This is a genomic window from Collinsella aerofaciens (assembly GCF_039836695.1).
Classification (GTDB): domain Bacteria; phylum Actinomycetota; class Coriobacteriia; order Coriobacteriales; family Coriobacteriaceae; genus Collinsella; species Collinsella aerofaciens_BD.
Window position 1 is genome coordinate 1 of record NZ_JBDPAC010000008.1, and the last position, 44,085, is coordinate 44,085.

The 44,085-nt window shown below is 60.5% G+C and carries 33 protein-coding genes, 1 tRNA gene and 1 other RNA gene; 12 read left to right on the plus strand and 23 right to left on the minus strand.

What is annotated here, in order from left to right:
• Positions 1–137 precede the first annotated feature (137 nt).
• From ABG996_RS05210 to ABG996_RS05220, 3 genes are all read right to left on the minus strand, one after another.
• The gene (locus tag ABG996_RS05210; protein WP_347478142.1) at positions 138–644 is read right to left on the minus strand and encodes an iron-containing alcohol dehydrogenase; all 507 of its coding nucleotides are present in this window, start codon (positions 642–644) and stop codon (positions 138–140) included.
• Between the two features lie 113 nt (positions 645–757).
• The gene (locus ABG996_RS05215; protein WP_347478141.1) at positions 758–1,858 is read right to left on the minus strand and encodes a glycerol dehydrogenase; all 1,101 of its coding nucleotides are present in this window, start codon (positions 1,856–1,858) and stop codon (positions 758–760) included.
• 78 nt (positions 1,859–1,936) lie between these two features.
• Complete coding sequence (locus ABG996_RS05220) at positions 1,937–3,160, minus strand: iron-containing alcohol dehydrogenase (protein ID WP_347478140.1); 1,224 nt, start codon at positions 3,158–3,160, stop codon at positions 1,937–1,939.
• A 500-nt stretch (positions 3,161–3,660) separates the two neighbouring features.
• Here ABG996_RS05220 and ABG996_RS05225 point away from each other — a divergent pair, with 500 nt between their 5' ends.
• The 4 genes from ABG996_RS05225 (at position 3,661) to ABG996_RS05240 (ending at position 8,379) form a co-directional block, all read left to right on the plus strand.
• Positions 3,661–4,737, plus strand: coding sequence for a hypothetical protein (locus tag ABG996_RS05225; protein ID WP_347478139.1), 1,077 nt, complete (start codon positions 3,661–3,663; stop codon positions 4,735–4,737).
• Entirely contained in the window at positions 4,737–5,780 is a 1,044-nt protein-coding gene (locus ABG996_RS05230; RefSeq protein WP_347478138.1) for a hypothetical protein, read from the plus strand. Before ABG996_RS05225 ends, ABG996_RS05230 begins: the two co-directional genes overlap by 1 nt.
• Before the next feature lie 45 nt (positions 5,781–5,825).
• A complete protein-coding gene (locus ABG996_RS05235; RefSeq protein WP_347478137.1) occupies positions 5,826–8,003 on the plus strand; it encodes a MurT ligase domain-containing protein in 2,178 nt (725 codons plus the stop codon).
• Positions 8,004–8,302: 299 nt separating this feature from the next.
• Positions 8,303–8,379: transfer RNA gene (locus ABG996_RS05240), tRNA-Glu, on the plus strand.
• A 446-nt stretch (positions 8,380–8,825) separates the two neighbouring features.
• Here ABG996_RS05240 and ABG996_RS05245 read toward each other — a convergent pair.
• The gene (locus tag ABG996_RS05245) at positions 8,826–10,913 is read right to left on the minus strand and encodes a glutamine synthetase III family protein (RefSeq protein ID WP_118205277.1); all 2,088 of its coding nucleotides are present in this window, start codon (positions 10,911–10,913) and stop codon (positions 8,826–8,828) included.
• 426 nt (positions 10,914–11,339) lie between these two features.
• Here ABG996_RS05245 and ABG996_RS05250 point away from each other — a divergent pair, with 426 nt between their 5' ends.
• The 6 genes from ABG996_RS05250 (at position 11,340) to ABG996_RS05275 (ending at position 18,705) form a co-directional block, all read left to right on the plus strand.
• Positions 11,340–12,212 carry a methylenetetrahydrofolate reductase gene (locus ABG996_RS05250; protein ID WP_006234684.1) on the plus strand — a complete coding sequence of 291 codons (873 nt, stop codon included), beginning with the start codon at positions 11,340–11,342 and terminating at the stop codon, positions 12,210–12,212.
• A complete protein-coding gene (locus ABG996_RS05255; protein WP_347478136.1) occupies positions 12,212–13,000 on the plus strand; it encodes a hypothetical protein in 789 nt (262 codons plus the stop codon). Before ABG996_RS05250 ends, ABG996_RS05255 begins: the two co-directional genes overlap by 1 nt.
• A 9-nt stretch (positions 13,001–13,009) precedes the next feature.
• Entirely contained in the window at positions 13,010–15,568 is a 2,559-nt protein-coding gene (locus ABG996_RS05260; protein ID WP_347478135.1) for a homocysteine S-methyltransferase family protein, read from the plus strand.
• A 108-nt stretch (positions 15,569–15,676) separates the two neighbouring features.
• Positions 15,677–17,041: a PFL family protein gene (locus tag ABG996_RS05265; protein WP_347478134.1), complete on the plus strand. Its 1,365-nt coding sequence runs from the start codon at positions 15,677–15,679 to the stop codon at positions 17,039–17,041.
• Between the two features lie 375 nt (positions 17,042–17,416).
• Positions 17,417–18,220, plus strand: coding sequence for a methyltransferase domain-containing protein (locus ABG996_RS05270; protein ID WP_347478146.1), 804 nt, complete (start codon positions 17,417–17,419; stop codon positions 18,218–18,220).
• 185 nt (positions 18,221–18,405) lie between these two features.
• Positions 18,406–18,705, plus strand: a complete 300-nt coding sequence (locus tag ABG996_RS05275) for a YhbY family RNA-binding protein (RefSeq protein WP_006234690.1) — start codon at positions 18,406–18,408, stop codon at positions 18,703–18,705.
• Between the two features lie 69 nt (positions 18,706–18,774).
• Here the strand turns inward: ABG996_RS05275 and ABG996_RS05280 are convergent, their stop codons facing one another.
• The 8 genes from ABG996_RS05280 to ssrA form a co-directional block, all read right to left on the minus strand.
• Entirely contained in the window at positions 18,775–21,774 is a 3,000-nt protein-coding gene (locus ABG996_RS05280) for an AfsR/SARP family transcriptional regulator (RefSeq protein ID WP_347478133.1), read from the minus strand.
• Positions 21,775–22,222: 448 nt separating this feature from the next.
• Positions 22,223–22,951 (minus strand): glucosamine-6-phosphate deaminase, encoded by a 729-nt coding sequence (nagB, locus tag ABG996_RS05285; RefSeq protein WP_195443890.1) that lies wholly within the window; start codon positions 22,949–22,951, stop codon positions 22,223–22,225.
• Positions 22,952–23,222: 271 nt separating this feature from the next.
• Positions 23,223–23,690: a PTS sugar transporter subunit IIA gene (locus ABG996_RS05290; RefSeq protein WP_306421699.1), complete on the minus strand. Its 468-nt coding sequence runs from the start codon at positions 23,688–23,690 to the stop codon at positions 23,223–23,225.
• Positions 23,691–23,791: 101 nt separating this feature from the next.
• The gene (gene glmM, locus ABG996_RS05295; RefSeq protein WP_006234694.1) at positions 23,792–25,129 is read right to left on the minus strand and encodes a phosphoglucosamine mutase; all 1,338 of its coding nucleotides are present in this window, start codon (positions 25,127–25,129) and stop codon (positions 23,792–23,794) included.
• Between the two features lie 123 nt (positions 25,130–25,252).
• Positions 25,253–25,648, minus strand: coding sequence for a 30S ribosomal protein S9 (gene rpsI, locus ABG996_RS05300; protein WP_022094634.1), 396 nt, complete (start codon positions 25,646–25,648; stop codon positions 25,253–25,255).
• A gap of 2 nt (positions 25,649–25,650) precedes the next feature.
• Positions 25,651–26,094: a 50S ribosomal protein L13 gene (gene rplM, locus ABG996_RS05305; protein ID WP_022094635.1), complete on the minus strand. Its 444-nt coding sequence runs from the start codon at positions 26,092–26,094 to the stop codon at positions 25,651–25,653.
• 193 nt (positions 26,095–26,287) lie between these two features.
• Positions 26,288–27,166, minus strand: coding sequence for a patatin-like phospholipase family protein (locus ABG996_RS05310; protein WP_347478132.1), 879 nt, complete (start codon positions 27,164–27,166; stop codon positions 26,288–26,290).
• A 713-nt stretch (positions 27,167–27,879) separates the two neighbouring features.
• Positions 27,880–28,243: a transfer-messenger RNA gene (gene ssrA, locus ABG996_RS05315) on the minus strand.
• Between the two features lie 237 nt (positions 28,244–28,480).
• Here ssrA and ABG996_RS05320 point away from each other — a divergent pair.
• On the plus strand, positions 28,481–28,915 hold the full coding sequence (locus ABG996_RS05320; RefSeq protein ID WP_347478131.1) for a hypothetical protein: 435 nt from the start codon (positions 28,481–28,483) through the stop codon (positions 28,913–28,915).
• 60 nt (positions 28,916–28,975) lie between these two features.
• Here ABG996_RS05320 and ABG996_RS05325 read toward each other — a convergent pair whose 3' ends face one another.
• The 6 genes from ABG996_RS05325 to ABG996_RS05350 all read right to left on the minus strand — a co-directional run bounded on the left by ABG996_RS05325 (position 28,976) and on the right by ABG996_RS05350 (position 36,092).
• Entirely contained in the window at positions 28,976–29,491 is a 516-nt protein-coding gene (locus tag ABG996_RS05325; RefSeq protein WP_347478130.1) for a type II toxin-antitoxin system VapC family toxin, read from the minus strand.
• On the minus strand, positions 29,488–29,841 hold the full coding sequence (locus tag ABG996_RS05330) for a hypothetical protein (RefSeq protein ID WP_347478129.1): 354 nt from the start codon (positions 29,839–29,841) through the stop codon (positions 29,488–29,490). Before ABG996_RS05330 ends, ABG996_RS05325 begins: the two co-directional genes overlap by 4 nt.
• Before the next feature lie 139 nt (positions 29,842–29,980).
• A complete protein-coding gene (locus ABG996_RS05335; protein WP_347478128.1) occupies positions 29,981–31,996 on the minus strand; it encodes a heavy metal translocating P-type ATPase in 2,016 nt (671 codons plus the stop codon).
• Between the two features lie 78 nt (positions 31,997–32,074).
• Entirely contained in the window at positions 32,075–32,320 is a 246-nt protein-coding gene (locus tag ABG996_RS05340) for a DUF6110 family protein (RefSeq protein ID WP_055250999.1), read from the minus strand.
• A gap of 187 nt (positions 32,321–32,507) precedes the next feature.
• Positions 32,508–34,265, minus strand: coding sequence for an ABC transporter ATP-binding protein (locus ABG996_RS05345; RefSeq protein ID WP_347478127.1), 1,758 nt, complete (start codon positions 34,263–34,265; stop codon positions 32,508–32,510).
• Complete coding sequence (locus tag ABG996_RS05350; protein WP_347478126.1) at positions 34,266–36,092, minus strand: ABC transporter ATP-binding protein; 1,827 nt, start codon at positions 36,090–36,092, stop codon at positions 34,266–34,268.
• Between the two features lie 114 nt (positions 36,093–36,206).
• Between ABG996_RS05350 and ABG996_RS05355 the strand changes: the two genes are divergently transcribed.
• Entirely contained in the window at positions 36,207–37,211 is a 1,005-nt protein-coding gene (locus tag ABG996_RS05355; RefSeq protein WP_347478125.1) for a helix-turn-helix domain-containing protein, read from the plus strand.
• 64 nt (positions 37,212–37,275) lie between these two features.
• Here ABG996_RS05355 and ABG996_RS05360 read toward each other — a convergent pair whose 3' ends face one another.
• From ABG996_RS05360 to ABG996_RS05380, 5 genes are all read right to left on the minus strand, one after another.
• A complete protein-coding gene (locus tag ABG996_RS05360) occupies positions 37,276–38,640 on the minus strand; it encodes an ATP-binding protein (protein WP_271737686.1) in 1,365 nt (454 codons plus the stop codon).
• A gap of 388 nt (positions 38,641–39,028) precedes the next feature.
• A complete protein-coding gene (gatB, locus tag ABG996_RS05365; protein ID WP_347478124.1) occupies positions 39,029–40,705 on the minus strand; it encodes an Asp-tRNA(Asn)/Glu-tRNA(Gln) amidotransferase subunit GatB in 1,677 nt (558 codons plus the stop codon).
• A complete protein-coding gene (gene gatA, locus ABG996_RS05370; protein WP_347478123.1) occupies positions 40,705–42,219 on the minus strand; it encodes an Asp-tRNA(Asn)/Glu-tRNA(Gln) amidotransferase subunit GatA in 1,515 nt (504 codons plus the stop codon). Before gatA ends, gatB begins: the two co-directional genes overlap by 1 nt.
• Positions 42,219–42,530 carry an Asp-tRNA(Asn)/Glu-tRNA(Gln) amidotransferase subunit GatC gene (gene gatC, locus ABG996_RS05375; RefSeq protein WP_055287082.1) on the minus strand — a complete coding sequence of 104 codons (312 nt, stop codon included), beginning with the start codon at positions 42,528–42,530 and terminating at the stop codon, positions 42,219–42,221. Before gatC ends, gatA begins: the two co-directional genes overlap by 1 nt.
• Positions 42,531–42,857: 327 nt before the next feature.
• Positions 42,858–43,775: a class C sortase gene (locus ABG996_RS05380; RefSeq protein WP_195543875.1), complete on the minus strand. Its 918-nt coding sequence runs from the start codon at positions 43,773–43,775 to the stop codon at positions 42,858–42,860.
• Positions 43,776–44,085 lie beyond the last annotated feature (310 nt).

Genomic DNA, 44,085 nt, shown 5'->3' on the forward strand with positions numbered 1-44,085 from the left:
GGGGCCTCGGGGGCGTTCGGCTAGCTGTGGGAATGGCCTATTTGCTCAATGTGTTCGGCTGAGATCGGAAATCAACCGCGGCAAATAGCCCATGGCCTATCGCCGCCCCGATTGCACAAGGTCAATCAAGTGCCAAGCTATGCCTCGCACATGAACTGCACGAGCTTTAGTTTGGTCACCTTGGCCTGTTCGTTAGCCATATTGCGCTCGTTTCTAAAGACCGCATCTGCAACACCCTGCAAATCGGCATCGGAAATCTCGCTGCACGGACCGTCCATCGATGCCGCCGTGGGGCATACGCACAACGGCAACTCGGTATAAAACGCAACGGCCTTGGCGATATCGAGCATTTTGCCGCCGCCAATACCCACTACCATGTCGCAATACTCGGCCTGGGCTTCCTTAGCCATTTCGAAAACGGCCTCTTCCGTACACGGACCGTCATAAATCTTAAAGAACGGCTCGCTTAGATCGTCGTCCAGAAATCCATCGACGATCTGTCTGCACAGCCGATCCTCGGTGCCCTGGTCAAACAAGACATAGGCAGCGCAGCCCAACCATGACAAATACTTGCCTTGACGCGACAGTTCGCCCGGCCCCTGAACATACCGGCCGGGACCGCCGTAAACCACAGGAAGCGCCATACGAGAATCCGCCCTTCATCAAACAACGATTGGTGCAAAGTAACCTGACCCCTTTGCACCATAGCAAAAAGGGGCAAAGCCATCTGTTGGCTTTGCCCCTTCCTTAGCTTGATTTACTCATCCATGAGATAGTAGTGGCCCAGCGCGTCGGCACCCAGAATGGCGTTTGCGACCATCTCGGGCGTCACCTCAAACGGCATGTTGCACATGGTGTCCTCGGGCGCGCAGGCGGCCTCGGCAACAATCATGGCCTTCTCGCGCGTAAGCTCGGCAACGCCAAGTTCCTTCATCGTGACCGGCAGACCCAGCTCAATGCAGAAGCCCAAGACTTCCTCGAGTTTCTCAGTCGTGGCATCCTCGAGTACCAGCTGGACGATGGTGCCGAAGGCGACCTTCTCGCCGTGATACATGCTGTGGCACTCGGGCAGCATCGTCAAGCCATTATGGATGGCATGGGCCGCAGCGAGACCCGAGCTCTCAAAGCCAATGCCCGAAAGCAGCGTATTGGCCTCGATGATATGCTCGACGGCAGGCGTGAGCGCACCCTTCTCCAGCGCAACCTTGGCCTTGACGCCATCGGCCATAAGCGTCTCGTAGCAGAGCTTGGCGAGCGCCAGACCAGCCATGCCGCCCTTGCCGCCAGCGCAGGTGCCGCCGTCGGCATCGTGCGTCGCCTGGGCCTCGAAGTAGGTTGCGAGCGCATCGCCCATACCGGAAACCGTCAGGCGCACCGGGCTCGCCGCGATAACCGTCGTATCCATCAGGACGATATTGGGGTTTGCCTTAAGGAAGAGGTACTTATCGAACTGGCCGTCATCGGTGTAAAGCACCGAAAGTGCCGAGCACGGTGCATCGGTCGAGGCAATGGTGGGGCAAATGATAACCGGGGACTCCAGGTAATAGGCGACGGCCTTCGCGGTGTCGAGGATCTTGCCGCCACCGACGCCGACGACGATATCGCAACCGTTGTCGCGAGCGAGCGCAACCAGGCGATCGACCTCGCCCTTGGAGCACTCGCCGTTAAAGTCCTCAAACAGCAGCTCGGCCTTGGCCTCGGCAAAGCCGCCCTCGATCTTGGCACCGACGCGCTTCTTGCCCGAAGGCGTCACGATGACGAGGGCCTTAGCGCCGAGCGGCTCGACATAGGAGCCGAGCTTGGCGAGCTCGTCCGGACCCTGGATGTACTTGCTGGGGCTATTGAAAATTGCAGCCATAACTATCCCATTCTCTAAAAAAGAAAGGGGCTCCGTACGGATACGTGCGGAGCCCCTCATTACGATAACAAGAGTCGATTAGAAATCGATGTCGGTGTCGTAGTAGCAGGCCTTGAGGATCTTCTCGAAGTCGGCAGCCTTGGTCTCACGCGGGTTCTCCGGCGTGCAGGCGTCCTGCTCGGCGTTCGCGGCGATCTCGGGCAGCTTGGCGAGGAACTCCTCCTCGGAAACCATCTGCGGGTTCTCGGCGTCGACCTTCACGCCGCCATTCGCGTAATCCTTGATGGACTGCGGAATGTTGAGCTGGTCGTTGAGGTCGCGAATCTTCTGGACGAGCGCGGCGATGAGCTCCTCGTTGGTCTCGCCGGGAAGGTGCAGGATCTCCTTGGCCACGTAAGCGTAACGCTCGGCAGCACGCGGGTCCTTGGAGTTCCACTGGATGACCTTGCCCAGGTACATGGCGTTAGCGGCACCGTGGATGATGTGACCGTTCTCAAAGGCTGCACCGGTCTTGTGAGCCATGGAGTGAACGATGCCGAGCAGGCCCGAGGAGAAGGCGATACCGGCGATGCACTGAGCCTCGTGCATGTGCTGACGGGCCTCATGGTCGCCAGCATAGGACTTGGGCAGCCACTCGACGATCTCGCGGATGCCGTGCAGAGCGTTGGCGTCGGTGAACATAGAGGCGCAGGTGGAAACGTAGGCCTCCATGCAGTGGGTCAGAGCGTCCATGCCGGTATGAGCGCACAGCTTGGCGGGCATGGTGTAGGTGAGCTCGGGGTCGACGATGGCGACATCAGGAGTGATGTTGAAGTCGGCCAGCGGGTACTTGATGCCCTTGGCGTAGTCGGTGATGACGGAGAAGGCAGTGACCTCGGTAGCGGTGCCGGAGGTAGAGGAAATGGCGCAGAAGTGAGCCTTCTGACGCAGCTCGGGGAAGCTGAACGGCTGGATAATGTTGTCGAAGGACTCCTCGGGATACTCGTAGAAGACCCACATGGCCTTAGCGGCATCGATGGGCGAACCGCCACCGATAGCAACGATCCAGTCGGGCTCGAAGTCGCGCATAGCGGCTGCGCCCTTCATGACGGTCTCGATGGAGGGATCGGACTCGACGCCCTCGAACAGCTTGACCTCGAAACCGCCTTCCTTAAGGTCGTTCTCGACGTCCTGCAGGAACCCGCCGCGGCGCATAGAGCTGCCGCCAGAAACGATGATGGCCTTCTTGCCCTTGAGGTTCTTCACCTCGTGGCGAGCGCCCTCACCAAAGTACAGATCGCGAGGATTGGTAAAACGTCCCATACTGTGCCTCCTAAACAAGCCCCTCTTAGACTTGCGTATATAACGGAGCACCCAATTGGCTCCGTTAGGACCGGTTTGCGCGTTGCCGGCGATGACAATGCGCGATGTCTAAACGTCTCAACGCTCAGACAAACACTATTTTACCGTTCTGGTTGGTCAGTTATTCACCTAAAGCCGCCAATGATGAAACGTTTTTTCTATCCCTGAAGACCCTCGTGCGGCATCCATACTCCCAAGCTGGGCAAACGTTTTATCAAGGTTGACTACATATCCCGGGCAGGACGGTGCCCCTCCAAAATATGCACCGTTCGCCGCCAAAAATCGACCGTTTGCGGCACCGTGATACCACTCGGTCGTCCAAGGTGCCGACATTTGTGCGACATCCGTCTTCGTGGTGCAAAGGTGCAAGTCCAAGTGCGGCACCCCCGGTGTGCCACATGCGGGTAAACTAGAACCTTATATAGAAACATTTGAACCCTAACCGCAGCAAAGGAGGCCCCATGGCATTCGATCCCATTCAAGAGGATTGCCATCGCCTCGTTCTTGAGGCCTTGCGCCGCGACAATATCCCGCTCACCGACGCTGCCGCCGTAGAGCGTCTGATGGAACAATTCACCCGCAACCCCGCGCCACTCATCGTGCACGACCGCGACCGCGCCGGGCATCTCATTGCCAAGGTGGTCGAGGCTGTCGACTACCGCATTCCCTTTATCCCTGACGATACCCAGGCAGAGCAAGAAGAGGCAGCTGCCGAGAACATGCTCCGCGAGGCAGCCGCGCTCGACCCGACCAACTGGGACGCTCAGCGCATGCTGACCGCCCTCACCGCCGGCTCCAACGAGGAATACGTGCAGTATCTGGTGTCCAAGTGCGACGAGGTGGAGCACGATCTGGCGCTCAAGACCGCCTCGGCGCAGGACCCCTACGAGCGCGAGGCCGCTGGCGATCTTATGCGCCGACCCTACCTGCGCTGGCTTGCCGCCCTTGCGTCACGCGCCCTCATTAGCGGCCGCTATCGCATGTCGCTCGAAGCCGCAAACCGCAGCTTGGACTTTGCGCCCAACGACCCCGCTGGTGTCCGCCACACCGCGATGCTCGCCATGGCAAAGCTCGAATACCCCGCCGAGGAGCTCAAGCGCTTTCGCTCTGCCCACTCCGTACCCTATCTCGCGAATACCCCGCTGCGCCGCCGTCCCAAAGATGCGGAGCGTGACTTGGACCCGTGGACGCTCATCGCGCTGATGAGCGCTGCCTGGCGCGAGCTGGACTACGAGGGTGCCGAACACTACTTGCGCATCCTTGCGCGCTCGTGTCCACACGCAGCCGAGGCGCTCTACTTCCAAACCGAGTTTCCCGATGGCGTCTATGCCCGCGTCAACGTGGGTGCGGGCTCCACCGACGAGCTTGTCCTTGCGCTGTCCGAGGCGACGCCGGTGCTGCAGGAGGGTCTGGGCGCCCCCGACAACGCCAGCTTTGCCGCCTGGGTCGCCACCAACGACATCGTGCGTTCCCAGATCGACGAGCGCATCCTGCGCGCAGCCGAGCAGGGACTTCCATTTAAGGGAGGGGACCTCTAATGGATCCGAGCGTCTACATCCCCGCCTACCTGGAGCGCACCTATCTGGCGTCGCACCCCGAGCTCACCGATGCAGCACGCGAGCTTGTCCATAACGACGTGAACGTCAACCCTCATAAGTATGCGCAGTCCGAGCATGCCCAGGCGCTGCTGTCCTACGCCGGTGTTCATCACCACCTGCTCGACGAGCTCCATCGCATCGAGGACATGGGCAGCGACGAGGAATTCGAGCAGACGCGCAACCGCCTGTTCGACGATATGCGCGATGAGCTGCTCAAGATTGTCCGCGTCGATGCGTATGTCCTCGATGCCCAGCTGCTCGCCATCATCCTGGCCGACACGCCCGTCGACGCCTGCCTGGGCGACCTGATGAAGCTCGAGGCGACCACGGCCGATTACCTGCAACAAAGCGTGCCCGGGTTCGACATGGAAGCCCCACACTACTGGGCCAATAATGTTTTGGCCGATGGTGTCACCGCAGCAGACCTTACCGTGAGCGAGCCGGCTCTTATCGGGTGGCTTCACACGCTCGAGGCCATCTCGCAGCTGTGCATGGCGAGCGCCCGCTACCGCGCTGCTGCCAACTACGCCCGCCGCGTCCTTAAGGCGGAAGGCTACCCCACCCGAGCCGCAGGCACCGTGTTGCTCGCCCTCGCTCGCCTGGAAGACCAGGACGGCTTTTTTGCCCTGGCTCACCAGCTCGAGGAAGAGATTGGGGCTGACGCGCTCGAGAACTCTCCTTGGTATCTGCTCGCCCGCACGATTCTGCTGTTCAAAACAAACAAGATGCGCCCGGCGACGCGCGCGCTGCGTGAGTTCGCTAACCGTTGCGAGGGTGGCGCGTTCTTCTTGCTGAACCCCATGTACCAGACGCCGTATCTTCCCTGCCGACCCGAGCCGCGCGACCCCTGGGACCTCTCGCACCAGGCGGTTTGGGAAGCCGACGGCATTATCTCGGACACCCCCGACTTTGCCCCCTGGGCCAACGCCTGCGAAGATGTATCGCAGCTTGCCCAGGAGTTTGCGCGCCGCTACGGCTTTTAACGGCGCAAACGCCACGACCATGTCATTCACGTTAGGAACGGCTTCATGAATCTCCGCTCATCTCTTGCCTGCACCTCGAGCGATATCGCCCGCTGGGGGCTGCGCTCCGTCCTTAAGCGCCAGGGCGGCGTACTCCCCGGCCGCATCGCCATGAAGATCGACCCCGAGCTGCTGAGCGACCTCGCCGGCCTTGTCGACCGCAGCGTGGTGATCACCGGTACTAATGGCAAGACCACCACCTCCAACCTCATCGCCGACGCCGTTGCCGCCAGCGGCGCCACCGTGGTATGCAACCGCGCCGGCAACAACATGGAGCCGGGCGTGGTGGGTGCACTGCTCGAGGCGCGCAGCGGCCTCAAGCGAGTCGGCGGCGGCAAGCGCGTGGGCGTTTTTGAGTGCGATGAGCTTTACACCGTACGCGTTCTGCCCAAGCTCAAGCCGACGTACTTCGTGCTGCTCAACCTGTTCCGTGACCAGCTGGATCGCTATGGCGAGATCGATCACACCCAGGAGGTCATCGCCCACGCGTTGGAACTTTCGCCGGCAACGACGCTCATCTACAACGCAGACGACCCGCTGTGTGCCTCGATTGCTGCGCGCGTTCCCAACGCGAGTATTGCCTTTGGCATCGATGGCGCCACCAACACCGAGTCCGACCGTATTAGCGACTCGCGCTTTTGCTCACAGTGCAACGCGCCGCTGGAGTATGACTACGTGCAATACGGCCAGCTCGGCGCCTACCATTGCCCCTCGTGCGGCTGGGCCCGCCCTGCGCTTGTCCGTCGCGTGACGGGCGTGGAGCTCGGCAGCGACGGCTACGGCTTTGACCTGGTCTTTGGATCTGCGCCCGACGCGGCGGCCGTACACATCGCCACACGCTACAACGGTCTGTACATGGTCTATAACGTTGCCGCCGCCTTCTTTGCCGCACATGAGTTGGGCGTGGACCCGGCGCATCTGCAGCCCACGCTCGATGCCTACGTCCCCGCCGGCGGACGTATGGGCCGCTGGGATATCGCCGGCCGCACCGTCGAGGCCAACCTGGCCAAGAATCCCGTAGGCTTCGATCGACAGATCCAGTCCATTAAGACGGCGGGCGGCAGACTCTGCGCTTTCTTCCTCAACGACAACGACGCCGACGGACACGATGTATCGTGGATCTACGACGTCGACTTTGAGCGCATCGCCGACACGCCGGGTCTTGTCGCCTTTGCCGGAGGCACGCGCGCGCACGACATGCAGGTGCGTCTCAAGTACGCCGGCATCGATGCCGCGATTATCTCGGACGTCGCGCAGGCAATTGGCGCCGTTGCGGATGAAGCCGCAGGCGACACTTTCTATGCCGTCGCCAACTACACGGCCTTCCCGCCGCTGGTCAAAGAACTCGATGGGCTGAAGGGTGCCGATGCAGCCACGGTTGCTGCCCGCGCTGCAACGTGTGCCGATGGCAGTGCCGTCCCCGTCGGCATCGCGCCAGTCGAGCTTTCGCGCCCGCTGCGCATCGTATACCTGTATCCCGATGCCCTTAACCTCTACGGCGACGGCGGCAACGTCATCGCCCTCGAGCGCCGCTGCGCCTGGCGTGGCATTCCCGTGCGCGTGGACGAGGTCCGTATGGGTGAGACGCTCGATCTCACCGACGCCGACATCGTCATGATGGGCGGTGGCTCCGACCGCGACCAGCTGGCGGTTGCACATGAACTGCTCGCTCAAAAAGACAAGGTCGCATCCTATGTTGAGGACGGCGGCTCGCTGCTTGCCATCTGTGGCAGCTATCAGCTGCTCGGCCGTTCGTACTATATGGGCGAAGATCGCATCGAGGGTCTGGGGGTCATTGCCGCCGAAACCGTACGCGGCTCCGATCGCCTGATCGGCAACGTAGCCGTCAAAACCGATCTGGCAGCTGAGCCCTTTGTGGGATTCGAGAACCACGGTGGCCGCACGCTTTTGGACGCCGAGGCCACGCCGCTCGGAACGTCTGTCGTCACAGGCACCGGCAACAACGGCGACGACGGCTTTGAGGGCCTCATCTACAAGGGCGTCATCGGCACGTACCTGCACGGACCGGCACTGCCCAAGAACCCCGAACTCGCCGACTGGCTCATTACCCACGCCCTCGAGCGCCGTGGCGACGCGCAGGCCACAGCCCTGCTGCCGCTCAAGCCCCTCGACGACACCTACGAGCGCGCCGCCCACGACGCCGCCATGAAGCTCCTCCCCTAACACCCCACCACCACAAAGGGGACAGGCACCTTTGTGGTGGTTTTGACCCATCCCAGCGGTTTGTCTCAATCTGTAACATCTAGACCGTTAAAAGTCGTCTTACTGTTACAGAATGAGATGTTCGTCCCGACGCCTGCCTTTTGTCTCGATCTGTAACAGCTAGAGCCGATTTGCCCGCCCAGATGTTACAGGTTGAGATATTTGAAGATCGGGATAGAGAGCCAGCTCCTATGTGGTGGTTTTTCAGTTTGCCAACGATATGTGAACGGCTAAAAAAGTCTGCTATACTCTTTCCCGCTGTCCCCATCGTCTAGCGGCCAAGGACGCCACCCTTTCAAGGTGGATATCGCGGGTTCGAATCCCGCTGGGGGCACCATTTAAATCGAGAAGCCCGTTGCCCTCGCGGCGACGGGCTTTTTTCTTCCCCAACGCCGGGATTCGAACCCCGAGGGCATTAAATCACACTGTCGTCCAAGGGCCTGTGGGCAAAAAATAGCAAATATGAGTACTGTTACCATTTTAGTAACAGCGATTTCATGCCTTTAGAAGTCGATTTAGACGTCAGGCGTCCTACGGCGGAAGAATTGCAGACGTTTATCGGCTAAGTACTTGTACATATGTTGCGTAACACTACATATTTTGCAAATAAATAATGCTACAGGACTTGTGACAGTACTCATATTTGACGTTTTTTGTCCACAACCCTTTATACCTAGGCAAGTCGGCGGCAAAACGGGCTTCAAAGCGTCCTTCGCAAACAAAAACCGGGGCCCGCACGATGCGGACCCCGGCTCAATGCCGTAACGATATGTCAGTTACGCTCTACACGTAGAACAGGATGTCGTCGTAGGTCGGGACCGGCCAGTAGTCGGCTGCCACGATCTCTTCCATGGCGTCCACGGCGGCGCGCAGCGTATCCATAGCGGGAACGACCTCGTGTGCATACACATTGGCCTGCTCCTGACCATCGAGGGCTTCGGCCTTCTGATGCACGGCGTCGAGCGCCTTGATGGAGTCGTTGATGGTGGTGATACCGTTGCAGAGCTTGTTGAGCGTGTTCTGCTCGCACTGCATGGCGGCCTCGGCACCGGCGGCGCGAATAGTCTCAAGGCCCTTAGCGACCTTGGTGGCATATGCGGTAATGACCGGGCGATAGGTACGACGTGCCTCGCGAACCATCGTGGTGGCCTCGATGTTCATGAGCTTGTTGTACTTCTCGAGCTTGCAGTCATAGCGGCACTGAGCCTCGGCCTTGGTCAGGACACCCGTCTCCTCAAAGAGCGCGATGGCCTTATCGGAAACAAAGGCGGGCAGGGCGTCGGCCGTGGTCTTGTTGTTGGCAAGGCCGCGCTTCTCGGCCTCAACGGGCCACTCGTCGGAGTAGCCATCGCCGGAAAAGAGGATGCGCTGGTGGTCGGTCAGGACCTTCTTGCAGTACTCGAGCGCAGCGTCCTGGAACTCATCCTCGGGCGTACCCTCGAGTGCGTCGGCGAAGGACTTGAGCGACTTGGCCACGGCGGCATCGAGCACCAGGTTGGAGTCGGAGACGTTCTGCTCGGAGCCGCAGGCACGGAACTCAAACTTGTTGCCGGTGAAGGCAAACGGGGAGGTGCGGTTGCGGTCGGTGTTGTCCTGCATCAGCTTGGGCAGGGTATCGGCGCCCAGGTCGAGCACGCCGCGCGTGGCATGGACGGAAGCCTTGCCATCGATGATCTTCTCGACGACCTCGGTAAGCTGGTCGCCCAGGAAGATGGACATAATCGCCGGAGGAGCCTCGTTGGCGCCCAGACGATGGTCGTTGCCGGCCGAGGCAACAGAGGCGCGCAGGAGCTCCTGATAGTTATCGACGGCCTCGATCACCGCGGTGAGGAAGACGATGAACTGCAGGTTGTCGAGCGGGGTGTCGCCCGGATCGAGCAGATTCTCGGACTCGGTGCCAAGCGACCAGTTGTTGTGCTTGCCCGAACCGTTGATGCCCTCGAAGGGCTTCTCGTGCAGCAGACAGACCAAGTCGTGGCGGGAGGCGATGAGCTTCATCTTCTCCATCATGACCAGATTCTGGTCGATGGCCTCGTTGACCTCGCCATAGACCGGTGCGAGCTCATGCTGGCAGGGAGCAACCTCGTTGTGCTTGGTCTTGGCGGGAATGCCAAGCGCCCACAGTTCATCGTCCAGGTCCTTCATATAGGCCGAGACGGTGGGGCGGATAGCGCCAAAGTAGTGCTCCTCGAGCTCTTGGCCCTTGCAGGGAGCAGCACCAAAGAGGGTGCGGCCGGTGATGACCAGGTCCTTGCGCTTGCGGTAAGCGTCCTTCTTGATCAGGAAGTACTCCTGCTCGTCACCCACGGAAGGAACGACCTTCTTGGGGGTCTTGCCAAACAGCGCCAAAACGCGCTTGGACTCACGCGAGAGCGCGGTCATGGAGCGCAGCAGCGGGGTCTTCTTGTCCAGGGCCTCGCCCGTGTAGGAGCAGAAAGCCGTGGGGATGCACAGGACATCGTCCTTGATAAAGGCGGGGCTAGTGGGGTCCCAAGCGGTGTAGCCACGGGCCTCGAAGGTAGCACGCAGGCCGCCGTTGGGGAAGCTCGAGGCATCGGGCTCGCCCTGGATGAGGTTCTTGCCCGTAAACTTGGTAATGGCGGTGCCGTCGTGGTTGGGCTCCAGGAAGCTGTCGTGCTTCTCGGAAGTAATGCCCGAAAGCGGCTGGAACCAGTGCGCGTAGTGCGTCGCGCCCTTGGAGATGGCCCAGACCTTCATGGCATGGGCGACGGCGTTGGCCACATCCAGGTCGAGCGGCTCACCGCCCTCGAGGGTTGCAGCAAGGCGCTTCCAAATGTCCTTGGGGAGGTAGTCCTTCATGACTTCCTCAGAGAACACCATGGTCCCGAAGCGGTCAGTAAGTTCGGCCATACGGAACTCCCTTCGTATCGGCACCGCGTGAGAAGCGGTGTTGATTACTAACGAACGAGTCATAGCTTAGACTCGCCGTGTTTCCGCGACATTACCGTTATGTTGCTGTCGCGAAACCAATCATTGAGGTTACCCTATCGAGGCGGCGTTGCCACCCTCAACAGCCAATCAACTGCATAAATTGCAGACCTCTCCCCATGGTTTAAGGGCGGTCAATTTGGGATGGGGCTCTATTAACTGGTATTTTGCATCAGATACCAGTCTTTATAGTCCGTGCCTAGATTAGCCGCTCTGTTATAGAGAAAGCCGATAGCAAGGCATCTTTGATTGGTATCCCCAAATAGCCAGTGAAACTCCACCGTGGCACAGTGGTGCAGTAGAATCCTTACAACACATCGCACTATTACGTATCTAGAGGAGCACGATATGCGCGTCGACGAGGTTTTTAAGCAGGCAGCATCCCAGGGCACCGCGCCCATTTCGTTTGAGATGTTCCCGCCCAAGGGCGAGCTGACCCTCGACACGGCTCGCGAAGTGGCAGGCAATCTGTGCAAGCTTTCGCCGAGCTTTGTCTCGGTCACCTGCTCGGCCGGCGGCTCGGGCAACGGTGCCGCCACCGCCCCCATCGCGCATATGATTACGAGCGAATTCGACACGCCCTCGGTGGCACACCTTACCTGCGTGGGCCGGTCGCACGCCGATATCGCCGCCAAGATCGACGAGTATCGCACCGCCGGCGTGGAAAACATCCTGGCCCTGCGTGGCGATCTCCCTGCCGGCGCGACCGAGGACGACAAGCCCGCCTCGGACTACGCCTACGCCCGCGACCTCATCCCCGAGCTCGTCGACGCCGGCTTTTGCGTGGGCGCCGCAGCCTACCCCGAGGGCCACATTGCCTGTGAGGATCTCAACCTCTCGGTCGAACACCTCAAGCAAAAACAGGACGCTGGCGCGAGCTTCTTTGTGACGCAGCTCTTCTTTGATAACGAGTGCTTCTACCGTTTTCGCGAGCTTGCCGACAAGGCCGGCATCACCGTGCCCATTACCGCGGGCATCATGCCGTTTATGGGCAAGTCACAGATCAGCCGCATGGTCTTTATGTGCGGCGCTTCGCTGCCCTCCCCCGTCATCAAGATCCTCGCCAAGTACGAGAATGACCCCGAGAGCCTGCAGGCAGCTGGTGTAGATTATGCAGCCCGCCAGCTTTGCGACCTCAAGGAGCACGGCGCTGACGGCCTGCACTTGTACACTATGAACCGTCCTGCGATCGCCGCGACCATTATGGAGCGCCTGGGGTAATGGAAAAACCGCACATCGATACAACCGCTATCGAAGTGCCGGCCGACCTTGCGTCGCCGGCGCTTTACCGTGTCGATGCTGCGCACCATCCCCGTGTCGACCGTGCCGAGATGCTGCGGTATCTGGGTTACGGCGGCCAGCAGATTGAGCCCGAGCTGTCGCAGCGTATTGAGCTTGTGGTCGAGCGTCTGGAATTGGACATTGAGCCCCGTGGCGTGCGCCGCGTGTTTGCCGTCGATGCCACGGGTGTGGACGAGCAGGGAGAACCTTGCATCCGTCTGGTCGGCACCAATGTTGAGCTGCGCGGTCGCGATATCTATCGACATCTCAAAGATGCCCGCTTTGCCGCGCTCATGGCATGTACCCTCGGCATGGACGCCGAGCGTCGCCTGCGCACCACGGGAGCCCAACATCCCCTGGAGGGCGCCGTGCTCGACGCCGCGTGCTCCGCTTACGTGGAAGCCGCCGTTGAGCAAATGGACCAGCAGGTCAAGACGGACGCCGCCGTTCATGGGCTCGCCGGCAACTGGCGCTTTAGTCCCGGCTACGGCGACTGCCCGCTCTCGGCCCAGCGCTCGATCGTCAATGCGCTCAACGCCACGCGGCTCATCGGCCTGACCGTCACGCCCACCAGCCTGCTCATGCCCACCAAGAGCGTGACCGCGGTAATTGGTCTGTTCGACGGCGAAGTCCACGACGCCCAGAGCCGCCCCACCTGCAATATCTGCCGCATGCGCGAGCACTGCCGCTTCCGCGCCGCCCACACCACCTGCTATTCCAGCCATTAGGAGCCCTCGATGTTTACTCCGCTTATCACTCATGATTCTGACGGCACTGCATTGGCGGCACCCGTTGATGCCGCACGTCGCAACGGTGCCACGTACAAGACGAGCACAATCGACGATCTGCGCATTAAGGACGATCGCCTGCGTGCGGCCATCGAGGGCACGGGGCACCTGCTGTTCGACGGCGGCATGGGTACCATGTTGCAGGCCGCTGGCATGAAGGCGGGCGCCCTGCCCGAGCTGCTCAACTTTGAGGAGCCCCCGGTCATTACCGACATTCAGCGCCAGTACGTCGAGGCCGGCTGCGACGTGATTACCGCCAACACCTTTGGCGCCAACGCCCACAAGCTCGACGGCGCTGCCACCGTGGCAGACGTCTTTGCCGCGGCCGTCACCTGCGCCCGCGAGGCCGGCGCCCGCTACGTCGCCGGCGATATCGGCCCCATCGGCGCGCTGCTTCGCCCCCTGGGTACTCTGAGCTTCGACGAGGCCTACGACCTCTTTGCCGAGGAAGTGCGCGCCGGCGTCGCCGCGGGTGTGGACCTCTTTATTATCGAGACTATGACCGACCTTGCCGAGATCAAGGCTGCCGTCCTCGCCTGCCGCGAGAACTCCGACCTGCCCGTCTTTGCCACCATGACCTTTGAGGAAGACGGTCGCACCTTCCTGGGCACGAGTCCAGAGGTGGCCGCCATCACGCTCGATGCCATCGGCGCCGACGTTTTGGGCATCAACTGCAGCCAGGGACCGGCCGAGCTCCGAGGGCTCGCCGCGCGCATGCTCACCGTTACCGACAAGCCCGTTATGGTGCAGGCCAATGCAGGACTCCCCCATGTGGACGACGACGGCAACACCGTCTTTGATATCCAAGCCCCCGAATACGCCGAGGCCGTCGCCGGCATGATCGCCGACGGTGTGAGCGTCGTGGGCGGTTGCTGCGGCACCACGCCGGCGCACATGGCGGCCTTGCGCACGCTTATCGATAACCACACGCCCAGCCCGCGCCACCGCAAGCCCAGTATGTCGGTCACGAGCGCCCAAACGGTCGTGGACCTTCCCTGCGACGGCCACAAGATCGCTGTCATCGGCGAGCGCATCAACCCCACCGGCAAAAAACGCCTGCAGCAGGCCCTGCGCGACGGCGACCTGGACTACGTCGTGAGCCAGGGTATCAGCCAGCAGGAACAGGGCGCCGACATCCTGGACGTCAACGTGGGCCTGCCCGAGATCGACGAGGTCAAGATCATCCAACAGGCGACCGAACAGCTCCAGGGCTCCACGCTGCTGCCGTTGCAGATCGACTCCACCGACCCCGCAGCCGTCGAGGCCGCCGTGCGCCGCTACGCCGGCAAGCCCATCATCAACTCGGTCAATGGCAAGCAGCAGATCATGGATGAGATCTTTCCGCTGGTCGCCCACTACGGCACCAACGTTGTCGGCCTTACGCTCGACGAAGGCGGCATCCCCGATACCGCCGAGGCTCGCTTCGCTATCGCCGAGCGCATCGTGGCCGAGGCTGCCCGCTACGGCATCGGACCGGACCGCATCCTCATCGACTGCCTGGTCATGACCGCCTCGACCAATCAACGCCAGGCCGAGCAGATCCTGCGCGCCATGTCCCTGTGCAAGGAGCGTCTGGGCGTCAAATGCGCGCTCGGCGTGTCGAACATCAGCTTTGGCCTGCCTGCCCGCCCGCTGCTGGGTTCGGTCTTTTTGGCCGCCGCCTTCGGCGCGGGCCTGGACGCCCCCATCATGAACCCGGGCTCCAAGCGCTTTATGGATACCGTCTACAGCTATCGCGTCCTGAGCGTTGAGGACGAGGGCTCGACCGGATACATCGAGCGCTACGCCGGCTGGACCGATCCGTATAAGATCGCCGCAAACCCGGCAGCAGCTCAGGCCGCATCGAGTGATGCCGTGCCCGCTGCTGGCACCGCCGGCACCGACGGCAACGACGACCCGATTCGTCGCATGGTCGTCTCGGGCCGCAAAGGCGAGATCGCTGCCGAGACCGAGCGTCTGCTGGCAGACCACGACGCCATGGACCTCATCAACAATCACTTTATCCCCGCCCTCGACGAGGTTGGCGTCCTCTTTGACCAGGGCAAGTTCTTCTTGCCGCAGCTCATGGCCTCGGCCGAGGCCGCACGCGTGGGCTTCGACACCATCAAACGCCTGATGCCCGCCGGCGAGATTGCCGACAAGGGCAAGATCTGCGTGGCCACCGTCAAGGGCGACATCCACGATATTGGCAAGAACATCGTCAAAATGCTGCTCGACAACTACGGCTACACCGTCTTTGACCTGGGCCGCGACGTCGATCCGCAAGAGGTGCTCAAGACCGTCAAGGAGCGCGATATCAAACTCGTCGGCCTCTCGGCGCTTATGACTACCACGGTCGTCGCCATGGAGGAGACCATCAAGCTGCTCCATGCCGAGGTGCCGGACGTCAAGATCATCGTAGGCGGTGCCGTACTCACCCCCGAATACGCCAAGCAAATCGGCGCGGACTACTACGCCAAGGACGCCGCCGAAAGCGCTCGTATTGCCGAAGAGGTCTTTGGGCAGTAACACAACGGAAACAACCGAGCACCAAAACGTGCCGCACGCGCCACTTGGCACGTGCGGCACGTTAGAATAGATAAGACTATGCTCGTTTTGGCAGATAGGAGCGCAAGGATGGCGATCACGCCCGCAGAAATCGCGGAAACCCGCGGCATGGTTGAGGAACAGAACCTCGACATCAGGACCATCACCATGGGTGTTTCGCTCATGGGTTGCGGCGACGAGAACCTCGACCGCATGTGCACGAAAATCTACGACCACGTGACGCACACGGCTGAGCATCTGGTCGAGACCGCCGAGAACCTCGAGCGCGAGTACGGTATCCCCATCGTCAACAAGCGCGTTTCCGTCACCCCGGTGGCGCAGATCGCCGCGTGCTGCAAGGATGAGGACCTCACCCCCATCGCGCATGCCCTCGACCGCGCGGCCGAGACGCTCGGCATCGATTACCTGGGCGGCTTCTCCGCACTCGTCCAGAAGGGCATCGGCGACGCCGACCGCCGCGTCATCCAGTCCATCCCGCAGGCGCTCGCCACCACGAGCCGCGTCTGCTCCAGCGTCAACGTCGCCAGTCTGCGTGCCGGCATCAACATGGACGCCGTACTCATGGCTGCGCAGACCATCATCGACGCCGCTAAGTTCACGGCCGACCAGGACTCCGTCGGCGCTTCCAAGTTTGTCTGCTTTGCCAATATGGTCGAGGACTCCCCGTTTATGGCGGGCGCCGTCCACGGCGGTGGCGAGGCCGACGCCGTCATCAACGTAGGCGTCTCGGGCCCCGGCGTTATGGCCGCAGCCCTGGAGACGCTGCCCGACTCCGCATCGATGATGGAAGTCGCCGAGAAGATTAAGCAGACCGCCTTTAAGATCACCCGCGCCGGCGAGCTCATGAGCCGCGAGGCCGCCCATCGTCTGGGTGTCGAGAAGGGCATTGTCGACCTGTCGCTGGCTCCCACGCCTGCCATCGGCGACTCCGTTGCCCGCATCCTCGAGATCATCGGCGTGGGCACCTGCGGTGGCCCGGGCACGACCTGCGCGCTCGCCATGCTCAACGATGCCGTCAAGAAGGGCGGCGTCATGGCCAGCTCCAGCGTGGGCGGTCTCTCCGGCGCTTTCATCCCCGTGTCCGAGGACGCCGGCATGATCGCCGCCGTCGAGGCCGGTGCGCTTTCGCTCGAGAAGCTCGAGGCCATGACCTGCGTGTGCTCCGTTGGCCTGGACATGATCGCCATCCCCGGCGACACCCCGGTCGAGACCATCGCCGGCATTATCGCCGACGAGATGGCCATCGGCGTCATCAACAACAAGACCACGGCCGTCCGCGTGATCCCCGCCATCGGCAAGGGCGTGGGCGACTGCGTTGAGTACGGCGGCCTGTTTGGCCGTGCACCCATCATGCCGGTGAACCCCAACGCCGGCACCGTGCTCGCCCACCGTGGTGGACGCTTCCCGGCACCGCTGAACTCGCTCAAGAACTAGCTGAGGGGTACTGGCGAGGAGCCCCGGGGAGGGCAAATATATAAGGTCGCCTGCTCGGACAGTCCTGACTCGCACGGAGAGCACATTAAGTGCTCTCCGGCTCGTGCGGAACTCGCGATCGACCTTATATATTTGCCCTCCCCGGGGCTCCCGCACAACGGGACCCCAGTTGGATTCTATCCCGGTTGCAGTTGCTTCGCTCCTGCACCACTTGGCTGGTGCGGCGGTTTGGCATTGGAACGGTTCTTTTTCTGATATATGCTGGTTGCGGCTCTTCTTTTTGGGAGAGTCGCTTTTTTGTTGCTAGGAGGTTGGCCCGTGGTTGATGGGGATGCTCGCTCTGAGCTTCTTTCTGCTGATTGGAATGGCGAATGGATGCGCTTGCAAGCTGGTCGGCATCGGGCTGATGATTCGTTTGAGTGGGATAAGCGTGCTCGGCATTTTCGGCCATTGGAGACTGCCCCGTATGCTCGGGATTTTATAAAGCTGTTGGCGCTTGAGCCTGGCGAGTCGGTGCTCGATATGGGGTGCGGGGCTGGGTCGATTGCTATTCCGCTTGCTCAGGCCGGGCATCCCGTGATTGCTGCCGACTTCTCTCCTGCCATGTTGGGCACCCTTGATGCCGGCATTGAGTATTACGGGCTCGAAGATCTTATTACGCCGCTTGAGCTTGCCTGGGATGATGATTGGGATCTGGTTGGGCCGGTCGCGAAAGCGGTAGATGTTGCCTTTGCGAGTCGCTCGGTTACCACGAACGACCTGAAGGGGGCGCTTGCCAAGCTCGACCGTACTGCTCGTCGGCGTTGTGCTGTCACGATGGTCGCCAACTCGAGTCCGCGTTATGACCTGCACCTGATGAACGCCATCGGCGCCTCGGTTACCTGTAGCAATGGTTTTGTGTACGCCTTTAACATCCTTATTCAGATGGGTGCACTGCCGCAGGTCACGTATTTTGAATCGCCCCGCCGCGACACCTTCGATAGTCTCGAGGCGGGCGTGGCAGACTTTTCTCGCATGCTCGAGCATGGCAACGAGGATAAGATTGACCGCCTGCACGACTATATCGCCCAGCACATGATCGAGAACCCCCATGCCGGCGAGCCGGGATCCAAGGGCGTGCCGCAGGGGCGCTATATGCTCGATCATGTCCGCAAGGTCCGTTGGGCGTTTATTGCATAGGAGCCGGTCTCTGCGCCCAGCTCATAGCCTGTTCGCAGCCCACGCCGCCCACTCACTCGGCATCCGCATTCTTTTTGAACTGGGCAAACGCGCCCCACACCGCACCGTTCCTGCGCTATCGTGGGACAGCTCACGTAGATTAAGGCCCCGTCGCGGGGCGCCCCATACATAGAAAGCGAGAACCCATGGCACTGACAGGAGCCCAGGTCAAGCAGCTTCGCAGCATGGCCCATCACCTCAACCCCGCTATCATCATCGGCAAGTCCGATGTCAACGAGGGCACCGTCGAGCAGACGGTCGCCTACCTGGAGAAGCACGAGCTCGTTAAGTGCTCCGTGCTCGATGGCTCCAGTCTTTCCGCCCGCGAGGCCGCCGAAGAGCTCGCTGAGCGTTGCCACGCCGAGGTCGTCCAGGTCATCGGCCGCAAGTTCTCGCTGTATCGCGAGTCCTCGCGCAAGGACATCGAGAAGATCAAGCTCGTCTAAGAGCCAATGATCCGGCGAGCCAACACATAGCAAGCTTACGGGTGCCCGAGCACTTCGGGCACCCGTTTTTTATCGCTCGACCAGCACGCGATTGAGCCGCCCCTCCACCAAGCGCTCGTATAGACGCCGCGTCTCGGGCTCGGGCACGCCATTGACCTGCTCCCTCAGATGGTGCATATGCCCGCTGTACAGCTCGACGATATCGCGCCGCCGCCCCGCCGCACTGTAGACGCGCATGGCGCAGCGCACCATATCCTCACGCGCCGTTTCCTGTCGAAGCCCCGACTCTGCCAGCCAAATCGCCGACTGCAGATCATTTTCTTCTAGAGCGGCATTTGCTCCCTTAATCATGCAATCGATGTACTTTGACTGCATAATGCGTCGCATGCGCAAAAAGTAGGTGGGATTACAGCCATTGGGAACATACAGCGGTCCGGCATAAAGCTGCTCAATCTTAAGGCACAGCTCAACTAAATGGGGCCCGCGCGCACCCGTGCGATTTCCCAAAACCTCGCGGCTTATCTGGTCAAACAGCCGTACATCGGTCTTGACGTAGTCGCTGTTGAGTCCGATGCATTCATTTTGGATGAGCACACACGACTTGCCATCCGGCGTCGGTCCCAAAGCCGACCGCAAGCGCGATATCGTCGAGTACAGGTTATTGCGGGCGCTATTGAACTCGGCATGGGGCCACAGCTCCATGGCCAGCGTCTCACGATCGACGAGCGCATCCATGCCCAGCGCAAGCCGCTCGGCAAGTGTCGCCGCCTTCTTGCGGCGCCACATTTTATCCGTGATGGGAAACCCGTCGCGCTCGGCGCGAAACGCACCAAACATGCGAATCTCGATATGGTCGATGGTATCAACGGCTTCAACCTCGCCAGCCTGGAACAGACGCTCGCCCTCCCCTTCCAAATCGTCGCGCAGCGAGTACCGCGACAGCTCGCGCACAGGAAGCTTCTTGCGTATCCTGCCCGCCGGCTCGCCCAGACAATGCATGGCAAGGCGCGCAAAGAGCCGATACGATGGCTCTAGAATCCCCGCACGATTCATGGACATCCAGGCCGCAAGATCGCTATCTCGTCCCGCGCAGGCCAAATGCAGCGCCACCATCCAGGCCTCCGCTCCACCAACCTGCGTCTGGCTTATATCGAGCAACTCCGCTTCCTCGCGTACCGAAACCATCGAGGTGTTACGCAGATATGCCGCGCGCTCCAGCAGCAATGCGTTATCGCGCATGTACGCAATCGACTCCTCGGCAAGTTTGAGCACTTGGACCGCACGGAACTTTGCATTAACCGGCCGTCCCTCTGCCAGCGACTGCCAGCCTTCTAGCAACAGACCAAACAGCTGAATCTGGTTGTCGCGCATGCGCACGGCAAAACGATCGAGCTCGTTGAACGCCGCGTCATCGGTTACCGGCAAGCCGGAAAGGAGCCGCCGTGCCGCCAGCACCATGCGCACCCAGATAGCCATCGCCTTAAGCCCACGTACGTCGAGCGCCTCCCGCACCACCGTCATCTCGTCGTCGCGCTCGTCGGTTCCCGCAAACGACCCGTCAAAGAGCTCCACCAGCATGCTATCGGCCCGTATAACAATCCCCGCGACATCGAGCTCGCAGTCGTAGGCCTTGCTCGTTTTGAGCTGCTGTAGAACGCCGCCGTCATCTCCCCGCTCGGTCAGACAGCGCTTGACCTCGATATGCGCAGACAACATATCGAGTGCGGTATGGGATGTCTCGATTTCTGGCACGGCCAGGTTCGTAGGAAGCCCAAGTCCGTTGTCCCCATAGCAAACAGCCGTCAGTGTCTGGGCCACCCTCCATGAGACAGGGTCTATTTCGCAGGCCGCCCGTTCGCCCCCGCGCTCGATGACCGATGCCATATAGCGGGCGAGCTTTGTGTTGGACACGCTGACCGCTGCCAGATATACGCCAAGCGCCTCGGCAGGCGTTGGCTCTGGAGCCGGATCGTCGGCATCGATCGTGCCCAGCGCTGCTCGGCAGATATCGGCCCCGTGCCCCGTCAGAGCCAGATCGACCCCATACTGCCCAGTAAGTTCAAGGACCGCTTCACGGTCCAAAAAGGCGTCCGCTAGGCCCATCGCCGCATCGCATCGGCCCGCCTTAAGCAAAATCCGGGCCGCCCTCGGAACAAGTTCGGGGCGAACCTCGGCCACCAACTTACGCAAACGCAAGCGTCCGTTATCCTCCGTGCCCAGACACGTAAAACTCCGCTCGGCGGGATCCAAGCCAAAGATCGGGTAGTCGCGTACAAAGTAGGACTGGTCGACCATCGACAGTCTCACCCCGCAAGCCTCGAGTTCCGAGATATTGCCCTCGCCCATCAAAACCATGAGACATGCCACGCAAAACAGCGCATTATTGTCGAGCGAAGCCAGATCGACAAGTGCCGCGCCATATACGTTGACAATCTCGTTTTCGAGCAGACCGGCTACGTCGCCTTGGCCATACAGACCCGTCTGCAATGCCGAAACGAGCTCGGGCACGCCCTGCGTGAGCTGATAAAAGTCGAGCGATGTGCTGATCGAAAACGCCGATGCCCACGCCGAATACTCATAGGCATGCACCTTGAGCATCTGCGCATTGATCTTAACCGAATCGCCCAGCCCGTGAATCAGCTGACGATTTGAAGGACGGCAGGAGATAAAGACCCCTACCCCCACAGCGCGCAGGCCGCGAATCCTGTCGATGAGGTCCTCGGTATCGTGCTGATCGAGGTTTGGCACATTATCAATCGCGATAAGGGAATGCGGTTTGTCTTTGAGTTCTTCGGTAACCACCTCGAGCTGCATAAACACCTCGCGCCCAGTGGCGCGATCGGCCTCGATAATCCGCACGGGGCCTCGCGTCGGATCGCATTTAACCTCATGGGTGTACTGCAGCAGCACCGAGGTCTTCCCAAACCCGTCGGGCGCATAAAGAACCACGATACCGGCCTTTCGGCCCTTGGCGATAAGCTCATTCATCAAGCGTTCGCGTCGCACCATATAGCCTCCGCCCAGCGGCATCAGCTCGAGGTCGTCTATACCGCTCAAATCGTTTACCATGCCCGCTCCTCAACTCGACCGTATGGACACTGTAGCCGCAAGACCATACAAGCCGCGCTATGAATAGAGCGACCTTGTGTTTTAGGTTGTCTTTTGGTACGAAAGCGGCAAGTTTTTGTACAGCGAGGGCCGATTGTTATTAATCCCCCGACTAATCGGTCTTTAAGCAGGTAAATGAGCTTGTCAGCTTGTCCCATCTAAGCGGCAGTGTAACGCAAATGAACAAGGTTCAGTTATGTCATTCAACTCGCCTAGCACCCGCTACCGTCTACGACCTTTTAGTGGCATTTTTGCATAGAATCTGATATGGAATGAATCAAACTGTTGGGCGTCCGGCATTCGTCAAGCTTGCGGCAAGTTTTTGGTCAAGTGGGCGGAAAGGGATAGCAAAAAGGCCCCCGCAAAGCGGAGGCCTTAGGCAAGGCTATGTCGAGCTGCAGGATTCGCGCTACTCGCAGAGCGAAAGGGCGGCCTCGTCGGCAACGACAACGCAGTTGGTGTGCAGCTGCAGGATCGAAGCCGGGCACTCGGGCGTAACCGGACCATAGCACATGTCATGCACGGCCTGAGCCTTGGCCTCGCCGTTGGCGACGACCAGGATCATGCGGGCATACATGATGGTCTGGGTGCCCATGGTGTAGGCCTGACGGGGAACATCGTCGATGCTGTCGAACAGGCGGCTGTTGGCCTGAATGGTGCTCTCGGTGAGGTCGACACAGTGCGTGCCCTTGGAGAAGTGGTCATCGGGCTCGTTGAAGCCGATGTGGCCGTTGTTGCCAATGCCGAGCAGCTGCAGATCCGGGTAACCGGCGTCGGCGACAATCTTGTCGTACTCAGAGCAGGCAGCGGCGGCGTCGGGGTTGGAACCGTCGGGCACATGCGTGTTGTTCAGGTCGATGTTGATGTGATCGAAGAAGTTCTCACGCATGAAGTAGTGATAGCTCTGGGGATCGTCGTGCGAAAGGCCGCGATACTCGTCCAGGTTGTAGGTGCTGACCTCGGCAAAGTCGACGTCGCCCTTCTTGTACCAAGCAGCGAGCTGCTTGTAGGCACCGATCGGGGTGGAGCCGGTGGCAAGGCCCAGCACACAGTCGGGCTTGAGGATAACCTGGGCCGAGATGATATTAGCGGCCTTGCGGCTCATATCCTCGTAGTCTTTAGCTTTAATGATCTTCATTACGCGTCCTTTCTCGTACAAGAGAGGCAAGGCTCCCTTACAAGCACTTGCCCGCGGCCCGCGTCGGCCGCAACCAACGTGTGCGGCCACCAGGGCGAGGTCGCGTAATGTATGTGTCTCGTGTCTAGCCGCGTCGAGGCCCCTGCCCGTCCACGGTGACCCAAAGCCTTTTAGCTTCGGACAAATCCCATCTTGCCACTGAGGGCGTCCTCTTTCAAGGGCGCCCTCCGTAAACGTGTTTGAATTGTAGACTAATGGCCACGTGCACTTGCTAGCGCTCGCGAGCAACGATGAGCTGGTCCATCTCTTCGACATGCACGCCAACGGAGCCCTTGATGCTCGAGAACTCAACGGAGTTGCACACCAAGATGGGAACCGTCACATCGTAGCCCTCGGCAGCAATTGCCTCGCGATCGAACTCAATGAGTACATCGCCCTTATGGACGATGTCACCCACTTGCGCATGTACGGTAAAGTGCTTGCCCTCGAGCTGAACGGTATCCAAACCAACGTGGATGAGCACGTCTAAGCCATCGACCGTGTTAAGCGCAACGGCGTGTCCCGTGGGAAAAATGGCCTCGACCTTGGCATCAGCCGGTGCAATCACACGCGTTCCGGTGGGCTGAATCGCCACGCCCTGGCCCAAAAGGCCGGTGGCAAACGTCTGATCGTTTACCTCGGAGAGCGGAATGACGTCACCCGAGATGGGAGCATCCAACGTAAGGACTCGACCACGCATACCAAAAGACCTTAGGACTTTAGTGAACATGCTCCCCCTCGGACATACCGATCAACCAAAATAACCTTAACAGTTTACCACTTGGCACCCGTTTTTGACCATTAGGGAAGTTCGCGCTTGACAACCTCGACGATGTCGTCGACAACGCGCTGGGTCAGCTCGTGCGTCTCGGCCTCGGCCATCACGCGGACCAGCGGCTCGGTGCCACTCGGACGCACCAGAATGCGGCCGCGGCCGTCAAGCTCCTTCTCGGCAGCAGCGACGGCATCCCAGATGGGCTGGCAATCGTCCAGACCAGCCTTGTTGTCGGAATGCACGTTGACGAGTACCTGCGGGTACTTCTTCATGATGCCGGCAAGATCGGTGAGGGTACGACCGGTGCGCTTGAGCACGGCCAGAAGCTGCAGAGCCGTCACCAAGCCGTCGCCGGTGGTGTTGTGCTCCAGGAAAATGATGTGACCGGACTGCTCGCCGCCGATGACGGCACCGTCCGCGAGCATGCGCTCCAGAACGTAGCGGTCGCCCACGGCGGTCTGGACCATCTCGAAGCCCTGCTCCTTCATAGCGATGGAGAAGCCCAGGTTGCACATGACGGTCGAGACGATCTCGGAGTTGGCGAGCTTGCCGCGAGCGGCGAGGTCAGAACCGCAGATAGCCAGGATGTAGTCACCGTCGATCTCATTGCCCTCGCTGTCCACAAAGAGCACACGGTCGGCGTCGCCGTCGTGGGCCAGACCGATGTCAGCGTGGGTGCGCAGCACGAGCTCGCGCAGGGGCTCAAGGTGCGTAGAGCCGCACTCAACGTTAATGTCGGTGCCGCAGTAATCGGTGTTGATGGCATGGACCGTGGCACCCAGGCGCTGCAGCGCGGCGGGCGTAGTCTGGCAAGAAGCACCGTGACCGCAGTCGACGGCAACGACCAGGCCATCGAGCCTCAGGCCATCAAGCGTATCGATGGCATGATCGACATATGCCTTGCGGGCATCCTTCATCTTGATGATGTGGCCCACGCCAGCACCGGTCGGCAGCGTGTCGGCAGCCATGGCTTCCTCGGACATGACCCAGGCGCTGATCTCTTCCTCGACAGCATCGGGAAGCTTCATGCCCTTGCGGCTAAAGAACTTGATGCCGTTGAACTCCGGCGGATTGTGCGAAGCGGAGATGACGATGCCGCCATCGAGCTCGTTTTGAACAGTGAGCAGCGCCACGGCGGGCGTGGGGATAACGCCGCAGCAATGAGGACGGCCGCCCTCGGCCATAATGCCGGCGGTCAGAGCGCTCTCGAGCATGGTGCCCGAAAGGCGCGTGTCACGGCCGATGCAGATATCCGGACCAAGGAACTTGGTCGCCGCTCGGCCCAGGCGAAACGCGAGGTCGCACGAAAGATCGGCATTGGCGACGCCACGGACGCCGTCGGTACCGAAGATGTTCTGGGGCATAGGATCGCTCCTTCCCTAGCAGGCGATATGCAACCGCCCACCCTAGTCGAAAAAGAAAAGCGGGACCCGCCGAGGAATCGGCAGGCCCCGCTTGTACATTGTATCTCGAAAGGAGATAAAACCTTAGCGCTTGGAGAACTGGGGAGCGCGGCGGGCCTTCTTGAGGCCGTACTTCTTGCGCTCGACCACGCGAGCATCGCGCGTAAGGAAACCGGCCTTCTTGAGGTCAGCACGGTAGTCGCCAGCGTTCAGAAGAGCGCGAGCGATGCCCAGGCGCAGAGCGCCGGACTGACCGGAGATGCCGCCGCCATCGCACAGAGCGATAACGTCGAACTGACCGGCGGTGTCGGTCACCTTGAAGGGAGCAAGGGCGTTCTCAACGAGCTGATGACGGCCGAAATACTGCTCGGCGTCACGCTTGTTGATGGTCACCTTGCCGGTGCCGGGGACGAGACGGACGCGGGCGACGGCGTTCTTACGACGGCCGGTACCCTGGTAGACAACGGTGTTCTCAGCCATCTTTAAGCCTCCAGCTCAATCTTCGTGGGGTTCTGGGCAGCGTGCGGATGCTCGGCACCAGCGTAGACCTTAAGCTTGGTCATCTGGGCACGGCCGAGGGTGGTCTTGGGCAGCATGCCGCGAACGGCGCGCTCGATGACCTTCTCCGGGTGCTTCTCCATAGCCTGGCGGAAGCTCTCAGCCTTGAGGCCGCCGTTGTAGCCGCTGTGGCGATAATAGGTCTTCGTGTCGGCCTTGTTACCGGTAAGCTGGACCTTATCGGCGTTGATGACGACAACGAAGTCGCCGCAGTCGCTGTTGGGCGTGAACTGGGGCTTGTTCTTACCGCGCAGGATCATTGCGATCTGGGTGGCAAGACGGCCCAGGACAGCACCATCGGCGTCGACGAGAACCCAGTTGCGCTGGACCTCGCCCTGCTTGGCGTAGTGAGTCGATTTCGAAATCACTTAGACTCCTCCATGTACAGTACGTGTTGTTACAGAGATTCACGGGGCTCTGCAAGTAACCCGTCCATATTACCCCGCTCGCCGTACGAGTCAACAGGTATTTTGGCTCCGACCAGAGTTTCTGCACATGTCATCCACGAGCCGTGATTTTTCCAGCTCTTTAGCTGTTTTCATTTTTGAGGGTTCACCGTCGCTAGCGCTCAACGAACTCTTGGATTTCCGCGAGCAGGCGCTTTGCCTCCTGGCGGCCCTGAATATACAGGTCCAAAAGCTTTGCCGAATCGTGCTCGACATGACCGACCTCGACCGGCTTTTGCGGAGCGACGACCAACGCGCGGCCCTCGCGCTCATACTTCCACAGATGCATGCGCTGGATGTTATAGCGGTCGTGGCGCGTCTCGATAGCCTCGAGCAGATAGGGGTAGTCGGCATAGCGGGCACGCGCGGCCGGCATAAACTCGTAGGGCTTTTTCTCGTACGAGCGGTCCTGCGTGACGATGACGACCGCGCGATCGAAGCCCGCCTCCTCGAGCACATGCTCGATGGGGACCGAATCGGCCACGCCGCCGTCGACGTATTTGTGCCCGTCAATCTCGACCGGCGGCGTCACCAGCGGCAGCGAGGTCGAGGCACGCACGGCGTCGAGGTCGAGCACGGCGCTTTTGACCGGGAGGTACGTGGCGGTTCCAAAGAGCATGTCCGTCGCGACGGCGTACATCTCGATGGGGCTCGCGTCGAACGTCTCGTTGTCAAAGGGATCCAGGCGGTCCTGGACATCGTTGAAGATAAAGTCGTAACCCACAATAGAGCCCGTGGACGCAAACGATGCGGCGCCCATGAAGCGGCTGTCGCTGCAGAAAGCCAGGTTGATGCGATTGGCACGGCCGATCTGGTGCGACTTGTAGTTCACGCCGTTGAGGGCGCCGGCCGATACGCCATATACCGCCGGAATCTCGACGCCAGCCTCCATGAGAACGTCGAGCACGCCCGCGGTAAACTGCCCGCGGAAGCTGCCGCCCTCCAAAACGAGCGCGACCTTGCCGGCGTTCTTTGCCTTATCTTCTGCAGTCATATTGACCTCCTGCGATTGCGTTTTGGCCTTCTTCTACCCAGTTTTGGGATGGAGGGCGCATAGGTTTTGGAGTTGAGAAGGGCGTGGCGGTTAACCAACCCCAGAGCATGAGTTGCCGCCGGGAAAGCGCGTCCCAGTCTGAGGGGCGATTCTGTGATGAATTTTCCGCTAGCCATTCATTTGGAAACTGCATCCCATTCCGAACGAGGATTCCGGGATGTACTTTCCGCTTGAGCTGCCATTGGGAAAGCATGTCTCACTCTACGGCTCGATTCCGGGTCGCAGTTTCCGCTTGAGGCGCCATCCGGAAACTAGGTCCCAGTCTGAGCGCGGATTCCGGGACGTGCTTTCCGCCTGGGCTGCCATCGGGAAAGCGCGTCCCACTCTGCGTCACTGAGGCGTTTTCTTTACGCCCGCACCCTGCACAGAGTTCGATTCTCCGCGGTTTGGAGGATCCGTTGATGGGTTGAGGCCAGGGCAAGACGCCCGGTCGGCATCGCATCTATATCTGGCTGAAGCATTGCGCGGAGAATCCGCGTATTTGCTTCGCAAATACGCACCGGCTTCGGCCGCCTGTCGGCGTCCTCGCCCGCGGGCTAAAAACGCTTACGCGTTTTCTTTACGCCCGCGCCCTGCTCAGAGTTCGATTCTCCGCGGTACGGACTAGAAATAAAAAGGCAGGTAGATATAAGTATCTACCTGCCTGTTACTTATGGTGGAGGCGCGGAGAATCGAACTCCGGTCCACGAAAGCCCCCTGATTGGCATCTCCAAGCTCAGTCGCTGGTTTAGTCTCGGACGCTTTGCGCGCAGCGACACGCTCGCGGCGTCCTAACCGGTTCGGTCTTAGCCTGCGCCATACCGATTACGTGCGCAGGAGCATTCCCCTAACATGACGTCGCGCCGGTGTCGGGGAAATCACCGGGTTGACGCGCCGCTATAAATTAAGCAGCGAGAGCCATAGGCTCAAAAGAAGAGTTGTTGTCAATTCAATTTGACGGTACCCCTGTTTAACGAGGCGAGGAGACCTCGGCTTGCTTCCTCTCTCAGAGCTATCGTGTCGAAACCAGTCGCCCCCGAATGTCGGGAAAGTCTGGATGGCATTGGGCACGAGTACCCAACACCCGTCGACTTTTCAAGGAACATGCGGAGCAAGCTCCGCTTGTGGAGTGTTATCTTATCACGTTCTGAAAGCGGACAGCTGTTCTATGCACGAGCTGTGAAGACCCCAATGTGCGCCGCACTTCGCACTTTTGCTACCGATCGCGTCACGTATATTTTCGCCAAGCAAAATTGAACCGTCGAAAGGACCGTTATGGATACCAAGCAGCAACTCGTCAATGCCCTCGCAGGCCTGGGCTCAACCATTACCGAAGCTATGAATGTCATCGAAGGCTTTGTCCCCTGCGGACATCCCGCCCTCACGGTATCGAACGCCCTTGTTGCGCTGGACGCTGACGATGATGCAGCTCTCACCCAGCAGCTTGAGACCGTCGAGGGCTTTATCGACCACGTGAGTGAGAACCGCGGCGTGGCCGCCTACCACGGCGTCGAGGTCGAGCTCGCGGGTCCCAAAGCCGATCTGCTCGCAGCAATCCGCGAGGTAGGCGCCCTTATGCAGACCGCAGGCGTCAAGAACACCCAAGTCAACGAGTGGGTCTACCGCAGCCTGGCAGCACTAAACGATTCCGACGAAAAGGCAGCCGAGCAGCTCGCAGAAAGTCCCGCCATTAAGGCAGCGCTTTTGTAATTAAAGGATGCGTGGCCTTCTGAGCGCCGACGTTCCGAAGGCCACGCAGACAGCCAGGCGCTATCGGGACACCCGCCCACCACGCTCGGCCAAAGCAAGAATCGGCATCATTTGACGAGGTGTCTTTGCTGCAAGATCGGCATGTTCGAGCAGCTTACGATCGTTAGTTACCAAGTAATCAACCTGGGCGCGTTTGCATGCGGCGAGTACCAAGTTGTCCTCGTAATCGCGATGGAGCGTCAGATATTTGTCGGCTAGCCACAGATCGGATGCATCAGCGCCCACGGCCATAGCGTTTTCGGTCATATTCCGAACAAACGCCAACGTCGCATCGCCAATTGCACGGGCAGACGCCTCGTCGAGCACTCCCCCGCTGGCAAGAACGCTACGCTTCAGCTCGTGTTGGACAACGTACAGCACGTCCTTGACGATATGCACCGGAAAGAACAGCAACGCCCCCGTCTCCGTCGCCTGCCCAATAAACGCACGCGCGGCAAGCGACTCGGCATGGTCGACGCAAAACGAATCAACCCATACGTTGGCGTCCACCATGATCTTGAGAGGCGCCCCACTCACTGGATCATCCCCTTTTGGCGATAGCGCTCGTCCATGGCTTCGGAATAGATTGCGTCCCAATCGCGATCGTCGGACACGGACGACGTAGCGATGCCCAGGTCCGCGTAAAGCTGATCCGCCGCCGCCCATGATGCGGCGAACGGAGTATCGTGCGCGACGGTCTGCTGCCGGTCGTCGACGGCCGCAAGCACTTCCTCGCACTGCCCGCCACCCTGCGCGACCTTGGCCACCACCTTTTTGATGAGCTCGGGCAGTGATCTGCCCGAAAGCCGCAACGCTTCCTCGGCGCGCTCTTTAACCGAGCGATCTACGCGAACATTCACCTGCGCCATGCTGCCAACGGTAGCCATCTCAACCTCACCTTCAGCATTTGCTAGCAGTGCTAGCACGAGCATATATCCGAGTTAACATCTCGTCAAACAAAAGAAAGCCTGCACCCTGGCGGCTGCGGTGCCGCCCGAATGCAGACCATATACTCAATCGAAAACGCTAACGGAGGTACGCCTTCGCGTTGCCCAAGCTGTAGGCGATCGTTGAGCCGTTGTGCAGCAGTGACGACGTCTGCGGAGTGATCATGCCGGTAATGCCCAATGCCAACAGCGCCGAGTTGGTGAGCATCACCTTAGAGTAGGAGCTCGTCAGACGATCAATGAGGCCCTGGCTCATGCGGCGCAGGCGCACGATCGCGGCGAGATCCGTGTCGGTCAAGATGATGTCGGCGACCTCCTTGGCGATGTCGCTTCCGCCGCCCATGGCCAGACCCACATCGGCCAGGCCCAGCGCCGGCGAATCGTTGACGCCGTCGCCCACCATGGCAACGTGGCGCCCCTCGCCCTTAATGCGCTCAACATACGCGTACTTGTCCTCGGGCAGCAGCTCGGCCTTAAACTCGTCGACACCTGCCTCGCGAGCAATGCGCTCGGCCGTGCGCTCCGAGTCGCCCGTGAGCATGACCACGTGCTTAACGCCCAACGCGTACAAGTCGGCGATGGCCTCGCGGACCCCGGCCTTGAGCGGGTCCTCGATACCGAGCACGCCCACAACGGTGCCGTCAACCGCCAGATACAGCGGCGACAGGCCCTGCATCTGGAGCTCGATGCGCTCCTTGATGTCAGATTCGAGCCGTGCGCCCTCGTCCTCAAACACAAAGTGTGCCGAGCCGATAATCGCGCGACGCCCTTCAATGGACGAAGCGATGCCGTGCGCCACGATGTACTCGACCGCAGCGTGACGCTCGCGGTGCTCGAGCCCGCGCTCGCGTGCCGCATTGACCACGGCGCGTGCCACCGGATGCGGGAAATGCTCCTCTAAGCAGGCGGAAAGGCGCAGAACCTCGTCCTCGCTCCAGCCATCGGTGGTGAGCACGCAGGCAAGACGCGGCTGCGCCTCGGTGAGCGTACCGGTCTTATCAAACACAATGGTGTCAGCCTTGGCAAACGACTCAAAGTACTTCGCGCCCTTCACCATCACCCCCATCTTGGCAGCATCGCTCATAGCGGTCATGACGGCAACGGAACCCGTGAGCTTGAGTGCGCACGAGTAGTCGACCATCAGTGCCGCTGAGGTCTTGATGAGGCTGCGGGTGGTAAGCGCAACAAGGCCCGCGAGCAGGAAGTTCCACGGGACGATCTTGTTGGCGAGGTCTTCCATGTGCGACTGGCCCTCGGACTTGAGCGAGTCGGCCGCCTGCACGAGCGAGACGATCGAGCGGAGCTTGGTCTGAGCCGTGTTGGCGCGCACGCGCACCAAGATGCTGCCGTCTTCCACGACGGTTCCGGCGAACACGTCGTCGCCTGCGCTGCGCTCGACGGCAAGCGGCTCGCCGGTCAGGGTCGCCTGGTTGACCATGGCTCTTCCCTGCTCGACGACGCCGTCAATGCAGATGGACATGCCGGTGCGCACGGCCACCAAGTCACCGGGCTCAAGCTCGGTCGCGGCAACGCTTACCTCGGTGTCGCCGACGACCTTTTGCGCCTTGTCGGGCACATCGAGCAGCGAGTTGATGAGCTCGTTTTCGCTCATGGCGCGCGTGTAGTCCTCGAGCAGTTCGCCCACGTTGAGCAGGAACATCGTCTGCCCCGCGGTGTCGACATCACGTTTGACGAACGAAATGCCGATGGCCGACGCGTCAAGCACAGGAACGGTCAGGCGCGGCTGCGCGAGCTCACGGAGGGCGGCGCGCAAAAAGGTCATGTAACCGGCTACGACAAACACCGCACGCAGGGGCGTGGGCAAAAACCATCGGCGCGCATAGTGGGCGCCGATGAGTGTGACAAGATCCATAACGAGCTTGTGCTTGCGTGGCTCAAGCTGCATCACGTAACCCGTCTTTGCGTCGGCAATGGCCTGGGCGTCGAGTGCGCCCAGAGCATCGAGCACGCCTGCACGACGCTGCTCGTCATATTCGAGCGCCATCTGGCCGATGCGGCCGTAGACGCGCACCTTGCGCACGCCATCGATTTCGCCACTGAGCTTTAGAAGCGCATCGAGATCGCTCTCTGGCACAGGACCCGCCAACTGGAGGCGGGTCCTGCCGGGGATCTCGCTGATAATCGAGAATCTCATAGTTTGTGCCTGGGAGTGCTACTCGGCTGCCTCGTCAGCAGCGGCCTCGCTCTGGGTGATGTAGGCAGCCTCGGCAACCATGTCGTCGACATTAGCCTTGGCCTGCTCGACCATGTCCTGATAGCCGTTCTTGATGCGCATGCCGCACGCGATACCCTGCACGCAGGCATTCTTTACCGGAGCGCTGGTAAGCAGCTTGATGCCGGCCGTGCCAAGCAGAAAACCGCCACCGACAAGCAGGGTATTGAACGTCGACTTCTTCATGTTGCTTCTCCCTTTTGCCGCATTGGACGCGGCACGGTGCCTCAGCACTCGAGTAAACAAGTTTGCTCGAGCACACTTTTGGAAAATAGTTTAGTTTATCTAACTATCAAGTTCAACAAAGGTTAACTTTTTGGAAACTATGGGGGTGAACTCAATATGGCAAAGGGGCAGTCCCTTTGTCACATTCCTACAGCTGCCAGTCCGCCGCCTCCTTTTGCAGCGCAACCATGCGGGCGAATTCTCCACCTGCCGCCTTGAGCTGCGCCGGAGTGCCCTGCTCGGCAACCACTCCATTCTTGAGCACAACGATTTTGTCGGCATTTTCCACCGTACGCATGCGGTGCGCAATCACGATAACCGTCTTACCTGCAAGCAGACGGGAGAGTGCCTGCTGTACCACGGTTTCGTTCTCTACATCCAAGCTTGCCGTTGCCTCGTCCAACAGCACGATGGGCGCGTCTTTGAGCAGCGCGCGGGCGATAGAGATGCGCTGGCGCTCGCCGCCGGACAGCTTGGAGCCGTTCTCTCCGATCATGGTGTCGTAGCCCTGCGGCATGCGGCTCACAAACTCGTCGCAGTTGGCGGCACGTGCGGCCGCAAGCACTTCCTCATCGGTGGCATCACGACGCCCGAGGCGGATGTTTCCCATAACCGTGTCGTCAAAGAGCAGCACGTCTTGGAACACAATGGCGTAGTCGCGCAGGAGCACCTCGGGATCGACGCTCGCAACATCCACACCGCCCACGGTAACCTTGCCCGCAGTGGCATCCCAAAAGCGCGCGGCCAGGCGGCTCACCGTAGACTTACCGGAACCCGAAGGACCGACCAGTGCCGTAACTTCGCCTTCCTTGGCGGTAAAGCTCACATCGGTAAGAACTTTCTCGCCGGCGCGGCCGTCCTCGCCCGCACCATAGCCAAATGCCACGTGATCGAACACCACATCGTGGCCCGCGGGCTCAAATTTCTCGCTGCCCCGCGCCACAGGCTCTTCCATGATGGAACGCATGCGCTTGGCAGACGACTCGGCGGCAAACAGCTCGGCCATTAACATTAACGCCTGGTCAAAGGGCGCATAGATACGGCTCACCATAAGCAGGAAGGCAAACATCACCAAAAAGTCGACCTGCCCGGAGGCGACCACCGCGGCGCCTGTAACCAGCGTGGTGGCAATGCCCAGACGCAGGATGACAAAGGCGGAGTTGACCAAAAGCCCGTTAGCGAGCTCGCTCTTGGTGGTCTCGCGCTCCTCGGCATCGATCACGGCGTTGAGCCCCTCAAGATAATGGGCCTCCTGGTTGGTGGCGCGGATCTCGCGAACGCAGTCGAGCGTCTCTTGAATAGCCTCGGTAACCTTGACCTTCTCGGCACGCACGCGATCGAACACCGGAGCCATGGGGCCGCGTGTTAGATACAGCACCGCAAAGGCCACGGGAACGCTCCAAAACGCCGCGATCGCCAGCTGCCAGCAAAAGAACAGCGACCCCACGAACACAATGGCGCTTGCGATGATGGCGCCCCAAAGCTCTCCCAGCACGTGGCTGTAGGCGTGCTCCATGGCCTGGACGTCGCCCATGATGGTCTCGGTTAAATCGGCCAGATCACGACGACCAAAAAACGACAGCGGCAGTTTGCGCAAGCGCTCGGCAATCTCCATACGCTGCTTGCCGCACTCCTCGTAAAAGATGCAGTAGGTGTAGTAATACTGCTGCCAGTTAGAGGCAAAGAGTAACACGAAAAAGACCAGGAGGCCGCCCACGATCGGCAGGGCATCCGGCAGGTCAGCCCCGCTGGCGAGATGCTCGACAAAGCCAGCCATAACCAGGAATAAAAAGCCCATGCCGGCCATGGTAATGAGATTAGTGAGCGTGGTCCAGAAAATGCCGCGTTTTACGCCGGCGACGCCTTTATCGGATAGGAAATATTTCTTTTGGAATGAGGCGAACATTTAGGCCTCGCCTCCCTTCGTGACGGCGGCATCCGCGGTCGCTGCAGTGATTTTCCAGCTCGCGGCCTGTTCGTATTCGGCCCACATCTTGGCGTACAGACCCTCTTTGGACAGCAACTCGGCATGGGTACCCAACTCCTGCACGCTGCCCTGGTTGAGCACCACGATTTGGTCTGCGCCCACTACAGTCGAGAGTCGGTGCGCAATCATAATGACCGTGCGACCCGCCGCCAGCTTGCTAAAGGCGCGCTGGATGAGCGCCTCGTTCTCGGGATCGGCAAACGCCGTGGCCTCATCGAGCACCACGATAGGCGCGTCTTTAAGGATCGCGCGGGCGAGTGCCACGCGCTGAACCTCGCCACCCGAAAGATATGCTCCCCCGGCACCGAGCATGGTATTGATGCCCTGGGGGAGCTTGGCCACAATGTCGTCGCACTGAGCTGCGGAGAGGGCCGCACGCACTTCGTCGTCAGTGGCCGTAGGCTTGGAGGCGCGCACGTTATCGGCAAGTGTTTGCCGGAACAGCTGGTTGGTCTGGAACACGAAGGCAACCTGGTCCATAAGCTCGTGCGGATCCATATCGCGAACGTCCACACCGCCTACGAGCACTCGACCCGAGGAGACATCCCAAAAACGCGGGATCAGGCTTGCGCAGGTTGACTTGCCGCCACCCGAGGGACCCACCAGGGCGAGGGTGCTACCAGCGGGAACGCTGAAACTCACATGGCTAACGGCAGGTGCTTCGGCACCCTCGTACGTAAAGCTCACGTCCTCAAATCGCACGTCGCCGCCGACAGGATGCTTGGGTTGGGCGGGCACGGAGAGCTGCTTGGAATCCATGACGCTTCGAATACGAGCCAGCGAATCGGCACTCATCTGAGAGGCCTCGCCCACAAACATGAGCTTGGTCATGGCCGTCGGCACCACGGCCGAAAATATCGCGTAAAACGTGAAGTTGGCCATAAAATGCGCGAAGTCCGTCTCGCCCGGCGCCAACAGCAACGCCACGGGCAACAGGAATGCCACAAGACCATTGAGCGCGGTAAGGTTGAGTACCTGCGGACCTCGACAGAACGTGCCCGAATAGCTTTGTGCCGTGTCGGCGTATTCGGCGATCGCATCGTGGAAAGCCTTAAAGGAGTAGACCGTCTGCTGAAACACCTTGACCACGGGAATACCGCGTACGTATTCGGTGCCCGTCTTGTTCATTTTGACTAGTTCATCCATGTAGGCCTTCATAAACTCGCCGCCCTTGCCGCCCATCATGGCGGCCATGGCGCCAAACGAAATGGCCACCGAGATGAGGCATGCCGCGCCCAAGCGCCAATCGAGGGCGAAAAGCAGCACGAGCAAGCCCACGACCATGGCGACGGCGCCTGCGATATCGGGCAGCATGTGTGCGAGCAAAGTCTCGGTGGAGGCGGCGCACCCGTCTACAATGCGGCGCAGCTCGCCGGTGGCATGCGTGTCGAAGTAGCCGAGCGGCAGCTTAAGCAGGTGCTCGCTCGTAGTCTTGCGGATATTGGACGCGCAGCGAAACGCGGACAGATGCGTGCACATGAGCCCCACGAAATAAGCTACGATGCTTGCCAGCGCAAACCCCACGGCCCACCAACCGTACATCGCGATGTTAGTGGCTTCGCTCCAGTTGGGCGCCACGGCGATCAGGTCGCGCGCGACAAGCCAAATGCACACGTACGGGCCAAAGCTCAGCAGCTGCGAGAGCGCCGAGAGCGCCATGCCCAAATACGTTAGGAATTTGCGGTCGCCGGCATACGCGAGCAGCTCGCCGATGCCTCCACCTTCCCTTTTTGATTCCTTTGCCATGAGATTCCTTTCTAACGGCTTGAGAGTTAACCGTAATGAACTTATCATTGCTGTGTTAGCCATGGCTCACAATCAAGCCAGGCGTGGACGTTTCTGCAAAGGAAAGGAACGCTTTTGCAAATACGGCGGGCAGCGACCGACATAACCGAGCTCTACGCACCGCAATTTGAGCAGTTTGGCCTGGAGCTTACCGGCAAGGGCGCCGTCTTTACCGGCGAGGTGGCAAACGACCGGGCGCACGGCCGCGCATGGATTATGCCTCTCTCCCCTGCCTGCATCGTCATGGAGCATTTCATCACCCCGACGCACGATATGTACCTGGCCGAATACACACCCGAGCCATACGCCTGCGTGAGCGAAGTCAGCGCGCCCACACTTACATGCATGCCCGAGGCTGGCATAACGCCCGCGAACCTCAAACCATTGCATGGACCGTGGCCAAACAATGCCGTTTGCAGCTTTATCCAAGATAGCTGTGGCGAAGAATTAAGCCCGCTGTTTGCGGGGGAGCTTTATCACTCGCGCTCGGTGCTCTTTTTGCCTGGATATTTTGACGAACTGGAGCACCGCTATCCCACCGAGTTCGCGGGAATCTTTGAGGCGTTTGCCGAGCCATGGCACGAGGAAGCGACGTCTGCCATCTGCCACACGCTGCGCCGGATTAACGAGGACCGCGCCCGCACCGTAGGCGGACACGTCTATATGCAGGGCATCGTGGAGACCATGGTCGCGGAGCTCGCCTGTTCGTGCGCGGCCCACAAGCAGGCGCGGCAGGCGGCAGACACACGCGTCAGCATAACCATTGCCGAAGAAGCAACGGCAATGATTGAGCGCGCGCTCGACAAAGGCAGACATGTGGGTATCAACGAGGTGGCCGAGAGGCTCTACACAAGCCGCTCCAAACTATGCGCCACCTTTAAGGCCCAAACTGGCGAGTCCCTGGGCGCCTACATTCGCAGACGCCGTATGGAGCGAGCACAGGACCTTTTGGCCGATAGCGCGCTCACGATAGCGCAGGTAGCAGAGCGCCTAGGCTACCCTCAGCAGGCCGCCTTCACCCAAGCCTTCAAACAATACACCGGCATGACACCCACGGCTTGGCGAAGCAAGCATCGCTAAGGCCCAGGCTCCCTGGCCGTAACGGAGCGATTAATTAGCCGCCGCCCGTCAGCTCACCCAGGATCTAAACGTCAAGATGTGCACGATCAAGCGCCTTTTTGATAAGAGGGACAGATCGATCAGCCAAATACAACGGAATGTTGAGCACCCCGTCGTCGAGCTTTAGGTTCTTAAGTGAGTAGCGGACCCTCAATGGAGTCGTCTCCGCATGCTTGTCGGCATAGTACTTAAGGCTCTTGGAATGAACGACCTCTCCCGATTTGACCTCGACGGGAACGATTTCGTTTCCGACTTGAATCAAAAAATCGACTTCGTGCTTCGGCTTCTCGTTTGTCCAATAACGCGGAGCAGCATCTAACTGTGAAAGTAATGCCTGAAGCACATAGTTCTCGGCGAACGAACCTTTGAACTCCGAAAATAGCGCATCCGAGATGGCAAAAGCGGACGCATCCAGCCTTGCCATGCGGCGCAGCAAGCCGACATCAAGACAGTAGACCTTAAATGCCTTGAGGTCATCGTACGCAGAGAGCGGCACACCACCGGCAGCATTAAGGCGAACCGCCGTGATGAGCCCAGCATCGGCAAGCCATTCCAGAGCATCCTCGTATTCTCGAGCACGAGCCCCCTCGCGCACCGCACCCCAAACGAACTTTTTGTTCTCGCGCGCCAACTGAGCTGGAATCGAGTTCCATATTTGTGAAAGCTTGGCGAACTGCGCACGGCCACCATGCTTGGCAAAATCGCGCTCGTAGGAATCCAAGAGATCAGACAACACCTTATCGACCTGAACGATATCGCCCGTCTCCACCCACCGGCCAAGAGCCTCTGGCATGCCGCCGCATGCAAAATAACGACGAAGATGCTCGACGAGACGGACATGGAAGAAATCGGGCACTGTCTCGATCTGATCCAGGCCGCCAAGGTATTCGTCGTAGTTTGCAGCGCCCTCGGCTTTCAGAAACTCGGAAAAGCTCATGGGGCGCATCTCCATGAACTCGACCTTTCCCACCGGAAAAGCGCTGGTCTCACGGGACAAGCGAACGCCCAACAAAGACCCTGCGCATGCGACGTGATACTCGGGGGCCTCGTCACAGAAGTATTTAAGGGCGCCGACTGCAGAAGGACAATCCTGGATCTCATCAATAATAAGCAGCGTTTCGCCGGGATCGATAGGCTGTCCAAGTGCCAGGGAAAGATTTGAGATGATCCGTCGAGGATCGCGCGTACCTTCGAAAAACTGAGCGTACTCGCTCTGTACCCCAGGTGACGGCTCCTCGAGCGTCAGATACACAAAATTGAGGTACGAGGTTCGGCCGAACTCCTTAAGCGCCCACGTCTTTCCAACCTGGCGCGCCCCCTTAAGGATAAGCGGCTTACGATATTCTGACGCTTTCCAAGCGTTAAGCTTGGCAATGATATCTCGCTGCATGACCGAACCTCCCGCAAAGAAACTTCCGTAAACGTGATATTTCCCACATTTTACCCTAGTTAAAACGTGACATTTATCACATTTACGGAAGTTTTAAGCTCATTTCTCCACACTTCCATCACATTTATTGCAATGTGACAAAGGGACAGTCCCTTTGTCACCCGCACAAAAATGGACGCGCCAACGGCGCGCCCATTCACTCTATTTATATCAGCCCCACCTGGCCCGAACGGCCGAGTCGTTGCAGAACCCGGGAGCCCCGGCAGGGCGGGTGCTTGCTCAAAATGAGTTCCGCACGCAAAGAAGGCCACTTAATGTGGCCTTCGTCTTGCGCAGGACTGTCCGAAATTGAGAGGCAAGGCCCTGCGCCCGGCCCCTCGGTTCCCGCTTACGAGAGCGACGTTCTCAGCAACTCGTTGAAGAGCTTCGGGTTGCCCTTGCCGCGGCTTGCTTTCATGCACTGGCCCACCAAAAAGCCGATGACCTTCTGGTTGCCGTCGCGATACTGCTGCGCCTGATCGGCACAGTTCGCCAGCACCTCGTCCACGATCGGCTGCAGCGCGCCGGCATCGCTCACCTGACGCATACCGCGCTCGTCGACGATCTTGTTGGGGTCGTCGCCGGTCTGAGCCATGGCCTCAAAGACCTCGTGCGCTTGGTTGGAGCTGATGGCATCGGTCGCCAGCAACTTGGCAAGGGCTGCCACCTGGGCAGGTGCAATACCGGACTCGGTCAGCGAGACGCCCGCGCCCTTAAGATAGGCGATCATCTCGTTGACCAGCAAGTTTGCAACCGTCTGGGCCTCCTTGCCAGCCATGCCGGTAGCGGCAGCCTCAAAGAACTCAGCAAACTCGGGGTCGCCGGCAATCTGCTCGGCATCGGCCGCCTTAATGCCAAAGTCGGTCTCAAAACGGGCACGCTTGGCATCGGGCAGCTCGGGAATCTCGCCACGACAGCGGTCGATGAACTCGTCATCCAGATCAAACGGCGCCAGATCGGGATCGGGGAACAGGCGATAGTCATCGGCCGTCTCCTTCACACGCATGACTACGGTGCGCTTGCGGCTGGGCTCCCAGTGGCGGGTCTCCTGATAGATGATGCCGCCCTCCTCGAGCACCTCGGCCTGGCGGCAGATCTCGTAGGCAAGGCCGTCATGCAGGCTCTTAAACGAGTTGAGGTTCTTGAGCTCGGTCTTGGTGCCCAGCTTGGTCTCGCCGCGGCGGCGCAGCGACACGTTGCCGTCGCAGCGCATGGAGCCCTTCTCCATGGAGCAGTCCGAAATGCCCAGCGTCACAAAAATGCGACGGAGCTTCTCCATAAACAGGCGAGCCTCCTCAGGCGTGCGCAGGTCGGGCTCGGTGACGAGCTCAATCAGCGGCGTGCCGCAGCGGTTGTAGTCGACGAGCGACTCGGCCGCGGCGGTAATGCGGCCCTCGGCACCGCCCACGTGGACCATCTTGGCGGCGTCCTCCTCCATGTGGATGCGCAGGATGCGAATGGGCACCGTGTAGGAACCGTCCTCGCGGCGCTCGGGCATCTGCAGGTTGGACGCATCATAGCTGGCCAGATGACCGGAGCGCTGATTGCCCTCGCGCATGGTCGACGTCATGGACGTGGACAGGCCCTCGGCGTTGGCCGAGGCGCTCGCCAGGCTCTGGGCCTCGGCCTCGCCAAACGCGCAGTCGGGGCGCTCGGCGGCACCGCGACCGGTCACGTCCAGGTCCAGGTGACCGTACATGGCAAAAGCGACCGGACCCTGCGTAGTCTGGAAGTTCTTGGCCATATCGGGATAGAAGTAGTGCTTGCGGTAGAACATCGAGTGGCGCTGAATCTCGCAGTTGGTGGCGAGGCCGGCCTTGACGATGCTCTCGATGGCGCGCTTGTTGGGCACCGGCAGGGCGCCGGGCAGGCCCAGGCACACCGGGCACACGTTGGCGTTGGGCTCGTCATCGTGGCTGAGCTTGCAGTTGCAGAACATCTTGGTATCGAGCGCGGTGAGCTCAGTATGGATCTCCAGGCCGATCACGGCCTCCCAATCCTGCAGGACCTCGGAAAGCTCCTTCATTACAGTTCGCCTCCCTTCCCGGCAAAATCGGGCGCGACGGAAAGCGCGGGCGCACCCGTGGCGGCATCGGCAAAGCCGCGCTCCAGGGCGCGGGCAAACGCGAGCAGCTGACGGTCCTTAAAGGCCGGACCCACCAGCTGGGCAGAAACGGGCAGATGAGTATCCTCGCCCAGGCCCAGCGGCACCGAGATGCCACCGTTGCCGCAAATGTTGAGCGAGATGGTGTACAGGTCGGAGAGATACATCTGCGTGGGGTCGCTGATCTCGCCAAACTTAAAGGCCGTGCGCGGCGAGGCGGGCATGAGGATGGTGTCCACCTTGGCATACGCGGCGTCGTAGTCCCGCGTGATGAGCGTGCGGGCCTTTTGCGCGGCGTAGTAGTACTTGTCGTACACGCCCGAGCTCAGCAGGTAGGCGCCGAGCATCTGACGGCGCTTGGCTTCGGCGCCAAAGCCGTGGGCGCGCGAAAGCGAGCTCTGGTCGGACAGGTTGGCGCAGCCCTCCTCCTGATAGCCGTAGCGAATGCCGTCGAAACGGGCCAGGTTGGAGAACGCCTCCGCCGGGCCGATGACGTAGTAGGCGGCGATGGCGGCGTCCAGGTGCGGCAGGTCGACCTCGACCAGCTCGGCGCCCTGGTTCTGCAGCTCCTGGGCGGCGCGTTGAATAGCGGCCTTGACCTCGGGCGTCAGGCCCTCGGCCTCCATAAACGCAGGGATAATGCCCACGCGCTTGCCCTCGATGCTGTCGTTGAGATGCTCGGTAAAGTCGACGGCGCAATCCTGGCTGGTGCAGTCGTACGGATCGTGGCCCGCGCCGGTAAGCGCGTTCATGGCCAGCGCGACATCCTCGACCGTGCGGCCAAAGGGGCCCACCTGGTCGAGCGACGAGCCAAAGGCAACCACGCCGTAACGGCTCACGGCGCCATACGTGGGCTTAAAGCCCACCACGCCGCACAGCGACGCCGGCTGGCGAATGGAGCCGCCAGTGTCCGAGCCCAGCGAGAGCGCGACCTCGCCCGCGGCGACGGCGGCAGCAGAGCCGCCCGAGGAGCCGCCGGGTACGCGTTCGGTATCCCAGGGGTTGTTAGTGCGGTGGAACGCCGAGCTCTCGGTGGAGCTACCAAAGGCAAACTCGTCCATGTTGGCCTTGCCCATGGGCAGGCAGCCGGCATCGAGCATGCGCTGGACGCAGGTGGCGGTGTAGACGCTCTGGTAGCTCTCGAGCATGCGGGAAGCACAGGTGGTGCGCGTGCCCACGAGGTTCATGTTGTCCTTAATGGCCAGCGGCACGCCCGCGAGCGGGGGCAGCGGCTTTCCGGCGGCACGGTCGGCATCCACGCGCGCGGCGGCCTCGAGCGCAAGCTCGGGCGACACCTGTAGGAATGCCTGGACCCCGCCCTCGCGCGCCTCGATGGCGGCAAGGGAGGCCTGGGCCACTTCGGTAGCGGTAAAGTCGCCGGCGGCAACGCCCGCGGCAATCTGAGCAGCGGTAAGGGAATCGAAGCTCTGTGCCATTACTCGCTCTCCCCCTCTCCCAAAATGGACGGCACGCGGAAGTAGCGGTCGCGCGCGCTGCCGGCGTTTTCGAGCGCGACGTCGAGCGGCAGGTCGCGCTCGGGCTCGCGCAGGTCATCGCCCATCACGTTGGACAGGCTTCCGATAGGATGGAACGTGGGCTCCACGTCGGGTAAGTCATATTGCAAGACGGGCTCGAGCATCTGGACGGCGTCGTTCAGGTAGGACGTCATCTGGGTGAGCTCGTCATCGGTCAGTGCGATCTTTGCGTACTCGGCGATGCCGCGCACGTCTTTCTCGCTGAGTGCCATAGGCGCTCCCTTCCGCATAACAGATAAACCGCTCTAGTATACAAGGCAACGCCGGCTTGGAGCAGGCGCTTTACCCAAATGCAGCGAAAACGTAACGAGGACGGCGGGCTGGCAGGCGGCGTGCTGGCAGTTCTGCAGCGAAACCGCACCGTCCATAGCGAAAACCGCGTCGCCCACAATGAAGACCGTCTCACCCGCAACGAAAAGCATCACAACATTCGATGTTTTTCGTCGAAATCGCGATTTTCATCGAATGTTGTGATGGTTTGGAAGCCCCCGACCACCACAAAGGTGCCTGTCTCCATTGTGATGGTTCTGGAGAATGTCTTATGCCGAGGCCTTGGCCTTGCGGCGCTTGCGGACCGCGTGGATCACGATGTCCAGCAGCAACAGCACAATGGCCACGACCACGATGAGCACGGCAAACTCGCGCTTGCCCCAGTGGCGGCCGGCCAGCGACTTTTGCTTGTCGACGTCCTTCTTGTTGTACTTGGTGCGCACGCAATGCACCAGCAGGCGGTGGTCGTTCACCCCGTAGGGCGTGCAGGTGACGAGCGTCACCTTGTCGGCGCCGGGCTCGATGGTCAGCGACTCCATCTCCTCGGGCAGCACGACCTCGGAGTCCACCATCTTGTAGGCGAGCGTCTTGTTCATGGTGTGCAGCAGCACCAGGTCGCCGGGCTCCAGCGAATGAATGTCGTCGAACATGCTCAGGTTGCGCATGCCCGAGTGCGCGGTGAGCACGCAATGCGTCGAGGTGCCGCCCACCGGCAGGCTCGTGCCCTCCAGGTGGCCGACGCCCGCCATAAGGACCTCTTCGCTCGTGCCGTGGTAGATGGGCATGCTCACGTCGATGGAGGGGATCTCGACCCAGCTCATCATGGGGTCGCGGTCAAAGATGAGCTGCTGGGCGTAGGGCTCGATCTGGTCGGCGGGAAGCTCGGTGGCCTCGCCCGCCAGCTGCTCGTTAAAGGAGCGCGCCTGGAGCAGGATGCGCTCGCGCTCCTCGGCAGACAGCGCGTCAACGGTGCTGGACACCGTGCTGATCTGGTTGAACACGCCCGAGGCTTCGAGCCGGTCCAAGATCCACGGCCAGGTCATAAGACCCACGCCAATAAGGATGATGACGATGGTGATGAGCCGGTCGGCCCAGCGCGGCAGTCGCTTGCGACGGCGCTTAGGTTTTGGTTGAGGTTTGGGCTGAGGGCTTGAGCCGCCGTTGTCCGCGGCGTTATTGCTCTTCATATGTTTGGCGCCCTGCACCATCACCGGTCACTCCTCTACAACTCAAGTTGTCTAAACAAATAATAGCCGATTAGCGAGCTCCCGCGCCGGACAACACAGCTAGACTGCACCGTCCAATCGAGGATAAGCCCGCATTTGAGTTTTCAAAATGTCCCGGATCGGCGGGGCAATTCGGGATACAATGTCAATAGGAAACGACGCACCCCGCGTAAGTGTACGAGAGCGCGGGCGACCAGTTTCCGACGTTGTTAAATGCCCGGGCTCCGAACCCCGGGCATTCTTATTTGCGCTTGTTGCGGCGCAAATGCCT

Excerpts from the sequence above, each read along its gene's own strand:
- ABG996_RS05210 (WP_347478142.1), bottom strand. The coding sequence starts at position 644 with ATGGCGCTTCCTGTGGTTTACGGCGGTCCCGGCCGGTATGTTCAGGGG.
- ABG996_RS05215 (WP_347478141.1), bottom strand. The coding sequence starts at position 1,858 with ATGGCTGCAATTTTCAATAGCCCCAGCAAGTACATCCAGGGTCCGGAC.
- ABG996_RS05220 (WP_347478140.1), bottom strand. The coding sequence starts at position 3,160 with ATGGGACGTTTTACCAATCCTCGCGATCTGTACTTTGGTGAGGGCGCT.
- ABG996_RS05225 (WP_347478139.1), top strand. The coding sequence starts at position 3,661 with ATGGCATTCGATCCCATTCAAGAGGATTGCCATCGCCTCGTTCTTGAG.
- ABG996_RS05230 (WP_347478138.1), top strand. The coding sequence starts at position 4,737 with ATGGATCCGAGCGTCTACATCCCCGCCTACCTGGAGCGCACCTATCTG.
- ABG996_RS05235 (WP_347478137.1), top strand. The coding sequence starts at position 5,826 with ATGAATCTCCGCTCATCTCTTGCCTGCACCTCGAGCGATATCGCCCGC.
- ABG996_RS05245 (WP_118205277.1), bottom strand. The coding sequence starts at position 10,913 with ATGGCCGAACTTACTGACCGCTTCGGGACCATGGTGTTCTCTGAGGAA.
- ABG996_RS05250 (WP_006234684.1), top strand. The coding sequence starts at position 11,340 with ATGCGCGTCGACGAGGTTTTTAAGCAGGCAGCATCCCAGGGCACCGCG.
- ABG996_RS05255 (WP_347478136.1), top strand. The coding sequence starts at position 12,212 with ATGGAAAAACCGCACATCGATACAACCGCTATCGAAGTGCCGGCCGAC.
- ABG996_RS05260 (WP_347478135.1), top strand. The coding sequence starts at position 13,010 with ATGTTTACTCCGCTTATCACTCATGATTCTGACGGCACTGCATTGGCG.
- ABG996_RS05265 (WP_347478134.1), top strand. The coding sequence starts at position 15,677 with ATGGCGATCACGCCCGCAGAAATCGCGGAAACCCGCGGCATGGTTGAG.
- ABG996_RS05270 (WP_347478146.1), top strand. The coding sequence starts at position 17,417 with ATGCGCTTGCAAGCTGGTCGGCATCGGGCTGATGATTCGTTTGAGTGG.
- ABG996_RS05275 (WP_006234690.1), top strand. The coding sequence starts at position 18,406 with ATGGCACTGACAGGAGCCCAGGTCAAGCAGCTTCGCAGCATGGCCCAT.
- ABG996_RS05280 (WP_347478133.1), bottom strand. The coding sequence starts at position 21,774 with ATGGTAAACGATTTGAGCGGTATAGACGACCTCGAGCTGATGCCGCTG.
- nagB (WP_195443890.1), bottom strand. The coding sequence starts at position 22,951 with ATGAAGATCATTAAAGCTAAAGACTACGAGGATATGAGCCGCAAGGCC.
- ABG996_RS05290 (WP_306421699.1), bottom strand. The coding sequence starts at position 23,690 with ATGCGTGGTCGAGTCCTTACGTTGGATGCTCCCATCTCGGGTGACGTC.
- glmM (WP_006234694.1), bottom strand. The coding sequence starts at position 25,129 with ATGCCCCAGAACATCTTCGGTACCGACGGCGTCCGTGGCGTCGCCAAT.
- rpsI (WP_022094634.1), bottom strand. The coding sequence starts at position 25,648 with ATGGCTGAGAACACCGTTGTCTACCAGGGTACCGGCCGTCGTAAGAAC.
- ABG996_RS05310 (WP_347478132.1), bottom strand. The coding sequence starts at position 27,166 with ATGACTGCAGAAGATAAGGCAAAGAACGCCGGCAAGGTCGCGCTCGTT.
- ABG996_RS05320 (WP_347478131.1), top strand. The coding sequence starts at position 28,481 with ATGGATACCAAGCAGCAACTCGTCAATGCCCTCGCAGGCCTGGGCTCA.
- ABG996_RS05330 (WP_347478129.1), bottom strand. The coding sequence starts at position 29,841 with ATGGCTACCGTTGGCAGCATGGCGCAGGTGAATGTTCGCGTAGATCGC.
- ABG996_RS05340 (WP_055250999.1), bottom strand. The coding sequence starts at position 32,320 with ATGAAGAAGTCGACGTTCAATACCCTGCTTGTCGGTGGCGGTTTTCTG.
- ABG996_RS05345 (WP_347478127.1), bottom strand. The coding sequence starts at position 34,265 with ATGTTCGCCTCATTCCAAAAGAAATATTTCCTATCCGATAAAGGCGTC.
- ABG996_RS05350 (WP_347478126.1), bottom strand. The coding sequence starts at position 36,092 with ATGGCAAAGGAATCAAAAAGGGAAGGTGGAGGCATCGGCGAGCTGCTC.
- ABG996_RS05360 (WP_271737686.1), bottom strand. The coding sequence starts at position 38,640 with ATGCAGCGAGATATCATTGCCAAGCTTAACGCTTGGAAAGCGTCAGAA.
- gatB (WP_347478124.1), bottom strand. The coding sequence starts at position 40,705 with ATGAAGGAGCTTTCCGAGGTCCTGCAGGATTGGGAGGCCGTGATCGGC.
- gatA (WP_347478123.1), bottom strand. The coding sequence starts at position 42,219 with ATGGCACAGAGCTTCGATTCCCTTACCGCTGCTCAGATTGCCGCGGGC.
- gatC (WP_055287082.1), bottom strand. The coding sequence starts at position 42,530 with ATGGCACTCAGCGAGAAAGACGTGCGCGGCATCGCCGAGTACGCAAAG.
- ABG996_RS05380 (WP_195543875.1), bottom strand. The coding sequence starts at position 43,775 with ATGAAGAGCAATAACGCCGCGGACAACGGCGGCTCAAGCCCTCAGCCC.